This window comes from Sphingobacterium sp. UBA3519, from assembly GCF_002377215.1.
Classification (GTDB): domain Bacteria; phylum Bacteroidota; class Bacteroidia; order Sphingobacteriales; family Sphingobacteriaceae; genus Sphingobacterium; species Sphingobacterium multivorum.
Map to the genome: position 1 here is coordinate 1 of NZ_DFPI01000009.1, position 57,671 is coordinate 57,671.

52 protein-coding genes (1 of these 52 running past the window's edge) are annotated in these 57,671 nt (G+C 40.3%); 35 read left to right on the forward strand and 17 right to left on the reverse strand.

Annotation, left to right across the window (positions count from 1 at the left end; genetic code table 11):
* Positions 1-144 precede the first annotated feature (144 nt).
* From B3297_RS03685 to ygiD, 4 genes are all read left to right on the forward strand, one after another.
* Positions 145-405 (forward strand): hypothetical protein, encoded by a 261-nt coding sequence (locus tag B3297_RS03685; RefSeq protein WP_286777187.1) that lies wholly within the window; start codon positions 145-147, stop codon positions 403-405.
* 326 nt (positions 406-731) lie between these two features.
* Positions 732-974, forward strand: a complete 243-nt coding sequence (locus B3297_RS03690; protein WP_159333286.1) for a hypothetical protein — start codon at positions 732-734, stop codon at positions 972-974.
* Positions 975-1,182: 208 nt separating this feature from the next.
* Complete coding sequence (locus B3297_RS03695) at positions 1,183-2,016, forward strand: helix-turn-helix transcriptional regulator (protein ID WP_070565951.1); 834 nt, start codon at positions 1,183-1,185, stop codon at positions 2,014-2,016.
* 137 nt (positions 2,017-2,153) lie between these two features.
* Positions 2,154-3,011 carry a 4,5-DOPA dioxygenase extradiol gene (gene ygiD, locus B3297_RS03700; protein WP_201638708.1) on the forward strand — a complete coding sequence of 286 codons (858 nt, stop codon included), beginning with the start codon at positions 2,154-2,156 and terminating at the stop codon, positions 3,009-3,011.
* Here the strand turns inward: ygiD and B3297_RS03705 are convergent.
* Positions 3,008-3,139: a hypothetical protein gene (locus B3297_RS03705; RefSeq protein WP_262886174.1), complete on the reverse strand. Its 132-nt coding sequence runs from the start codon at positions 3,137-3,139 to the stop codon at positions 3,008-3,010. The two genes, ygiD and B3297_RS03705, sit on opposite strands and share 4 nt — an antisense overlap.
* Before the next feature lie 76 nt (positions 3,140-3,215).
* Here B3297_RS03705 and B3297_RS03710 point away from each other — a divergent pair, with 76 nt between their 5' ends.
* The 3 genes from B3297_RS03710 (at position 3,216) to B3297_RS03720 (ending at position 5,053) form a co-directional block, all read left to right on the forward strand.
* Positions 3,216-3,515: a SelT/SelW/SelH family protein gene (locus B3297_RS03710; protein WP_286778451.1), complete on the forward strand. Its 300-nt coding sequence runs from the start codon at positions 3,216-3,218 to the stop codon at positions 3,513-3,515.
* A 67-nt stretch (positions 3,516-3,582) separates the two neighbouring features.
* A complete protein-coding gene (locus B3297_RS03715; protein ID WP_286778452.1) occupies positions 3,583-4,419 on the forward strand; it encodes a bifunctional transcriptional activator/DNA repair enzyme AdaA in 837 nt (278 codons plus the stop codon).
* A gap of 22 nt (positions 4,420-4,441) precedes the next feature.
* On the forward strand, positions 4,442-5,053 hold the full coding sequence (locus B3297_RS03720; RefSeq protein ID WP_286778453.1) for an alpha-ketoglutarate-dependent dioxygenase AlkB family protein: 612 nt from the start codon (positions 4,442-4,444) through the stop codon (positions 5,051-5,053).
* A 123-nt stretch (positions 5,054-5,176) separates the two neighbouring features.
* On the opposite strand, the gene B3297_RS03725 is transcribed toward B3297_RS03720, so the two are convergent.
* On the reverse strand, positions 5,177-7,057 hold the full coding sequence (locus tag B3297_RS03725; protein WP_286778454.1) for a M1 family metallopeptidase: 1,881 nt from the start codon (positions 7,055-7,057) through the stop codon (positions 5,177-5,179).
* Between the two features lie 196 nt (positions 7,058-7,253).
* Here B3297_RS03725 and B3297_RS03730 point away from each other — a divergent pair, with 196 nt between their 5' ends.
* The 4 genes from B3297_RS03730 to B3297_RS03745 all read left to right on the forward strand — a co-directional run bounded on the left by B3297_RS03730 (position 7,254) and on the right by B3297_RS03745 (position 14,884).
* Positions 7,254-8,564, forward strand: coding sequence for a BamA/TamA family outer membrane protein (locus B3297_RS03730; RefSeq protein WP_070565961.1), 1,311 nt, complete (start codon positions 7,254-7,256; stop codon positions 8,562-8,564).
* 107 nt (positions 8,565-8,671) lie between these two features.
* Entirely contained in the window at positions 8,672-9,469 is a 798-nt protein-coding gene (locus B3297_RS03735; protein ID WP_115046863.1) for a hypothetical protein, read from the forward strand.
* 18 nt (positions 9,470-9,487) lie between these two features.
* Entirely contained in the window at positions 9,488-11,557 is a 2,070-nt protein-coding gene (locus B3297_RS03740; protein WP_115046861.1) for a TonB-dependent receptor, read from the forward strand.
* Between the two features lie 9 nt (positions 11,558-11,566).
* Positions 11,567-14,884: a DEAD/DEAH box helicase gene (locus B3297_RS03745; protein WP_070565968.1), complete on the forward strand. Its 3,318-nt coding sequence runs from the start codon at positions 11,567-11,569 to the stop codon at positions 14,882-14,884.
* Between the two features lie 60 nt (positions 14,885-14,944).
* On the opposite strand, the gene B3297_RS03750 is transcribed toward B3297_RS03745, so the two are convergent.
* Positions 14,945-15,241, reverse strand: a complete 297-nt coding sequence (locus tag B3297_RS03750; protein WP_286778455.1) for a hypothetical protein — start codon at positions 15,239-15,241, stop codon at positions 14,945-14,947.
* Between the two features lie 290 nt (positions 15,242-15,531).
* The gene (locus B3297_RS03755) at positions 15,532-16,017 is read right to left on the reverse strand and encodes a hypothetical protein (RefSeq protein WP_286778456.1); all 486 of its coding nucleotides are present in this window, start codon (positions 16,015-16,017) and stop codon (positions 15,532-15,534) included.
* A 130-nt stretch (positions 16,018-16,147) separates the two neighbouring features.
* Between B3297_RS03755 and B3297_RS03760 the strand changes: the two genes are divergently transcribed.
* The 3 genes from B3297_RS03760 to B3297_RS03770 are packed head-to-tail and all read left to right on the forward strand — an operon-like array spanning position 16,148 to position 19,251.
* Entirely contained in the window at positions 16,148-16,594 is a 447-nt protein-coding gene (locus B3297_RS03760) for a MarR family winged helix-turn-helix transcriptional regulator (protein WP_083295940.1), read from the forward strand.
* A 48-nt stretch (positions 16,595-16,642) separates the two neighbouring features.
* Positions 16,643-17,704: an HlyD family secretion protein gene (locus B3297_RS03765; RefSeq protein WP_083295941.1), complete on the forward strand. Its 1,062-nt coding sequence runs from the start codon at positions 16,643-16,645 to the stop codon at positions 17,702-17,704.
* Positions 17,705-17,706: 2 nt separating this feature from the next.
* The gene (locus B3297_RS03770) at positions 17,707-19,251 is read left to right on the forward strand and encodes an MFS transporter (RefSeq protein WP_286778457.1); all 1,545 of its coding nucleotides are present in this window, start codon (positions 17,707-17,709) and stop codon (positions 19,249-19,251) included.
* Here B3297_RS03770 and B3297_RS03775 read toward each other — a convergent pair whose 3' ends face one another.
* Together B3297_RS03775 and radC are read right to left on the reverse strand one after the other, a co-directional pair.
* A complete protein-coding gene (locus B3297_RS03775; RefSeq protein WP_115046855.1) occupies positions 19,252-20,001 on the reverse strand; it encodes a class I SAM-dependent methyltransferase in 750 nt (249 codons plus the stop codon).
* Between the two features lie 17 nt (positions 20,002-20,018).
* The gene (radC, locus tag B3297_RS03780; RefSeq protein WP_070565979.1) at positions 20,019-20,717 is read right to left on the reverse strand and encodes a RadC family protein; all 699 of its coding nucleotides are present in this window, start codon (positions 20,715-20,717) and stop codon (positions 20,019-20,021) included.
* A gap of 163 nt (positions 20,718-20,880) precedes the next feature.
* Here radC and B3297_RS03785 point away from each other — a divergent pair, with 163 nt between their 5' ends.
* Positions 20,881-21,339 (forward strand): peptidylprolyl isomerase, encoded by a 459-nt coding sequence (locus B3297_RS03785; RefSeq protein WP_046671802.1) that lies wholly within the window; start codon positions 20,881-20,883, stop codon positions 21,337-21,339.
* 26 nt (positions 21,340-21,365) lie between these two features.
* A complete protein-coding gene (locus B3297_RS03790; protein ID WP_075993972.1) occupies positions 21,366-21,770 on the forward strand; it encodes a DUF5606 domain-containing protein in 405 nt (134 codons plus the stop codon).
* 67 nt (positions 21,771-21,837) lie between these two features.
* On the opposite strand, the gene B3297_RS03795 is transcribed toward B3297_RS03790, so the two are convergent.
* From B3297_RS03795 to guaB, 5 genes are all read right to left on the reverse strand, one after another.
* Positions 21,838-22,770, reverse strand: a complete 933-nt coding sequence (locus B3297_RS03795) for a hypothetical protein (protein ID WP_286778458.1) — start codon at positions 22,768-22,770, stop codon at positions 21,838-21,840.
* A 128-nt stretch (positions 22,771-22,898) separates the two neighbouring features.
* On the reverse strand, positions 22,899-24,224 hold the full coding sequence (murA, locus tag B3297_RS03800; RefSeq protein ID WP_070565984.1) for a UDP-N-acetylglucosamine 1-carboxyvinyltransferase: 1,326 nt from the start codon (positions 24,222-24,224) through the stop codon (positions 22,899-22,901).
* A 210-nt stretch (positions 24,225-24,434) separates the two neighbouring features.
* Positions 24,435-25,265: a DUF4290 domain-containing protein gene (locus tag B3297_RS03805; RefSeq protein ID WP_070565986.1), complete on the reverse strand. Its 831-nt coding sequence runs from the start codon at positions 25,263-25,265 to the stop codon at positions 24,435-24,437.
* Between the two features lie 53 nt (positions 25,266-25,318).
* Positions 25,319-27,598, reverse strand: a complete 2,280-nt coding sequence (locus B3297_RS03810; RefSeq protein WP_070565989.1) for an ATP-dependent helicase — start codon at positions 27,596-27,598, stop codon at positions 25,319-25,321.
* Positions 27,599-27,741: 143 nt separating this feature from the next.
* A complete protein-coding gene (guaB, locus tag B3297_RS03815; RefSeq protein ID WP_070565990.1) occupies positions 27,742-29,217 on the reverse strand; it encodes an IMP dehydrogenase in 1,476 nt (491 codons plus the stop codon).
* 225 nt (positions 29,218-29,442) lie between these two features.
* On the opposite strand from guaB, the gene B3297_RS03820 reads away from it, so the two are divergent.
* The 11 genes from B3297_RS03820 to rodA all read left to right on the forward strand — a co-directional run bounded on the left by B3297_RS03820 (position 29,443) and on the right by rodA (position 42,841).
* Positions 29,443-29,916 carry a hypothetical protein gene (locus B3297_RS03820; protein ID WP_070565992.1) on the forward strand — a complete coding sequence of 158 codons (474 nt, stop codon included), beginning with the start codon at positions 29,443-29,445 and terminating at the stop codon, positions 29,914-29,916.
* 258 nt (positions 29,917-30,174) lie between these two features.
* A complete protein-coding gene (gene secDF, locus B3297_RS03825; RefSeq protein WP_070565994.1) occupies positions 30,175-33,156 on the forward strand; it encodes a protein translocase subunit SecDF in 2,982 nt (993 codons plus the stop codon).
* Positions 33,157-33,271: 115 nt separating this feature from the next.
* Complete coding sequence (locus tag B3297_RS03830; protein WP_070565996.1) at positions 33,272-33,709, forward strand: MarR family winged helix-turn-helix transcriptional regulator; 438 nt, start codon at positions 33,272-33,274, stop codon at positions 33,707-33,709.
* Positions 33,710-33,711: 2 nt separating this feature from the next.
* Complete coding sequence (locus B3297_RS03835; RefSeq protein WP_070565998.1) at positions 33,712-34,716, forward strand: NAD(P)/FAD-dependent oxidoreductase; 1,005 nt, start codon at positions 33,712-33,714, stop codon at positions 34,714-34,716.
* Positions 34,717-34,718: 2 nt separating this feature from the next.
* Positions 34,719-35,051, forward strand: coding sequence for a 2Fe-2S iron-sulfur cluster-binding protein (locus B3297_RS03840; RefSeq protein WP_070566000.1), 333 nt, complete (start codon positions 34,719-34,721; stop codon positions 35,049-35,051).
* A 253-nt stretch (positions 35,052-35,304) separates the two neighbouring features.
* Positions 35,305-36,615, forward strand: a complete 1,311-nt coding sequence (locus B3297_RS03845) for an NAD(P)/FAD-dependent oxidoreductase (protein WP_070566001.1) — start codon at positions 35,305-35,307, stop codon at positions 36,613-36,615.
* A 475-nt stretch (positions 36,616-37,090) separates the two neighbouring features.
* A complete protein-coding gene (locus tag B3297_RS03850; protein WP_046671815.1) occupies positions 37,091-38,116 on the forward strand; it encodes a rod shape-determining protein in 1,026 nt (341 codons plus the stop codon).
* Positions 38,117-38,207: 91 nt separating this feature from the next.
* Positions 38,208-39,050: a rod shape-determining protein MreC gene (gene mreC / locus B3297_RS03855; protein WP_070566004.1), complete on the forward strand. Its 843-nt coding sequence runs from the start codon at positions 38,208-38,210 to the stop codon at positions 39,048-39,050.
* Positions 39,043-39,561, forward strand: a complete 519-nt coding sequence (locus B3297_RS03860) for a hypothetical protein (protein ID WP_046671817.1) — start codon at positions 39,043-39,045, stop codon at positions 39,559-39,561. Before mreC ends, B3297_RS03860 begins: the two co-directional genes overlap by 8 nt.
* A gap of 27 nt (positions 39,562-39,588) precedes the next feature.
* The gene (mrdA, locus tag B3297_RS03865) at positions 39,589-41,571 is read left to right on the forward strand and encodes a penicillin-binding protein 2 (RefSeq protein ID WP_046671818.1); all 1,983 of its coding nucleotides are present in this window, start codon (positions 39,589-39,591) and stop codon (positions 41,569-41,571) included.
* On the forward strand, positions 41,564-42,841 hold the full coding sequence (gene rodA / locus B3297_RS03870; protein ID WP_286767644.1) for a rod shape-determining protein RodA: 1,278 nt from the start codon (positions 41,564-41,566) through the stop codon (positions 42,839-42,841). Before mrdA ends, rodA begins: the two co-directional genes overlap by 8 nt.
* Before the next feature lie 81 nt (positions 42,842-42,922).
* On the opposite strand, the gene B3297_RS03875 is transcribed toward rodA, so the two are convergent.
* The 4 genes from B3297_RS03875 to B3297_RS03890 are packed head-to-tail and all read right to left on the reverse strand — an operon-like array spanning position 42,923 to position 45,745.
* A complete protein-coding gene (locus B3297_RS03875) occupies positions 42,923-43,777 on the reverse strand; it encodes a nucleoside phosphorylase (RefSeq protein ID WP_070566009.1) in 855 nt (284 codons plus the stop codon).
* Entirely contained in the window at positions 43,774-44,391 is a 618-nt protein-coding gene (locus tag B3297_RS03880) for an IMPACT family protein (protein ID WP_070566011.1), read from the reverse strand. Before B3297_RS03880 ends, B3297_RS03875 begins: the two co-directional genes overlap by 4 nt.
* Positions 44,388-45,254, reverse strand: a complete 867-nt coding sequence (locus B3297_RS03885) for a transporter (protein ID WP_070566013.1) — start codon at positions 45,252-45,254, stop codon at positions 44,388-44,390. The genes B3297_RS03880 and B3297_RS03885 overlap by 4 nt, the downstream gene beginning before the upstream one ends.
* A 14-nt stretch (positions 45,255-45,268) precedes the next feature.
* Positions 45,269-45,745: a thermonuclease family protein gene (locus tag B3297_RS03890; RefSeq protein WP_070566015.1), complete on the reverse strand. Its 477-nt coding sequence runs from the start codon at positions 45,743-45,745 to the stop codon at positions 45,269-45,271.
* Positions 45,746-46,304: 559 nt separating this feature from the next.
* Between B3297_RS03890 and B3297_RS03895 the strand changes: the two genes are divergently transcribed.
* From B3297_RS03895 to B3297_RS03915, 5 genes are all read left to right on the forward strand, one after another.
* Positions 46,305-47,129 (forward strand): prephenate dehydratase, encoded by an 825-nt coding sequence (locus tag B3297_RS03895; protein WP_046671823.1) that lies wholly within the window; start codon positions 46,305-46,307, stop codon positions 47,127-47,129.
* A 46-nt stretch (positions 47,130-47,175) separates the two neighbouring features.
* Positions 47,176-48,288, forward strand: a complete 1,113-nt coding sequence (locus tag B3297_RS03900) for a chorismate mutase (protein ID WP_046671824.1) — start codon at positions 47,176-47,178, stop codon at positions 48,286-48,288.
* Positions 48,288-49,538, forward strand: a complete 1,251-nt coding sequence (gene aroA, locus B3297_RS03905) for a 3-phosphoshikimate 1-carboxyvinyltransferase (RefSeq protein ID WP_070566017.1) — start codon at positions 48,288-48,290, stop codon at positions 49,536-49,538. Before B3297_RS03900 ends, aroA begins: the two co-directional genes overlap by 1 nt.
* 203 nt (positions 49,539-49,741) lie before the next feature.
* Complete coding sequence (gene aroC / locus B3297_RS03910; RefSeq protein ID WP_070566019.1) at positions 49,742-50,848, forward strand: chorismate synthase; 1,107 nt, start codon at positions 49,742-49,744, stop codon at positions 50,846-50,848.
* Positions 50,835-51,689: an ROK family protein gene (locus B3297_RS03915; RefSeq protein ID WP_070566021.1), complete on the forward strand. Its 855-nt coding sequence runs from the start codon at positions 50,835-50,837 to the stop codon at positions 51,687-51,689. Before aroC ends, B3297_RS03915 begins: the two co-directional genes overlap by 14 nt.
* 57 nt (positions 51,690-51,746) lie before the next feature.
* Here B3297_RS03915 and B3297_RS03920 read toward each other — a convergent pair whose 3' ends face one another.
* Positions 51,747-54,161 (reverse strand): alpha-ketoacid dehydrogenase subunit alpha/beta, encoded by a 2,415-nt coding sequence (locus tag B3297_RS03920; RefSeq protein WP_070566023.1) that lies wholly within the window; start codon positions 54,159-54,161, stop codon positions 51,747-51,749.
* A gap of 227 nt (positions 54,162-54,388) precedes the next feature.
* Between B3297_RS03920 and B3297_RS03925 the strand changes: the two genes are divergently transcribed.
* Genes B3297_RS03925 through B3297_RS03935 form a run of 3 tightly spaced genes read left to right on the forward strand, consistent with a single transcriptional unit; the run spans position 54,389 to position 56,872 of the window.
* Positions 54,389-55,579: a DEAD/DEAH box helicase gene (locus B3297_RS03925; RefSeq protein WP_070566185.1), complete on the forward strand. Its 1,191-nt coding sequence runs from the start codon at positions 54,389-54,391 to the stop codon at positions 55,577-55,579.
* A 52-nt stretch (positions 55,580-55,631) separates the two neighbouring features.
* Positions 55,632-56,378, forward strand: coding sequence for a hypothetical protein (locus tag B3297_RS03930; RefSeq protein ID WP_070566025.1), 747 nt, complete (start codon positions 55,632-55,634; stop codon positions 56,376-56,378).
* 38 nt (positions 56,379-56,416) lie between these two features.
* Positions 56,417-56,872 (forward strand): NUDIX domain-containing protein, encoded by a 456-nt coding sequence (locus B3297_RS03935; protein ID WP_046671830.1) that lies wholly within the window; start codon positions 56,417-56,419, stop codon positions 56,870-56,872.
* Between the two features lie 296 nt (positions 56,873-57,168).
* Here the strand turns inward: B3297_RS03935 and B3297_RS03940 are convergent, their stop codons facing one another.
* Positions 57,169-57,671 carry the 3' portion of a class I SAM-dependent methyltransferase gene (locus B3297_RS03940; RefSeq protein WP_046671831.1) on the reverse strand. It continues 211 nt past the right edge of the window, so 503 of the gene's 714 nt are visible here — the last part of the coding sequence; its start codon lies beyond the right edge, outside the window; its stop codon occupies positions 57,169-57,171.

Consider the following 57,671-nt stretch of genomic DNA (forward strand, 5'->3'; position numbering starts at 1 on the left):
TTAAACCCTTCTTTTTTTCAGGGTTCCTTCTTTCGAAGTAACCGTCCCTCCCTTGCGGAGTGGTGCAAAGATAGGGAGTTTATAAACAAACTTCCAAGCCTTTTGTTCTTATTTATTTCATTTTATCCTTAACTACCTGTAACGGTGCGAGATTCTTTTTGTAAAACAGGTGGTCGGAAGGCTGGGAACGTCGGCTCCGGGACAGAATGGGGCCGAAAAGTGGTTTTGGCGTGGACTTCGTGGGAACCGGGACTTGATACAGGCTCTGCAGGGGAAACATGGGGGGCCTGGAAATTGGATCGTACCGCGGACATCCACGGAACCGGAACTTGGTGCAGCTCCGCAGCGGAAACATGGATGGACATTGTATTGTTCGATCTTCCTAAGCCCGGGATCACTTTGTAGCCCGCTCGGCTCAATGCCCAATTGAAGATGGTGCGCACCGGCGCAGCAGATGGACGGGAACGGGAAGATCGCAGAACTCAGCACTCCGGATACCTTCTTTTGCAGCTATACTTTCCTACCTGTTTACTTAGGTTTAGTTTAGGTTTTAGTTAGGTTTTGTNNGCTCCGGCTGCTGACAAAGGTCTGCAGGAACCTCCGACTACCCTCCCAGCCCTGCTTCGTACCATGGTCGGGGCAGATTTGCCCTGCAACCGTGTTCTGTCCGTGTTGAGTCCGTGTTGAGTCCGAGTCTAAGCCCGCACTCACCCCGCTGCCAACACGGGCAAATGACGCTCCGAACGCGACCATATTCCCTGGATGCCCCTAAAAAAGGCCAACGCCAATCCGAACCGCAGCCGAAAAATTCCGCAGCGACGCTGCAACACGAAAATAACTCGGAAAAACACGCTATAAAGACAGACAAAATAACGATTCAAGGGTTCACATCAGACTGGGGAATACCTCAATTTAACGATGAAGCGGAGCAGCCCTTGCTTCGGAATACCAACTCAAATGAAAAACTAGCATAGAAACGGATAAACATATAAGGATCTATATTATAAACTAGCCAACATAAAAAATGTACCGCCAACCATCAAAGCCTCATTTGGGCACAGTATTGGAAAATAACATAGATTCAAAAGTCAATAACTGTAAACTGCCGGTAGGACACTGCGAATAGCCAATATGCAAACGAAACCGTATATTCGTAAATAGCAAATTAAAATTTCCCTTATTTTGAACGGACTTTTCAAAATTTACAAAGTTGACGCCGATGAGGCACTGCGCATACAACAATCCAAAAACGAAATACACCAACATGATTTCGAGGAACTGATTATTGGTGTGGCAGGAAAACTCGAACATTTTATCGATTTTAAAACAAAAACCTACACCGCTCCATTTATAAGTTTTGTCACTCAGGGCAAAACGCACCGTGTGAAACCTCTTTTGCACAACAATAGCATTGAATTTTGGGTCATTCGATTTAAAAGTGAATTTATCCCCGAAACAACTTTCCAACTTTATACCCACTTTCATGAAAATGCGACATTGACCTTCGCCAGCCCCAACTGCTTCGGGAGATTGATAGTCTTGTGTGAGCTAATGCAGCAGGAATGCTTACAACATAGCGTAGACTATGCGGTTATCAAGCAGCTATTGAGCACCATCTTTACCATGATTGAATCTGAACGAAAAAGGCAATTTCCAGACAGCCAACAGCAATTGAAAAATCAGAGTACAACGTTCACAAGCTTTCTATCTATACTGGAAGAGAACTACCGCCGTCCTGAAGGCGTTAATTTTTACGCGGAGAAGCTTTTTATGTCGACACGAAACCTAAATTTAATTTGTCAGAGCATATTACAACAAAGCGTTTCTGAGATTATCGAAACACGGAAACTTATTGAAGCAAAAAACCTCTTGTTGACAACGACTAAAACGATCTCGGAAATTGGTTTTGAACTCGGTTACCAAGATAAAGCCTACTTTACCAATGTCTTCAAAAAGAAAGCAGGCATGACGCCTTCGGAATTTAGAAATGAAATCCAAAAACTTATTTCCGAATAGCGTATAACAGATTTCCGAATAGTACAACAGATTGACAGGATAATGATACCGCCTAGCCAAGCCCATCCCCTACCTTTGTAATAAAAATTGACGCAGTCACATCATATCAAATGCGTAGAAAGGATTTTATTAAAATTATGGCAACATTAGCATTAGCTGGAGTAGCTCATAAAGCAAACTCTTTATATAAATTTTCCGAGGAACTGGAGGCAACGGACAAATTTCCGGTCTTATTTTTAGGACATGGAAGTCCCATGAACGCCATAGAGGACAACGAATTTGTCCGGGGATTCAAAAAAATTGGCCAAACTTTCGAAAAACCGAAGGCGATTCTTGTTGTCTCGGCACACTGGGAAACACGTGGAACATTTGTCACAGCGATGGAGCATCCCGCCACCATTCATGACTTTGGCGGTTTTCCTCAGGCGTTATTTGATGTCCAATACCCAGCTCCAGGCAGCCCGGCTCTCGCTTTAGAAACACAGCGTATCGTAAGCAAAACAGACGTTCATCTCGACGACAAATGGGGGCTGGACCATGGATCATGGTCTGTAGTCAAACACCTATACCCTGATGCAGACGTGCCTATTATTCAAATGAGCATCGATTACACACAATCTGCAGCATACCATTATGAAATTGCACAGCAATTAAACACGCTAAGAAAAAAGGGGGTACTCATTATCGGTAGCGGCAATATGGTGCACAACTTACGGATGGTCGCCTGGGACAAACTCGATACGGCAGGCTATGCCTATGAGTGGGCTACTATAGCCAATGAAAAAATGAAGAAATTTATTCAGAACGGCAACCATCAAGCGCTCATCGATTTCAGAAAACAGGGCAAAGAGTTCGACTTGGCAATTCCAACTCCTGAACATTACCTCCCTTTAATCTATACCTTGGGTTTACAGGAGAAAAATGATGAGTTGTTTCTCTTCAACGACAATTCAGTGGCTGGATCGCTGACCATGACTTCTTTGAAAATCGGTTAAGCCTCCAGCATACCTGTCAGGAATATCCAACAATGCCAGCCCATTCCATTAACTGAGAAAAAGGCCAATGGAATGGTCTTGTTGTATACAGGACTCCGCTGAGTTGGAAATAATCTCGAAATTTCCATGACAAAAAGCGTTAGGATTGCAGCGCTAGGATTGATAAATTTGTTTGAAACAAAACAACGTACTTGAACTTAACTCATGGCAACAAAACCTGTTATTGAAATTGAATATTGTCCAAAATGCAATTGGATGCTGCGCGCCGCCTATATGGCGCAGGAGGTACTGAGTTCGTTCACGGATGAGATCCATGGAGTGATGCTGGTTCCCAGCGAAATTGCAGGCCGTTATACCGTACGGGTAGCGGATCAGGAGATTTTCGATCGAAAAAGAGCGGGTCGATTCCCCGAAATAAAAGAACTCAAACAGCTCATCCGAGATCTAATTGCACCAGATAAATCCTTGGGTCATTCGGACAAATCTCCTTCATCCAACATGTAATTTAGCATAAATCGGATTTTAAAGACTTCTTCTTATTAGCAATTTTGTATAAATTAAATGAACAATCATGACTACTCAACAAGAAGTAGATTTTCAACGTATCGCCAAGGCCATACATTTCTTACAGGAAAACTTTAAGACGCAACCTACATTGGGTCAGATCGCTTCTCATGTTTACATGAGTGAAGCTCATTTTCAACGCATGTTTACCGCATGGGCTGGTACAAGCCCCAAGAAATTCTTACAGTACGTAAGTATAAATCATGCAAAATCATTGCTCAAGGAAAGTAATATCGCCGAAACCACCTATCAACTTGGTCTTTCCAGCAGCAGTAGACTTCATGAGCTATTTATCAATATTGAGGGAATGACTCCCGCTGAATATAAAAATGAAGGCTCCAATCTATTGATTTCCTACGCCTATTATCAGAGCTTATTCGGCACAATGCTAATTGCATCCACTTCAAAAGGTATTTGTCATATTGCCTATGCCGATGACAACTTAACAGCTTTTGACACCCTTCAACAACGCTTTCCGAACGCAACATATCGACAACAGGGAGATAGCATGCACGAGAATGCACTCAGCGCATTAAATCCCCAAGACAAAGATATCCGCCAGGTAAAATTACATTTAAAAGGCACTGATTTTCAATTGAAAGTCTGGGAAGCTTTATTAAAAATCCCTATGGGTAACTTAAGTACCTACGGTGCTATCGCTTCTCAAATCGGAAACCCCAAAGCTTCCCGTGCTGTCGGCACAGCTGTCGGTAGCAATCCGATAGCTTACCTTATCCCCTGTCATCGTGTTATACAAAACAGCGGTATATTTGGTGGTTACCGATGGGATCCATTGCGGAAAACAGCGATGATCGGATGGGAGACTTTGCATACGGCTATTTAATAAACACACACAATACGATAAAATGGAACTTTTCGACAATCTCTTCGATGGCAATAGAAATCTACTCCCTTACGATGGGACTGTCAATTATTATGGTAAAATACTGCCTCCACAGAAAGCAAACCACTATTTTGATAGACTCATGGACTCGATCGAATGGGTAAATGACCGTGCTATTATTTTTGGAAACGAAATCGTCACCAAACGAAAAGTGGCTTGGTATGGCGACCAGGCTTTCGAATATAGCTATTCCAACACCACTAAAAGGGCGCTTCCCTGGACAAAAGAGCTTCTTGAGCTGAAAAAGATTGCCGAAGAACAAACACAGGAGACGTATAATTCCTGCCTGTTGAATCTTTATCACAATGGCGACGAAGGAATGGCCTGGCACAGTGACGGTGAAAAAGACCTTAAAAAAAATGGAGCAATTGCTTCTTTAAACTTTGGTGCTGAACGAAAGTTTGCCTTTAAACACAAAACGAGCAAAGAAAAAATAGACCTCATCTTGGGCCATGGAAGTTTATTGGTGATGAAAGGTCTTACACAAACGTATTGGTTGCATCGGCTTCCACCGACAAAAAAAGCGTTCAGTGCACGAATTAATCTGACATTTCGAAGCATTGATCAGCTGTAGTCTTACAGGCCCAAGGTACGGCTTACAGGAATGGACACCTATTTGTAGGTAAACTTCACAACAGCATTCAGTCATTAATCGTGTCAACCTTTTCAAACATAAAGGCTGACACGATCGATCGGGTTATTTAATAACGTCCCAGCTGTTGTCCTTGGCTGTGTAATCCATAAAAATCCCTCCGTCCAAGGTAATATTTTTCACTTTTTTAGTCGAAGTCCACGTCAGGATTACCTGTATTTCATTGTGTTGCCAAATTGACGGAGTTTGATGTTTTGTCTCCACCGATCCATCCGTATAGGTAATCAACACATCAAACGGAATTGCAAATCCCCCAACATTAGTGATCGTAAGTGTATTTTTACCGGCAAGCTGTTTAAAACCATTCACTTTAAGGTCGATGTAATTATTGGTAAAATACCAATTTTTCCAATACCAATTTAAATTTTGCCCAGCTCCGGCGTTGATGCTGTAAAAGAAGTCCCAAGGCGTCGGATGCTTTCCATGCCATAGCTCCATATAATGATGTAGTGCTTTTTTAAACAGTTGATCGCCCAGATAATCCCGCAATGCAATATAAGACAACGCGGCCTTGATGTAAGCATTGTTACCATAACCTAAACCACTTAACTGAGAGGTCATCGTAATCAGGGGTTGGTCTTCTTCTGTAGAGGGGTCAAAGATATAACGCTTTACACGGGCATCTTTGAAAAGTTCTTTATTTTTTTCGGCACCAATCTCCGCATTTCCGATCCAGAATTCCAATGCAGTAGCCCAACCTTCATCCATATAACCGTATCGCGTCTCATTGATACCCATGTAAAAAGGAAAATAAGTATGTGCAATTTCATGGTCTGCTGTTTGCCGTGCATCCACAAGATTATCTGGAACACTCGAATCGTTGATCATCATCGGATATTCCATATCTGCAAATCCCTGAACGGCTGTCATTGTTGGGTATGGATAGGTGACACCAGGCCAATTTTTAGAAAACCAGTCAATGCAGTATTGTTGCCAGACAATGTATTGTTCAAAATCTGGCGTTCCGGCGACATAACAAGATTGCACACTCACGCGCTTGCTTCCCAAATCTACACTCCCCCCGTCCCAGATATAATTGTCACTCACGCTGAAACAAAAATCAGGTACGTAGCTTGCTTTGAATTTCCACGTATTCCAGGCTTCTTGTGCTGTCACTTTGCCCGATTTCATTTCGGCATCTGTCGCGATATGTATTGGGGTATCGCTGACTTTTGATTTTTCGAAACGGTCCAGAATAGGTTTCTGCAGTACATCAGCCGCATTGGTCAATTCGCCTGTCGCCCAAACAACAAAGTTCTTCGGAACGGATATCTCAAATTGATAATCGTTGAAACCATTGTAGAATTCTTGTCGGCCATTATGTTCCAGAAGATCCCAGCCATTGTAATCGTCGTATACAGACACACGCGGATAAGAGTAAGCACAATAAAAGGTCGAAGCATTCAATAGCCCTTCACGGTCGCTTTCGACAGATAACGGATATTCCCAGCTAATGTCCAATGTTGCAGTGCTTCCCGGAAGGATTTTCTGCCCAAAATCACCTAACTTCACCGTTCCCCAGTCCTTGCTGTTTACGTCGTAAACTTGACCATTCAATTTAAACGATTTAATCTTTAGGCCCGAAGTCAGGTAATCGTCCGAAGCGTATGCCGCACGTACCGCATTAGGTCTGTGCACATTGTTCACAAATCGGATAGCCAAGCGTTTCAATGTATCAGGACTATGGTTTGTGTACAGAATAGTCTCTGTTCCACTCACCATCTTTGTAGCCGGATCCAATTGCACCCGCACATCATACTTTCCAAAATTCTGCCAATAGTTTTTTCCCGGTATGCCCGTTGTAGTACGGGTCCCCTTTGCGATCGCTTGCTGAATATTCCTTGGGGTATACAGTTCTTGTGCATGAGCAGCCCCTGTCAATAAAAGCAACGTCAATCCGTAATTCAATATAGTGCGTCCTATCATATCCTAGTTTAAATAATCAAACTAAGATAAATTTGCTGTGATTTGCAAGTTTAATTCTCCAGCTTCGCAAGAAAAATAAACTTCTCCAACACAATACCCTATTCGCATTTGTTCAACCATCAAAAAGACAGGCTCCAAGTGCCGGAGAAAACATTTTATTTTTTTTTACGTTTAGTTTTAAGATAAGCCCGAATGTATGCATCAACTTTTACGTTATAACGATTTCTTCCGATACGCTTTTTTAGGAATACTTTTAATTTCAATCCCTACACTCCTTGCAGCTCAAAATGATGTGAAAGCAGACTCTGTTGCACAGTACAAACAGCAGCGTGACTCTGCCTTGGCTAGTCAATACGATATATCGGATCTCATCGGAAGAATAATACATCCCAAACGAAAAAAGGAACATGCAAGTAAACGTTCTCCCATCACCTTAATGCCCAACATTGCCTACAACCCAACCATTGGTGGCCAGATTGGAATCAAGGCTGTCGCCGGGAAAGTACTAGGTGATCCCAAAACAACCACCATGTCGATCGCAGCGACATCCGCCTCGATCACCACGAAAAATATTATGGTCTTCTATATCAGCCACAATGTATTTACTCCGAACAATAAACTAAATTTTCAGGGTGCTTTTGCACTTGTCAAAATGGTGGCTTTAGACGCAGGGCTGGGCATGACTCCCCATGGAAAATGGAACAATGCCGATGAAGAGATTCTTGCCAACCCCGACCATAAGAAATACGGCGCAAAATATAATGCATTTACATTTAATGAAAAAGTCTATAAACGCATCGCCGACGGGCTATTTGTTGGGGCCGGACTGGCGTTTGACTTACGACGGAAAATAACCAGCAGCGGCCCGAATGGCAACGTTACGCCCAACACCATCTACACCGAAAAACATGGCTTCGAGCCCGACAGTTACAATTCCAACGGCCTATTGCTCAATATGCAATATATGACCAGAGACAATCCCAACAGGCCTTACAAGGGTATATATTCAGATATCGGTGTGCGATGGAACACAACGCTGCTGGGTAGCAGCAAAAGTGCAGTACAGCTTACCACCGACTTTCGCAAATACTTTAGTCTATCCCAGTCCGACCCAGCTCATGTACTCGCCTTCTGGTATTGGGGTTCCTATAAACTTGGTGGTACTCTGCCCTATTTTGATCTTCCAGGAACAGGAAGGGACGTAGCCGTCAGAAGCGGCCGCGGTTATACCATCGGTTATTTCAAAGGAATTTCTTTCGGTTATGCCGAAACAGAATACCGCTTCCCAATTTTAAAGAATCGCTTTTTGAGCGGAGCTGCTTTTTTTAACCTACAGACTGCCAGCGACGAACTGGGCACCAAACTTTTTGAAAGGTGGCAACCTGGGGGTGGTGCCGGGTTGCGAGTTCTCTTTAACAAAGCAACACGCACAAATCTATGTCTGGACTATGCCTTTGGAAAATATGGTTCCCGTGGTTTCTTTTTGGGGCTGAATGAAGCTTTCTAATTCCAGGCTGCGGCAGCTTTCTTTGCCATAAAATAACTAAATTAGCCGATGTTATTGCTCTTTCGCTGCATGAAGAGTGACTGCATAAGCATTGACGATACTTCATCATGAATTTAAAAACCTTTTTTCTATACATTCCATTATGTTTAGGTCTCGTTTCCTGTCATCAGGCAAAGACGCCAACACCAACATCAACGAAAAGTGAAGACCAAAAGAAAGAACAAGTAGCCCTTCCTGCCTCCGCGTCGCTCCCATCGGATACGTCGAGCTACGATAGCCCGCGTTTTGAAGGCAGGGTAAAAGAACAAGCGCAGCAGTTAATGGAAATGAATGATGCCGGCCTCTTCGATAAACTTCATCAGAAGTTAACGACAACACTACCGGCGGACCAGAAGGATTATTTTCTTAGGCATCCTACCTTAGATGTTTTAGCGATCACCAAAGGGAATATCTTTGAAAATGGTGCCGATGACCTTGGGTATATTGTGTACAATAAAGATAATCATCGCATCGAAATCATCCTATTGGATCGTAAGAACAATACATTCAACACACTGTATAAAGAATTAAAAGTTGTCAATACCCTTCAAAATTTGGATTGTTCATCCAGCTTTGGATCGCTCGATTATCTTGTTGCTTCCGAACTGATTTACCAAGAGGATTATATTCGCCTAAACAATTCAAATTACCTGATTGACGACAACTCCTTTGAGGTGACCGATATTTCTACGAACAAAAACTTCGATTTGCAGCAGGGCTGTCTGAACAAAAACATCGCAAAAGATGCCATGGCCAACAGTCTTTGTGTACCGACCAGCTCCGTATACGCGAATTTTCAATGCTTAAAATACAATAAGAAAAAGCAGATTTTTGAAATTTATTTCAGTCAGGAATTTGCAGACTAAGCCGAACTAACCCGAACAATGAAAAGATATTACCTACTTGCTACCCTTGGTTTATGTAGCAAATTATATGCGCAAGAAGTGGATACTACAACTAATCGGCTAGAGCAAGTCGAAGTTAAAGCCTACTTCAATAAACAACCGCTCTTGCGATTGACTTCTTCTGCAGCTGTGTTAAGCAACCAAGCGATCCAATCCCAACAGTCGCCCTCTTTTGTTTCGGCAATGAACAGGGTACCGGGTTTACGGATGGAAGAACGTTCTCCTGGAAGTTACCGGCTTGCACTCCGCGGGAGTATGATCCGTTCACCTTTTGGTGTTCGCAATGTTAAAATCTATTTGGACGACTTTCCGCTTACTGACGCCGGCGGGAACACCTATCTTAACTTGCTCGATCCCTATGCAATCGAGCAAATCAATATCTTGAAAGGTCCGGACGGATCGATCTACGGGGCCAATTCAGGCGGTATACTCTCCTTATATAGTAAAGGATTTGATCAATCTGCAAAACCTGAAGTCAATCTCCAATTAACGGGGGGCTCCTACGGTCTTTTCCAGGAACAGCTCAATGCAATATTACCTCTCAGCCAAACTCAGCAACTTGCTATCAATCAGAGTTGGACGAGAAGTGACGGTTATCGCCAAAATTCAGCCTTAAACAAAAAGAATATCCAGCTCAATTACAATTGGCAATATGCAAAAACATCCGAATTAAAATTCACGGGGCTCTATTCGGATCTCGGTTACCAAACTCCGGGAGGGCTCACCGCAGCACAAATGGAAAGCGACCGCAGGCAAGCCCGGCCAAAGGGCGGACCAAATCCTGGTGCTGCTGAACAAAAAGCAGCAATCTACGATAAAACATTCTTTGGTGGACTGAGCAACCACACGCATCTCAGTTCTAAGATGACCTTATTCGCCAGTGTATTTGGTTCATCCAATCAGATCAAAAATCCCTTCATCACCAATTACGAGAAAAGAGATGAAAAGAATTTGGGAACGCGCCTGTATTTATCTTATGTCGATCTGTTGAGCCAAGATTTAAAATATGAAGTACAACTGGGCTTGGAAGCGCAAAAGGGATGGTATGCTATTGACAATTATGACAACGCCCAAGGTGTCGCTACCGATCCTCAGGCCAAGGACAAATTGGAAAACAGTCAGCAATCATTTTTTGCACGCACCCAACTGGAATGGCTAGAGCGTCTCCAGGTAGAGCTGTCGCTCGGATTAAATGAGAATAAAATTGGCTACCAGCAACGTTATCCTGTCGCACAAGAAAACAAAGAAAATATTGATTTCGGGAGTACATGGATGCCACGAGCAGCACTATCCTATTTGATCACTCCAATGCTTGCACTTAGAGCATCGATTTCTAAAGGTTTCTCTGCACCAACTGTTGCTGAAGTCCGCTCGTCAGACAATACAATTAATACGATGCTGAAACCAGAAACAGGTACAAACCATGAATTTGGGCTTCGTTGGCATTTGTGGAATCGCCGGATTATTTTAGATGCAGCGGCCTACACGTATCAAATGAACAATGCCATTATCCGACAGGTACGGGATAATGGTGCTGAATATTTTCAAAATGCGGGTAAAATAAACCAAAAGGGATTGGAAGCCTCGCTATTCATGTATTTGATTAGGCCTCAAACAACCGGTATGGTCCGTAGCCTACAGCTGACCAGCAATTTTTCCTTCAATGACTACAGTTTCAAAACCTATCAGGTAGGCGACAAAAACTATAAGAACAATAAACTCCCTGCAGTTCCTAAAACAGTATGGGTAAATTCGTTGAATATACTTTTCCCGAATGAATTCCAACTGGATCTTCTTTCCAATTTAACAGCAGCCATACCACTGGATGATGCAAACACTGTTTATGCCAAACGGTATCATCTTTTGCAAGCCAAATTATCTTGGAGCAAATCTGTCTGTTCACGGCATAAAATCAGGCTTTTTGTTGGGGCCGACAATCTGCTCAATGAAAAATATAGTCTTGGAAACGATATCAATGCTTTTGGAGGACGGTATTTTAATCCTGCCCCTTTACGTAATTATTATGGCGGAATGAGTTTTAATTTTTAACCAAGCATCATGGAATTCCATCAGTATACATTGACCGATATCGATTTCACCAAGGTGAGCCGTTATTCTTATTTTCCTTGGATGGACCTGACACTGGCCCATTTTCAGGTCAATGCGATGGAAATGGAGGTCAATCAGGCAACTTTTCGGGTACTGGAGAATTATACCGATTTTGAAGTGATGATCATCCATACGTTGCCCACAACAGCCGTCTTTTGCAATTGTCCACAAACAGGATTCTGCCGTCATCAAAAGGCGGCTTTAGGTAAACTATTTACACAGGAGAATTGGCTGGCATTTTTTGATCACAACCGCTATCAGCATCTCCTCAAGAAGGTTGCGGCACAATATGGACTGGAAAAGGAATCGTCTTTAGAAAACTATTTTTCAGCCCAGATCAAAGCAGGGAAGCTTGAGTTTCTATTAAAAGACAAACAGCTAACCTCCATTGATGACTTTGATCTAGTGGAGGAATCTCTTATCCCAAAAAAGGTCAAGACGACGGCCGAACAGCAGCATTATTTTGTGGTGTTAACGCGCAACCGGTACTACAAAAATCTACAAATACTCCTGTGTCAAGCTCCAATGACGAAATCCGGCCTACCTAAAAATCCGATTTCCGCCAGTGAGAGCCAGTCCCGTATCTGGCAAAGCAGCTCGATTGAGGAAATGCAATTTTACACCGCTGTTTACCAATTTTCTCAAGCTGTACAACAGGATATCGAAATCAGCTCCAGTCTGAAGGCGGTTGCAAAAAATCCGTTACACCTCGATTTTTATCTGCATGACTATGAAAAATCCGACAATATAACAGCCTCCACCTTATCGCCGGTTCAATTTAACCTAAACAAAGGTGAAATTAAGCTCTTCATTACAAAAAAAGGTGCGTTTTATACCATTCAAGGAGAAATTCATATTCATACGATAGCCTACAATTTACAGGATTTAGTCGTTCTTTTGGACCATTTCATTCTCATCAAAAATCAGCTTTTTCTGATTGAAAATAGATTTCACCTCAAGTTGATCCGTTTGTTTGGCAACAAAGGTGAGCAATTGTTGATCCATCAGCGTAAGTTCGAAGAATTCAACAGGTTGTTTTTGGAACAGATAGCACATTCCGTGGAGTTAAATTTTAAAGATATTCCCAAAGCAAGCAAGCCACAGTTGAAGGAAAATCTGTATTATCAGGACATGCAGCCATTTTTGTTTCTGGAAGAATCGGAAGATTTTGTCAACCTTATTCCTGTCATGCGTTATGGTGAGGTCGAAATTCCTATTTTAAGTAAGCGGAATATATTTGGTACAGACAGCAAGGGTACACAATTTTTGGTCGATCGGAAACGTGAAGCTGAAACAAAAGTTATTTCCCTGTTACTGAAGCAGCATCCCTATTTTCAGGAGCAAATGGATGAAGGAAGCTTTCAGCATTTTTATTTGCATCGCAAATACTTTCTGGACAGTAACTGGTTTCTGGATGCTTTTGAGGAGTGGCAACATCAGGGTATACAGATCATCGGATTTAATACGTTACGTGGAAATAAATTAAGCCGGTTTAAAGGGAAAATACATGTGGAGGTCCTCAGTGGACAAAATTGGTTCAACGCCAATATACAGGTCAAATTTGGCCCCAAAAGTGTCTCCCTAAAAAAACTTGAAAAGGCAGTACGGAACCGCTCGCAATTCATTACCTTGGATGACGGCACCCAGGGCATTTTACCGCAACAGTGGCTCGATAAATTTGAAGCCTATTTTAATGCAGCAGAATCGATAGCTGATGATTTCATTGAAATTCCAAAATACAAATTCAATGAAATCGATCAACTATTTGATCAGGCGGAGCTAGACCCTATCGTGTTGGCGGAGCTCAGCACGTTGAGAAAGCAGCTCGCTAATTTTTCTTCGCTATCCGAGGTCCAGCTACCTCCAACTTTTGTCGGAAACTTACGCCCTTATCAGCAACAAGGACTACAATGGCTGCATTTCTTGGATGGGCTTAATTTTGGTGGCTGTCTTGCCGATGATATGGGACTTGGCAAAACGATCCAAATATTGGCCTTTCTGGCTACTCAAAAAGCAAAGGGACAATCTGCACCAACATTACTTGTACTTCCCACGACCTTAATTTTTAATTGGCGGCATGAAATCCAGCAATTCCTTCCATCTTTCCAGACGTTGGTTTTAGATGGTCCAAATAGAATGGAAAAAGGGATGCAGTTTGAACAATATGACCTTGTTTTAATTTCTTATCACAACCTGCTGACGGATATCAATATGCTGAAAAAAATAACCTTCAATTATGTCATATTGGACGAATCGCAGCAAATCAAAAACCCGGATTCCCAGCGATACAAAACGGTAAATTTATTAAAATCAAGAAATCGCATTATTTTAACAGGAACTCCTATCGAGAATAATACGATGGATCTTTATGCCCAGCTTTCCTTTATTGTGCCGGGGCTACTAGGAAGCAAAAAATATTTCAAAGATGTCTATACGACTCCTATTGATGCTTTCCATGACCGCAAGAGAAAAAAAATGCTGAAAGAGAAAATAAAGCCTTTCATTCTCCGTAGAACAAAACAGGATGTATTACGTGATCTTCCTGCAAAAAATGAACTGATCCTTTACTGTGAGATGAAAACCGCCCAACGGCGAATTTATGATCTTTATGAAAAAGAGTTTCGGGATTTTATCTCAGCCAAAGATGGCGATGAAATCAAGAAAAGCCCCATGCATGTCCTAAAAGGTCTAACAAAATTGCGTCAGATATGTAATTCAAGCAAACTTCTCCAAAACGAAGATCTGACTACCGCTGCGGACTCTGCCAAAATCGAAATGCTTATCGAGCAGATTCAGCATAAAAAAGACCAGCACAAAATGATCGTGTTTTCACAGTTTGTCAGTATGCTCAACCTGATTAAAGAGGCTTTGGATAAACAGGGGATTCGCGCGTTGATGCTCACGGGCCAGTCCAAAAATCGAGGTAAATTGGTTAGTGACTTTCAATCCGACAAGGATATCCCCGTTTTTCTGGTTAGTCTAAAAGCCGGTGGTACCGGACTTAATCTTACCGCAGCCGATGTAGTGTACCTGGTAGACCCCTGGTGGAATCCTGCTGTTGAACAACAGGCGATCGACAGGATCTATCGCATGGGGCAACAAAAGACGGTTACCGCTGTTCGATTAATCAGCCCTAACACGGTCGAAGATAAAATTCAGACCTTACAGCAAAATAAAAAGGAAATTAGCAACAGTATTCTGGATGAGGGCGGAAGTTTAGATGCCTTTTATCTCGACAAAAGCTATTTGATGAATTTGCTACGCTAAACTATTGAAATNNATCGATCGATGTCCCCTTTTTTGATATAATTCGTTTTCAGCTGCTCTTTATTTTCTGTCAGAAATGTACGTTTTGTTACCATTTCCGTTGATATAATATTTGCCACCTTTTGGACCGAGATATATTGTATGGCCGTTGTATTTTTCACTTGTTGCTTTATCAGTTGTTGCTACGGCATCCTTTTTAACAGCAGTGGCTTGTTTTTCAGCTTTAGCACTTTCTTTTTTCACGGCTTTTTCCTTCGCTTCCATTGGTGCTGCTGGCGCTGTTTTTGTATCAGCCATCTTTTTCGTCTGCGTTGACTTTTCCTTGACCGCAACTTCCTTCTTCGCTGTAGCTTTCACCGGCGCTGCCTTCGTTTTCGTTTCGGCCTCGTTGGCTTTAGTCTTTACTTTTTGTTCAGACTTTTTGGCTTATTTTTCCATTTTTTTAGGAGCCGTTTGTGCATAGGATTGTCCCAATCCGACTGCAGCGATCAAAGCTAATGCAGCTGTGATTTTTTTGAAACGATTTATTGCTTTCATAACCCAATTGTTATTTAAATAATTGTAAATAAAAGCACAATACAAATGCCATATTTCGATTTAATTACCTGAAAAAATATTTTTTACAAATTTTTAACTTAGCCAAGGAATTATTCGACAACTTGTTTTCTAAATTTCGAATCAATTATATATTTTATCCCCTTTGCATCTATAAATACGGGCTTTCCATGGTAGTGCTCATTGCTCCTTCGATCAATGGCAACACGATACCGGGTGGGTGAACTAGTGGAGCTGTAGGTTATATTTCCAACCGATTCTCCAGGGCTCACGATTACTTCCGAACCTTCATATACGCGCTCACTCACCCTGCCCGTAAAACGCTGTTTTCCCGATGACGTTTTTACTTTCTCCTGCTGTTCCGGCCCTTTATCGATTGGCGCAACGTCTAAGCTCATCACATCTATCTGAGGGCTTAAAGGGAAGAATGGATCTACCCAGCGATATACAAAATGATAATCAGTCTCTAAATTATTAAAAGCATGCATTTGCTGCGCTCTTACAACACTTATCCCGCCTCCTAAAATCAGCAGTGGCAGTAGGCAACGTCTAAAGAAGATTAATTCAACTCTTAACATATCTTTTTTTCCTTTCGTTTAGGTGCTCCCAAATAAAATGCCATCTCTCTCTAAAGCATTCATCTTTAACACATTTTTAACTAAAGTAATTTAGTTTGATATTTAACTATTTTATATTTAACTTTGTACTATGAAAAACGAATCCATGAATCCAGTAAAACCCTTAGTGGATAGTATCATTGCTTTGCGAACGAGCTTAAAACAATACTATATCCAGAAAATAAAGGAACAGCAATTGGATATCACCTATGAAATGTTACAAGTATTGGCAGCACTGTGGAAAAAGGAGCAAATGAATCAGCAAGATATAGCCACAGCAATACAGAAGAACAAAGCAAGTGTCACTCCGCTGATCGATAATCTTTGTAAACGGGATCTGGTTAGACGCGTCAGCGATCCCAATGACAGGCGAAATAATTTAATCGAATTAACGGTAAAGGGAAACGAATATAGGACATTATTAGACCCTGTCCAACAAGACCTCTACCGTGTGATCCTGCAGGAGATATCAGAAAAAAAAGTATTGGAAATTACAGAAACTCTCGAAAAATTGACCGCAATTATTGATAAGCAATAGTATCGGGAGCCTTGATTTTCAGAAAAAAAGAAGATAAATAATTGAGTCATGAGCAATTCAACATTAAGTGAGAAAGAAATAAAACGAAGGCGGAAGATATGGATCATCAACATCCTATCTGCAGTCGTCATTGTGTTTACCATTATCTGGGGTATCTTAGTCTTTTTCCACATCAACGAATCTGTTTATACAGATGATGCCCAGGTAGATGCCCATATTACCCCTATAAATTCGCGTATCAGCGGTTATATCAAAGCAATTCGATTTGATGAGCATCAAAAAGTTCACAAAGGCGATACACTCGTCATTATTGATGATGCGGAGTACAGAATTTTATTACAAAATGCACAAGCCACTCTTGCCGATGCCAAAGCAAGTAAAACTATATCGCAATCTGGAATTGCCATTGCCAGCAATAGTACTGCGATAGCAAATGCCAATATCGATGAGATGAGAGCCCGGCTAGATAATATGGAATTGAATTATAGGCGTTACGAGAGTCTGGTGAAAGATGAAGCAGTAGCGCAATATCAATTCGATCAGGTAAAAGCAGATTATGAGGCCATGTTAGCCAAATATAAGGCACTTTTGGCGCAAGAGCGTGTATCGAAACTTAACACACATGAGTCTGAACAGAAGCTGTCGGTCAATGATGCCTCATTACTAAAGGCCGAATCTGCGATTGATCTAGCCAAGTTAAACCTTTCGTATACGGTTATCACGGCACCGTACGACGGTGTATTGGGACGGCGGACGATTGAAGAGGGTCAATTGGTGCAAAACGGTACGCCATTGGTCAATATTGTACGTGATGAGCAGAAATGGATTACCGCAAATTATACCGAAAGTCAACTAAAAAATATTGCCCTCGGGGCAAAAGTCAACATTGAAATTGATGCATTGGCCGGGAAGACATTTGAAGGTGAAGTAGCCGCCATATCCGAAGCAACAGGATCTAAGTATTCTGCTGTTCCGGTTGACAATTCTACGGGGAACTTTGTTAAGGTACAACAGCGCATTCCGGTTAGAATTAATTTTACAGCATCCAATACCCCAAAAGATCTCGCCATGCTTCGCGTAGGTATGAATGCTATCATACGTATTAAATAATCATGAAAGATCGTATATTCAGAGATTGGTTGAGTTCAGGTTGGGAATTGTTCTTTCTGTTTGTACTCAATATTTTATTTTCGTTCAATAATGGAATCCCAACATCCATTAACACGTATGTCATGAATGGATACGCCGGTATCACTGCAGATCTGAGTATGGCTACATATTGTTATTATGCAGGAATGGTATGTGCCATACCACTGGTATTTAGGTTGTTGAAATTATTTTCCAAAAAGACGATATTAATTGTATCTATCTTCATTATCCTCGCTTCCAATGCGGTTTTGGAACATGCTAATAATGGTGTTAACATCTGTATGGCCACATTTTTTATCGGGAGTGCCAAGATTATTGTCACGATGGCTATCATTGGGGAAATGATCCCTTTTCTCATGCCACGTGGAGAACGGTATCAATTATATGCAGTCTACTACCCCATGACAATGATCATTCCTGCCTTGGCAAGTTATGTATCTGTTCTATTTGCAACACGTTTCTATTGGGAAACTGTCTTTTTATTTCAAAATATACTACTTGCAGTAGCGTTGTTAATCTGCATAATCTTTATGAAATCGTCAGATTTTAAAAAGGTACCGCTGTATCAATATGACTGGTTTGGAAGTATTTTACTTTGTATTTCATTATTGAATTTTGCCTATTTCAGCACATATGGTCTGACACAAAATTGGTTTCATTCCAGGTTTATTTTGGTCACCGGAATCGCATCGCTCTGTTTTTTTATACTTTTTATAAATAGAAGTGTACTAATCCGAAAATCACTCTTAAATTTTGAAGCCTTTTCAACACGGATTCTGCCTATCTCCATTGGAACAATTTTTATTTTCGGCATTTTTTATAGCTCGACCTCGCTGTACTCCTCCCTTTTGGGAATTACGCTTGGTACAAACCCCTTGGAAGTCGCCGAAATAAATACCTATGTAATTCCTGGTTATATGATCGGCGCAGTAATCGCTTATATTTATTTCAAAATAACAAAGAAATGCAAGTTCATTTTGGCATTCTCCGCAGCGTGTTATGCCCTATCTTGCTTTTTCTTTGCAAGGATTATTGACCAACATACAAACTCGGCTTTGTTCTATCTCCCTTTGACATTAAGAGGAATGGGCGTGATCACTTCCTACATTGGAATAGGCGTATATATGGCCGGCAATATTCCCAGTAAATATTACCTCTCTGGCTTAGTATTTTTGATTCTTACACGTTCATTTTTGGTGCCTGTAGTCTGGTCAAACATCATTGCCAATTGGTATTACCACCTACAGATCCTTAATGCCAATAATCTTGCTGGTATAATCGATCGAACAAATAGCTTGGTGCTACAAAGAGGAAATATAATGAAATCGGTCCAAGTCCAAGCCTCGCTACTATCCATACGCGACGCCTACTCCGGGCTATTTATTATCGGGGTAATCCTAACGTTATTCATCTTAATCTTCCCTTTTCATTCTTCGCCTATACGAAGAGTTTTCGACTGGAAGAGAAAAAATGCAACGAAAGAAGCTTTGCAAATTCCTATTTCTTAGTTAACTGTTATAAATTTCAGTAATATACTTGAATACGATACGCTCAGCGATTGCGTACTTATCGAAAAGTGTACGGAGATCGTCATAGAGCGTTTTGTTTTCAGCCTGCTCTTTTGGAAAATAGGATGATGAACGTACTCTTCCCAAGAACGACCGAAGATCCAATATCTGTTGGTTTGGCAAGGTTATTTTGATCATTGGACGTGGTGAAAAAAATTGTTTGAGATCATCGTCACTGATATTTTTGTGACTGACAGATTGATAGCTTGGTATATGGCTGAGCAGAAAATCTTCGTATTCCTGTTGAAAAGCGTCGTCCGGATCACGCTGGTTCCAAACCAACACAATATGTCCATTTTCGGTGAGGATGCGGGCGAACTCCCTTTTACATGCATCCCGATCAAACCAATGAAACGATTGACCCGCAAAAATAAGATCGACACAGCCAGACTCAATGGATGTACTTTCGCCGGTGGCATTCAGCGCGATTAAATTCCGATAGGTTTTAAAATGATGCAATAAAGATTCACGCATTTTCCGATTGGGTTCAACAGCAAAAACGTCATTTCCATTTTCGAGAAAAAGTTGCGTAGATAGCCCAGTGCCACTACCAATATCGGCAACCAACCATTTTTTATCCAGCCCTATCTGTTCTTTAAGTACTTGAATAATCTCTTTTGGATAACAAGGTCTAAATTTCTCGTAATCGACAACCCGGTCTGTGAATCTATCAATACTGTTTTTGTTCATACTAAGAATTACTGTAACTAGTCGATTATACCTTCGTCTTTAAAACTATAATAGCCGTTATCGGTAAAGATTAAATGATCGGCAACTCTAATATCCATAATTTTAGAGGCTTCAACAATTTTTTGCGTCAGAATTTTGTCAGCATTGCTGGGATACAAGGTGCCCGATGGGTGGTTATGAACTAAAATAATGGCATGTGCTTTAAGGCTGAGTGCGGAGCGTAAAATTATCCGGACATCGACCGGCGTAAAATCATTACCACCACGGCCGATGAGCTGTTTGTCCAATATTTTATACCCCGTATTCAAATACAGAGTCCAAAACTCTTCATGAGGCAGATCCTGCAGGATGGGTTTCATCAAGTTGTAAACGAAGCGGCTGCTATTTACCAGCTTTCGTTCTTCTGCAGGCAGGTCGTTTTTGCGGCGGGCGAGCTCCAATGCCGCAATAATGGCGATGGCTTTTGCTTCACCTATCCCTTTATATAGGCTCAGTTCCGAGACCTCCATCATCGAAAGGGTGTGCAGGTTATTTTTGACATCAGCCAATATGCGTCGACATAATTCGACAGCACTTTCATTTTTGGAACCAGAGCCGATCAGGATAGCCAATAATTCGGCATCTGTAAGCGCCCTACGCCCCTGGCTCAATAGCTTCTCTCTCGGGCGGTCGGCCTCTGCCCACTCCCGAATGACTAGTTTGTACGGATTTGACATCTAAAGTTAATTATAATTGGCTAGCGTACATAAATATACAAAAAATAGCTAATTAATATCCTGAGAAATACACAATCTATCAATTAAAAAAAATTGGCAATCGCGATTTACTTCACATTTCACTCTGAAACGTTATCTTTGTATTTCATAAAAATTTTTGAATATGAGTAAAGCGATTATTAAAACAGAAAAAGGCGACATGACTGTGGAGTTCTACACAGCTGATGCTCCAAATACAGTAGCCAATTTTATCAAACTTGCTAAATCAGGATATTATGATGGATTGGCATTTCACCGTGTGATCCCTGATTTCGTTATCCAAGGTGGATGTCCAAATTCACGTGAAGGTGCTGCTGGAATCCCTGGAACAGGTGGACCTGGTTATAAAATTGACTGTGAACTAACAGGCGAAAACCAATACCACGATAGAGGTGTATTGTCTATGGCTCATGCAGGTCGTAATACAGGTGGTTCGCAATTTTTCATCTGTCATAGCCGTAACAACACTGCGCACTTAGATCGTAACCATACTTGTTTTGGAAAAGTAATCGAAAACGTAGACATCGTTGACGATATCAGACAAGGTGACCGTATTTTATCAATTGAAGTTATCGAAGATTAATTCTTGGAGATTTAAATAATATTAAAATGAATTTAAGAGCATTAGTATCCGTAACTGGTAAACCAGGATTGTTCAAATTGGTTGGACAAAATAAAGGTGGTTTTATTCTAGAAACCCTTGATCAAGCAAAAATTAAAACTGTAGTAAGTTTATCTTCTACAAAAATGGCGACTTTGGAAGATATCACAATCTATGGTGAAGAAGAAGAAATTCGTCTATTGAATATTTTTGAAACAATCAAAGAGAAAGGCATCGCTCTGCCAGATACAAAATCTGATGGCGCAACATTAAGAGATTTCTTCCGTGAAGTAGCTCCTGGCCATGATGAATCACGTGTTTATTCTTCGGATATTAAAAAGGTAATCACATGGTACAACATTATCAAGGAATTCCCTTTATTTGAAGAAGAAGCACCTGCTCCTTTAATGTAAACTTTTACATATAGCCCAAATAAAAAAGGAGTTGATCATGTGATCAACTCCTTTTTTATGGTGTTTTCTAATGAAACACGACATCAAGTACATTTTTTTCGATGCTGTTTTGATCTTTGACCCCGTCAAGTTTAGCATGTGCATTTGTAACCTCAAATTCTTTGGGTTCAAATTGCTTTTCGACGACAGCTGTGGTTGTAAAGCGCAATAGGGAATTTTCATCTTCATTGAGATAGGCATCAATTTCAAGAATCCCTTCATTTTCATCAAACACATAAGGATGCAACACATTGATTCCTTTCGGAATACGTGGACTTTTCCAGACAACAAATTTAGGGAGCGTCTTATCGCTTGCATCAATTTTATTGTAAATAGCCTGCTGACAGGTAATTCCGGCAATTACTTTTGTTTTTCCGGTCTTATCGATCATATACTCTTTGGGATTTATGCGTATCTGCACTTTCGCCAATCCATTAAGTCTCCCTTCAGGATAGTTCAGCCCTACATGGATAGCCTCATTTTCGCTATTTGCTAGAAAAACCTCGCCTAAGCCTTTGTTATAATTCACATAATTTTCCAGGCGGTAAGTCAGGCCTTCAGCATTCGATTTTGCTTGCTGTTGATCAAATTTAATTTCCATCTTGCGTAAAGGAACAAGCATCAGCTCCATGCGCTGCAGGGGATTTTCAATATCAAAGCTATCTTTCTTTATCTGTTCCGCCTGAGGTAGTGCGGATATCGCTTTCCACAATGCAGCAGGTGAACTATCATTGGTCAGATTCATCAACTTGATCAGTTCAGCAAAAGGCATATTAGGAAAAGTAACTTTTTGTACGATTACCGCAGCATTGATCCGTTTAGAAGAGCGGATATCCGTTGTTGTATTTGATTCTTCATGTAGCTTAACCTCTTTAGGTGTAGAGGATTGACAATTGTGAAAAAGAAGCACTATGCCTAATAATGGGAAAACTAAGGCGTACTTTTTTAGATATTTTTTCATATCTATAGCTGTTTAAATGTAGTATAGACAAATTTACCTTATTTGACGCAGATATCACAAAAAAAGCCCCAGAATTTATATCCGGAGCTTCTTTTATCTTACACTAGCACATAGGCTATTCGCTTTAATTAATGACCTTTTGGTTCGGCATCGATACGTTTAATATCTGCTCCTAATTTACGCAAGCGTTCTTCGATATCTTGATAGCCACGTTCAATCTGTTCGATATTGTGGATCACAGATTTTCCTTTAGCAGATAGGGCTGCAATCAATAAAGAAACCCCGGCACGAATATCTGGCGAAGTCATCTCAATACCTCTCAGATGATGTGATTTATTCAGTCCAATAACGGTTGCGCGGTGCGGATCGCACAAGATAATCTGAGCCCCCATATCGATCAATTTGTCCACGAAGAACAAACGGCTCTCGAACATTTTTTGGTGGATCAATACGTTTCCTTTTGCCTGAGTCGCCACAACAAGTACGATACTTAATAAATCGGGCGTAAAACCTGGCCAAGGTGCATCTGAAATCGTCAGGATAGATCCATCGATAAATGTATCGATTTCATACGATTCTTGCGCTGGAATAAAAATATCATCACCGCGTAATTCAAACTTGATGCCTAAGCGCGAAAATACAGATGGAATAACACCCAGTTCTTCAAAACAGACATCTTTAATGGTGATTTCTGAACCTGTCATTGCTGCAAGGCCGATGAAAGAACCTATTTCAATCATATCAGGCAACATGCGGTGTGAAGTTCCCCCCAGACGCTCTACGCCTTCGATGGTCAACAAATTAGATCCAATACCGGATATTTTAGCCCCCATGCGATTCAACATCTTACATAGTTGTTGTAAATAAGGCTCACAAGCAGCGTTGTATATCGTTGTTGTCCCTTTTGCCAATACAGCAGCCATCACGATATTTGCCGTACCCGTTACAGAAGCTTCGTCCAAAAGGATATAACTTCCTTTTAACTCCGTTGCATCAACGTTAAAAAAATGGGTAGTCGCATCGTACACAAACTTAGCACCCAATTTTTCAAAACCCAAAAAGTGGGTATCTAATCGTCTACGTCCGATTTTATCACCCCCCGGTTTCGGAATAGCGGCTTTTCCGAATCGAGCCAACAAAGGACCGACAATCATGATAGAGCCACGCAACCCACCGCCTTTTTCTTTAAATTCGGGTGACTGGAAATAGTCTATATTTATATCTTTAGCTTCAAAAACGTATGTGTCCTTATCTATGCGATCAATTTTAACACCTAAAGCAGCCAATAGATCGATCAACTTATTGACATCCTTAATATCTGGGATATTACTGATGGTCATAGGTTCTTCTGTCAGTAAAACTGCAGAAAGGATCTGTAAGGCCTCATTTTTTGCTCCTTGAGGAATAATCTCTCCCTTTAACGGTTTTCCACCGATTATTTCAAATGCGTTCATTTATATATAAGTGATATCTTCTTAGTGTCATACCCCTGTTCTTGTATTTGTCTCGGGATATTTAGCCTTCCGCCCAACATACCGGGATCGGAGACCAAAGAACCTTGTTTTTTTATAAAACAGCGCGATTCTTAAAAAAAGAAGGCAATTGTAAAGAAATCTGTTAATCACTTCGCAATTGCCTGCTTCTTTAAACAAAATCTTTAAGAACTAGCCTCGTTTATTATTATAATTACCCTGCGGCTTTCTGTTTCTGTTATTGTTGTTATTGTTGTCCCTACCGTAGCTGTTGTTATTGTTGTCTCGACTATAGCTGTTGTTATTGCTTCCGTAGTTATTGCGCTTCGTATTATTGTTGTTGTTACTTGTCATACGAGGCTTGCCTCCACCTTTCGACTGGTGACCGGAATTATTATTATTGTTATTGTTATTATTTCCGCCTGAGTTACTGTTAGCCGGACCTTTAACGCGATTTCCCGGAGGCGGAGTTTTAAAGTCAAGTTTGGTCAATACGGTACCTTCTGGTAAGGTCAATTGATAACCTGACAACTCTTTGAGATCCTGGATGATCAACTCGTCTGAAACAGAATCCTTATTCCAGGTCAGGTAAGCCATTTTCATAAAATTAGCGATACCGATGACCATCTGCTCTCTTTTGGCTTCGTCATTGGCCAATAACGCCTTTTCAATCATTTTCTCTACGGTAAAACCATAGTGCTTGAATCTAATGGAATGCTGCGGATAGCCTAAATGCTCAACTTCGTGTTTCACACTTTTCGCTGTGGCAATTGGATAAGGCGAGTCGATATCCAATTTAAAATCAGAGATAATCTGTAGGTGATCCCACAGTTTATGTTTAAAATCAGACACGTCTCTCAAATGTGGGTTCAATACCCCCATCATATCGATTACAATCTGCGCATGTTTATTTCTTTCTTCCTTTGTGGGTAAAGTACAGATGTAATCTACCATATTTTGCACATTGCGACCATATTCTGCAAGGATCAATTTTGGTCTAGTGCTGTTGTAGTCAAAGTTCATATAGCTAATATAAGTACCTAATTAAACGATTAAGATATCGTTTTGGTATTTTATTATTGAATTATTCTAAGTTTTGCAAATTTAAGCAACAATTGTTTCTGTCCCAATTCCTTAAAGAAAATAGTTGCTTTTATATCTCCTTTGTTTCCTTCGAGATTCACAACTTTGCCAAATCCAAAGCGTTCATGTTCAACTTCCATGCCGACCTGAAGATTTGATGTATCTGAAGGAGCAAAACCCGCAGTAGGTTTGTGGGCTTTCGGCAGTATCGATGTCGTTTTAACCATGGGCTTAGGCTTAGGTTTAGAAAACGTATCATCACTGTCCTTTTGCTGCCATGCAATTCGTTCGCCTTGAAAACTTCCGGCTGAGGCAGAAGTTTGTCGTGGTTTAAAATCCAATGCAAGACATGCCGGATTCAATTCATCCAAGAAGCGACTGGGTTCGCAGTTATTCAGCGTTCCCCAACGATATCGCGAAGTAGCATACGAAAGTAGTAATTTTTTTTCAGCTCTCGTAACGGCAACATAAAAAAGTCTTCGTTCCTCTTCCAGTTCCGACCTGGAATTCAACGACAACTGGGAAGGAAATAGGTTTTCTTCTAAGCCTACAATAAAAACAATCGGAAATTCCAAGCCTTTGGAAGAGTGGATGGTCATCAATGATACAGTATCCGCATTTGGATCTTTATCATTATCGTCGTTTGTCAACAGGGCAATATCCTGCATATAGACATCAAGTCCACGTTCTTCGATATCTTCCCGTTCCGAAAATTCCTTGATACCATTGAGGAGTTCCTGGATATTTTCGTAACGCGCCAGCCCCTCTACCGATTTGTCTTCGTACAATTCTTTCAGAATACCGCAGTGCTGCGCAATATGCATTGCGGTATCAAATGCGTTATTGTTTTTGGCCAGGGCCTGAAAACTCTGAATCATCTGTGCAAAACCACCGACAGACGTTGCGCTACGCCCATCTAGAAACTGGGCTGCATTTGCAACAACATCCCATATACGATACTGATTCTGATCTGCAGCGATCATGATCTTTTCTATCGTCGTATCCCCTATCCCTCTACGCGGGTAATTGATCACACGCTTGAGTGCTTCCTCATCATTCGGGTTGAAGGTAAGTCTGAAATACGCGATCAGATCTTTAATTTCTTTCCGTTGATAAAAAGACGTACCACCATAGATTTTATAAGGGATATTGATTTTGCGTAAGGCCTCCTCCATAGCCCTGGATTGGGCATTGGTACGATACAGAATAGCAAAATCCTTATAATTAAGCCCTTTTAACGATTTCTCTTCAATGATCTGGTCAGCGACGATCTTACCTTCCTCATTGTCAGAGAAAGCACGTGAAACCTTGATCTTTTCGCCTTCTTCATTATCCGAGAAAACATTTTTCTCCAATTGATTCTGATTATTGGCAATCACCGAATTGGCCGCATTCACGATCATCTTCGTAGATCGATAATTCTGCTCCAGTTTAAAGATCTTCACATCCGGATAATCTTTTTGGAAATTCAGGATATTCTGAATATTTGCGCCACGAAATGCATAGATTGATTGTGCATCATCCCCAACCACACAGATATTTTCGTTGACTGCTGCCAGGCGTTTGACAATAAGGTATTGCGAGAAGTTGGTATCCTGGTACTCATCGACCATCAAGTAACGAAATTGATGCTGGTATTTATGCAGTACCTCTGGATGTTTATTTAACAATACATTCGTTTTAAACAACAGATCATCAAAATCCATTGCCCCAGCACGGTAACAGCGCTGTGCATAGGTCATATAAATCTGTCCCAGTTGACCACGACCATTGGAAATATCCTCGGCCAATATGGCTTCATTCTTATTATATTCCTGCGGTGAGATCAGGTTATTTTTTGCCTGTGAGATACGTCCGTACACATGATTGACATTATACAGCTTATCATCGAGATTCATTTCCTTTAAAATGGCACGCAACAAACTTTTGGTATCATCCGTATCGTAGATGGTAAAGTTTCTGGGATAACCGATCAATTCAGCTTCTACACGGAGTATTTTTGCAAACACCGAGTGGAATGTTCCCATCCAAATATTTTTCGCTTCGCTCCCAACAACAGAAACGATACGCGCGCGCATCTCTTTGGCCGCTTTGTTGGTAAATGTTAATACCAAGATATTGAATGGATCAACACCTTTTCGAATCAAGTGTGCGACACGATAGGTAATGACCCGTGTTTTTCCTGAACCAGCTCCCGCAACAATCATCACAGGACCTTCTGTTTGCTCTACGGCTCCTCGTTGTGAAGGGTTTAAACCCGCTAAATAATCCAAATTAACTCCTTAAATTTTAAAACCTGAGAATAGGGTATAAAAGTACAAATTTCCTGTTGATCACTTAGGCTATTTTGCTAATATTTTTACACAAAAAAAACCGATAATCAAGATTATCGGTTTTTATATGCTCCAAGCAATATCTAGCCTCTGCTGTTATAATTTGGTGCTTCTTTCGTAATGGAAATATTATGTGGATGGGACTCTCTCAGCCCTGCTCCTGTAATACGAACAAATTGTGCTTCCTGTAATCTTTCGATTGTAGCAGCACCACAGTAGCCCATAGAAGCGCGTAATCCACCAATGTATTGATAAACAACCTCAGCCAATGTACCTTTATAGGGAACACGTCCCACAATACCTTCGGGAACCAATTTTTTGATATCATCTTCTACGTCTTGGAAATAACGATCTTTCGATCCTTTTTCCATGGCTTCGATTGAGCCCATGCCGCGGTAAGATTTAAACTTACGTCCTTCATAGATAATTGTCTCTCCAGGAGCTTCTTCCACGCCTGCGAATAGAGAACCAGCCATAATTGTGCTTGCTCCAGCTGCGATTGCTTTCGCAATATCACCAGTCTGTTTGATACCTCCGTCTGCGATCAATGGCACGCCAGTTCCTTTAAGGGCTTTGGCAACTTCATATACGGCATAAAGCTGCGGAACACCAACACCAGCAATAATACGGGTTGTACAGATAGAGCCCGGTCCGATACCTACTTTTACAGCATCTGCACCTGCTTCAGCCAAAGCTGTTGCTGCTGCACCTGTTGCAATATTTCCAACGATTACCTGTAGGTCAGGGAACTGCGATTTCACCAATTTCAACTTATCGATTACACCTTTAGAATGCCCATGTGCTGTATCGATTGTAACCACATCCACACCTGCTTTCACCAAAGCCTCCACGCGGTCAAGGGTATCTGGTGTAACGCCTACTGCCGCACCAACCAATAAACGACCATGGCTATCTTTGGCAGCATTTGGGTAATGCTTATATTTTTGTATATCTTTAAAGGTAATCAAGCCTTTCAAAATACCTTCTTCATTGACTACTGGAAGTTTTTCGATTTTTTCGTTTTGAAGAATTTCTTCCGCTTTCACTAAATCCGTTCCTTCGGGAGCAACCACAAGATTTTCCTTGGTCATCAATTCATTGATGGGACGGCTCATATCTTTTTGGAAACGAAGATCACGATTCGTCACAATACCGACCAATTGACCTTTTTCGTTCACAACAGGGATTCCACCAATCTTGTGCTCCTTCATAATATTGAAGGCATCACCCACCGTTGCTGTTGCCAATAACGTAACTGGATCCTGAATCATACCGCTCTCAGAGCGTTTTACTTTACGTACTTCAGCAGCTTGTTCTGCAATAGTCATGTTCTTATGTAACATACCAATACCGCCAGCTTGTGCAATCGCAATCGCCAAATCAGCACCGGTTACCGTATCCATTGCTGCAGAAACCAATGGAATATTTAATTTGATTTTTTTTGTTAGCGAAGTGCTCGTATCAACGTCACGGGGTAAAATTTCAGAATAAGCTGGAATTAATAAGACGTCGTCGTAAGTGAGACCTTCTGCTACGAATTTTTGTGGATCTAATTGCATGGCAAATATGTATTGGGTTTTCTATTTGCCAGGCAAATTTAAGAAAAATAAGCAATAATAAAAAATAAAAGATACAAATTACAATCGGAAGACAAATTAGAAACGTTATGAATTAAGACTACATGACGGCCCCTATGTTGGCAATATCATTTTTTGGCAAGCTATTTGCTTTTGTGTAACACGAAAAGTTATTTTAATTAATGAAAATATAAAGATAAGATAATTATGAAAAAGACATTACTCTCATTAGCTGCCGTCGCAGCATTAGCATTTGGCGCACAGGAAGCGAAAGCTCAGTCTCCATTCAGATCAGCGATAGGTGTTGTATTCGATGGTACAACAACTGACTTATGGGGTGTTCAATATAAGCAATCTTTTGGCGGTGCCAACATGGGACAAGCACAGGTGATGTTTGACGACCACGTGGTTGCTGTAGGTGCAGACTACCAATATGCAAGACCCTTCCAAGGCGTGAATGGTTTGGGATGGTATGCCGGCGTTGGTGCACAATTGACATTTATCGACGTAGGAGATAATATTACAAATGTTGCTTTACGTCCTCAACTAGGTTTGGAATTCAAAATTCCAGTTGCTCCGATTGCTTTCCACGCAGACTGGAAACCAGACTGGAGATTGAACCACAATAGTGATTTTGATGCATCAACATTTTCTTTTGGTATCAAATACACATTGAAATAATATAAGCAACTAAACAGTGTAAAAAGGTCCTTCTCGTCTTGAGTAGGGCCTTTTTTTATAAATAAAATCAATTAATATTTCTTTTTTTCTTCAATTCTCCTATTTTTATGCCGTTGACCTAATTGGCATAAATAAAACTTTTCATTCTACAAAAATTTTATACCTTTGCCATTCTTGGTAAAATGTGATTAAACGAGAACTAATTATCAATTACATAAACAGTATTTAACATTAAAATTAATACAATTATAACAGACGATGCAAGGTAAAGGGCTGATTAAACTTTTAGTGATAGTGGTGTCATTAGCGTGTCTATACTCCCTATCATTTACTTGGGTGACCCGCAATGTGGAGCGAGATGCTGAGAATTTTGCCAAAGGAGACTTGGCGAAAGAGAAAAGCTACCTCGACTCAATGGCCGGTGAAGTAGTGTACAATTTAGGTTTTGCAAAATACACCTATCGGGAAGCTAAAGCAAATGAACTCGCTTTGGGATTGGATTTGAAAGGCGGTATGAACGTAACCATGGAGATCTCATTGGACGAATTGATCCGCAATTTGGCGAACAATCCAAAAGATGAGAAATTCAACAAAGCGTTGGAGCAAGCAGTAGCAAAAAGCAAAACGAGTGCAAAAACAGTCGTTGCTTTATTTATGGAGGAATACAAATCCATCGGTGCGACAACGCCACTTTCAACATTCTTCTCAACAAAAGACAATGCTTCTTTAATTAAACCGGGTGATTCAGACTCCAAAGTTGAATCATTCCTTCAAAAAGAAGCAGACAATGCCATCCAAAATTCTTACAAAGTACTTCGTACGCGTATCGACAAATTTGGCGTTGCATCTCCAAACATTCAAATTCAACAAGGTACAAACCGTATTTTAATCGAATTACCTGGTGTAAAAGATGAAAGCCGTGTTCGTAACCTATTACAAGGTTCAGCTAAATTGGAATTCTATGAGACCTATACGAATCAGGAAGTTTATCCAATATTAGAAAATATCGACAAAACTTTAGCTTCAACGTTAAAAGCTGCTCCAGCAGCTACGACAAATGCTGCTGCAGATACAAGCAAAAAATCTGATGATTTATTGTCTAATCTAACCGGTGGTAAGAAAGATGCTAAGAAAGACAGTGCTGCTGTAAATCTAGGTCAGAAAAATCCATTATTTGAAGTATTACGTCCAGCAGTTTATATGGGCGAAAACCAACAAATGGCGCTTATGCCAGGTTCAATGGTTGGTATTGCTTCTTTAAAAGATACAGCAAAAGTAAATGCTTATTTACAACGTCCAGAGGTAAAATCAATCCTACCTGGAAACTTAAAACTTTTATGGGCTGTAAAACCTGAGCAAAAGACACCTGAGCAACTATCATTATATGCAATTAAGGGGGCTGGACAAGACAACGGTGCTGTATTGACAGGAGATGTCATTACGGATGCAACAGCAAACTTTGATGAGAAAAATCAACCTGTGGTTGGTATGCAAATGAACAGCGAAGGTGCACGTGAATGGAAGAAAATTACTGCAAAAGCGGCTCAAAACAGAGATGCAATTGCGATCGTTCTTGATAATGTGGTTTATTCTGCTCCTTCTGTAAACGGTGAAATCCCAAATGGTAGTTCATCAATCTCTGGATCCTTTACGGTAGAAGACACCAAAGATTTAGCAAACGTATTGAAAGCAGGTCGTCTTCCGACAACTGCTAAAATCGTTGAAGAAGCTATTGTGGGACCTACTCTAGGTCAGGCTGCCATCGATGCGGGTGTTAACTCTGCTGTTATCGGTATTATCGTAGTAATGATCTTTATGATCGCTTACTACAATACTGCAGGTATCGTGGCAAACATCGCGGTGTTGTTAAACGTATTTATCATTATGGGGGTATTGGCATCCTTAAATGCTGTACTCACCTTACCGGGTATCGCGGGTATCGTATTAACGATGGGTACTGCGGTCGATGCGAACGTCTTGATTTATGAACGTATCCGTGAAGAACTGGGCTTAGGAAAATCGATCCGTCAGGCTGTTGCAGATGGTTACAAACACGCTTTACCTTCCATCTTGGATTCGCAGATCACAACGTTTTTGATCGGTATTATCTTATTCTTATTTGGTAGCGGTCCAATCTTAGGTTTCGCAACAACATTAATGGTGGGTATCATTACTTCATTGTTTACTGCGATCCTTGTTACTCGTGTTATTTTCGAATGGATGTTGGCGAAAGATTTCAAAATCAAAGTCTCTTTCCCTTGGTCTGCAAATACCTTGCATAATGCAAACTTTAAATTCGTTCAGAAACGTAAAATCTTTTATGCGATTTCAATCGTTGCCGTGTTAATTTCTGCGGCATCAATTTTCACAAAAGGATTCAGTTTAGGTGTAGACTTCCAAGGTGGCCGTACGTATACTGTCCGTTATGATAAACCTGTGGACTTGGAAGCTGTACGTACAAACTTGGATGATATCTTCCAGAAAACAACTGAAGTAAAAGTCTTTGGTGCATCCAACCAACTGCGTATAACAACAACTTACCATATCGAAGAAACTTCGGACACTGCTGATAAAGAGGTATTGGACAAATTAAACCAAGGTTTATCAAAAGTAGATGCTTCCAATAAACATGAGATCCTTTCGTCTCAAAAAGTTGGACCAAGTATCGCTACCGACATCAAATCTAGAGCAACCAGTTCCGCAGTTTTCTCTATCATCATTGTTGCAGCTTACATCCTGATCCGTTTCCATAAATGGGAATATTCAGTTGGAGCAGCTATTGCAACAATTCACGATGCGATTATTTTATTGGGATTATTCTCAATTTTGGATGGTATCGTACCATTCTCATTGGATATTGACCAACACTTTGTGGCAGCGATATTAACTGTAATTGCCTACTCGGTGAATGATACAGTGGTTGTATTTGACCGTTTACGTGAATTCGTATCGAAACCAAATGCGCATAATGAAGATCTAGGCGATGTGGTAAACCATGCGATAAACTCTACTTTAAGTAGAACAATCATCACATCATTGACAATCGTGTTTGTGCTTGCTGTATTGTTTATCTTTGGTGGTGAAGTTATCCGTGGATTCTCATTCGCAATCTTAATCGGTGTTATCGTAGGTACATATTCATCGATTATCTTAGCGGCACCTTCGGTATATGACTTACGTAAAGGAAAGCATTTAGCAGAAGGTAATACAGCTAAAAAAGCTGAAGTCGTAAGACCATAATAGCTAATGTTAATAAAATAAAGAAGGGCGTTCGAATGAACGCCCTTTTTTTATTGCATTCAAATTACTTGTCACACTAAATATTTTAAATATATTTGTTACACTAAATATTTGTATGCTAAACGAAAAATTTGACCGCTACTCTTTCATCTTGGACCAAACGGCCAAGAAAGTAAAACAGTTCGCCCAATCTTCTTTTGCGGAGAAAGGATTTGATATTACTGTAGACCAATGGACCATCTTAAAGGCTTTATACGAAACAGATCAACTTTCACAAAAAGAATTGGCAAAGCGCTGCGGAAAAGACCAGCCCACACTGACACGGATCGTTGATATCCTTCTTAAAAAAAACCTGGCCGAGCGGATCACTGACGAAACGGACCGTCGGAGTCTATACCTCCATTTGACAGAAGAGGGAAAATTAAAAGTAGCATCGCTTACGCCAATTGTTACGGAGATTCGCATGAAGGCCTGGGAAAATCTAGCAGACGAAGATTTCGAAGCTTTTACAAGAATTTTGAATACAATATATAACAACTTAAATATAGAATAGCTATGATAAATACGGATATCTGTATCATCGGAGCAGGACCTGTTGGCCTATTCGCAGTTTTTGAAGCTGGACTTTTAAAAATGCGCTGCCATTTGATCGATGTACTACCTCAAGTGGGCGGTCAGCTTTCGGAGATCTACCCCCATAAACCTATCTACGACATTCCCGGTTATCCAAGTATCACTGCGCAGGAGTTGATCGATAAACAGCTTGAACAGATTAAACCCTTTGACCCCACATTCACCTTAGGCGAGCGTGTGGAACATATCACAAAACAGGACGACGGTTCTTTTATCGTAGAAACCAATGATCATACGATGGTCCATACACAGGTCATTGTCATTGCCGGGGGATTAGGTTGCTTTGAACCGCGCAAGCCAGAAATCCCAAACCTTCATCTCTTTGAAGGAAAAGGCGTCGATTATATGGTAAAAGATCCCGCCAAATACCGGGATAAAAAAATCGTCATTGCCGGTGGCGGTGACTCCGCGCTCGACTGGACTTTCCATCTTGCAGATATTGCGCAACAGGTCACTTTAATCCACCGAAGTGACTCCTTCAGGGGTGCCCCAGACTCGGCTGAGAAAGTGTTCAAATTGGCCCAGCAGGGTAAGATCAACCTATTATTGTCTCACAATCTGACCAATATCCATGGCAATGGCTACTTGTCCCATGTTGAAACCACAAATAAAGAAAAAGAAGTCATTGCTACAGATGCAGACTATTTTATTCCTTTATATGGTCTTACACCGAAGCTTGGTCCAATTGCAGATTGGGGATTAAATATCGATAAAAATGCCATAGCGGTCGATACGTTCGATTACTCGACCAATATCGAACGAATCTATGCTATTGGAGACATCAACACTTATCCAGGTAAACTGAAACTCATTCTTTGTGGGTACCATGAGGCTGCACTAATGTGTCAAAGTGCGTTCAAATTTGTGTATCCAGATCAAAAATTGACATTCAAATACACAACAGTAAACGGTATAAATACTTTCTAGCCATGGACGATAATTTAATTCAAGTCACTGTTATAGATCGGGATGGGACCGAAAATATCCTGGAAGTTCCGACCGATATCAATCTTTCACTCATGGAGATTTTAAAGGCATCCGACTATGAAATATTGGCCACTTGCGGTGGTATGGCGCTGTGCGCTACCTGCCATGTCGAAGTTGTCGAAGGACTGCATACACTTCCCCAAGCGAGTGATCAAGAACTCGACATGCTGGACACGCTTCCGGATGCCGATGATCAAAGTCGACTTGCCTGTCAGCTGTATCTACACAATAACAACAACGGCATGAAAATCAAGATCAAAGGTGCGCTACAATAGTATCATCATTGTGTATAAAATACACAATGATGATACTATACATCGTTTTTTTTCAAAGGGTACAATGTACACTATAAAGAGCTAAAAATCAAACAACTACAAAACATATTATTGAAAGAATTAGCCTCTTTACAATAAAATTCACAACATATCAGCATAATAAATAAATATTTTTTAGCTTTTTGAGCCAAAATTTAAGATATTTGCAGCTTAATTCGATTGTACCGAATTTTTACAACAAACTATTAAAAATATGCCAAGCAATAGTTCAAATAGAAAATTCCCAAGAGTAATCATTATTGGTGCTGGATTTGGAGGAATTGAAGTTGCTAAAAAGCTTAAAAATAAGGAAGTTGAAGTTCTGTTGCTGGACAGAAATAACTTTCATACTTTTCAACCATTGATGTACCAAGTTGCCACGGGTACTCTTTCAGCGGACTCCATCTCCTTCCCTGTTCGCAAAATGTTCAAAGGTCAAGACAACTTTCATTTTAGACTTGCTGACGTAAAAAGCGTAGACAATGAAGCTAAAATTGTAAGAACAGATGTTGGTGATTTTGACTACGATTATTTAATTGTTGCGACAGGTGCTACCACGAACTTCTTCGGAAATCAGCAAATCACGAAATATGCTTTGCCGATGAAAAATATACAAGAAGCATTAAATATTCGAAGCTATGTTTTACAGAACCTCGAAGAAGCAGTGCGAATAGAAAACCCTGCTGATCGTAAAGCTAATTTGAACTTTGTTATTGTTGGAGGTGGTCCAACAGGTGTAGAACTTTCGGGAGCAATCGCAGAAATTAAAAACAATGTTCTTGAGAAAGATTATCCAGAATTGAAAAAATCTGAGATGTCGGTTTACCTGGTTGAAGGACTTCCAAAAGTATTGGCCAACTTATCTGAAAAATCTTCTAAAGATTCAGAAAAGTACCTCAAAGATTTGGGTGTAGAAGTCTTATTGAATGTTCAGGTAACTGGATATGATGGCAATTCAATTACTTTCGCCGATGGCAGAAGCATTGAAACAAAAACTGTTATCTGGGGAGCAGGTGTAGCTGGGCAGTATCCGAATGGTTTCAAAAAGGAGATTATCCAACGTGGTAACCGTATACAGACAGATGATCAATGCCGTGTTATTGATATGCCAGGGGTCTATGCTATTGGTGATGTTTCGGCATTTATCACAGATGATCTTCCTCGTGGCTTACCTGGTGTTGCACCGGTAGCGCAACAGCAGGGAGCATATGTTGCAAAACACATTCTCCAAACCATGTCCAATCAACCAACAGAGAAATTCAACTATTTTGATAAAGGATCCATGGCTACGGTAGGTCGTAACAAAGCTGTCGTCGACATGGGAAAAATCCATTTCAATGGATTCTTTGGCTGGATGACATGGATGTTTGTCCACTTGATGTCCATCTATGGATTCAGAAATAAATTGATCACATTCGTCAACTGGTCGATCAAATTTTTCACCAAAAACAGTGGCGTGCGTTTGATCTTCCACAAATATGATGAGCCAACTCCAGAGGAAAAACAAGCAGAAACTGCCCACTAACTTCCTATTGAATTCTAAATAAACATATTTCAGTAGCCCGACAGCGGCATTATCCCAAACGATAATGCCGCTGTTTCTTTTATCTTTATTAACCTTCTGAAGCTGTTTCTCTTCGCCATATTAACCTACTGAATAGGCTTCTAAAACGTTGTGACGGCTTCGCTTATCAGCTCTTCATAGTATTTGAGTCTTTAGCTAGTTTTCCAAAACCACCTTTTCACTTTTGGATTCTTGCTCCTTGTGCTCCATGATTTAAAAAACACCCACTTATTTCTTAATTTAACACGGCGTCCGATTAAAAATAACTTCAGCCGGGACGTAAGAATTACAGATTATATTCGTTAAATTTAAAGACAGTTTTTTCCAGATAGAATTTACTTTCAGAATATAGTTTTTTTTGATGTATAACCTCAAAAAGATTAATTTTTTTTGTGTAGGTTTGCATATTATTTTAAAATAGCTTAAGGATTAGCAGATGGGCTTATTTAATTGGTTTACGCAAGAAGTTGCGATTGACTTGGGTACTGCAAATACCCTAATAATTCATAATGACAAAGTAGTAGTGGATGAACCTTCTATTGTTGCATTTGACCGCACCACAAACAAAGTGATCGCCATTGGTCGCCAGGCCATGCAAATGGAAGGTAAAACACACGATAATATAAAGACAGTACGTCCTTTACGTGATGGAGTAATCGCTGATTTTACGGCAGCTGAACACTTGATCAGAGGTATGGTCAAATTGGTAAACAATGGTAAGAGCTGGTTTTTCCCTTCCCTACGTATGGTGGTTTGTATTCCTTCCGGTATTACGGAAGTAGAGAAAAGAGCTGTACGCGATTCAGCGGAAATTGCTGGTGCGAAAGAAGTCTACTTAATTCATGAACCCATGGCTGCTGCTGTCGGCATCGGAATTGATGTGGAAGAACCAATGGGTAATATGATTATCGATATCGGTGGTGGTACCACTGAAATTGCTGTCATCGCTTTATCGGGTATTGTGTGTGACCAATCTATTCGTGTTGCAGGTGATAACTTCGACTCAGACATCGTTCAATACATCAGAAGGCAACATAATATCATGATCGGTGAACGTACGGCTGAAAAAATAAAAATTGAAGTTGGTGCGGCTCTACCAGAGTTGCAGGAACCACCGGCGGATTTCGCTGTTCAAGGCCGTGATTTGATGACAGGTGTTCCTAAGCAAATTACTGTTTCTTATACCGAAATAGCGCATTGTCTGGATAAGTCCATATCAAAAATTGAGGAAGCCATCTTAAAAGCACTTGAAATCACTCCACCAGAATTATCAGCGGATATTTATCAAACAGGTATTTATCTTACCGGTGGTGGTGCATTGTTGCGTGGTTTGGACCGTCGTATACAAGCGAAAACTAAACTTCCAGTGCATATTGCTGAAGATCCATTACGTGCTGTTGTAAGAGGAACTGGTATTGCACTTAAAAATATTGGACGATTTAAATTCTTGATGCAATCATAACGTTCGATAATTAATAACAATATTTTATTAAAGAGCGATATAATATGCAAAACTATTATATCGCTTGCTTATTAAATACCCACATTAAAAAATGAGAAACCTTTGGTTATTCCTGAGACGATATAATGCATTCTTCTGGTTTATCCTATTTTTTGGATTCTCGTTATTTTTGGTGATCACCAACAATTCTTTCCAACGTAATTCTGTTTTAAATTCTTCAAATAGTATCATCGGAGGCCTGTATGCAAAGGTCAATTCCTGGAAAAGCTACCTGCACCTCGGGGAGACCAACGATGCACTTGCAAAGGAAAATGCACAACTGAGAAAGGACTTACAAGCCTATCGATCAACAGACAGCATCAAGATCGGTCCTGTCCCGGCAATCGATAGCAGTGAGTTTGGGCGTTACGAATTTATTATTGCAAATGTCATCAACAATAGCATTCACCAAAAGGCAAATACGATCACACTCGATAAAGGCAGCAAAGATGGTATAGAGCGAGGTATGGGTGTTATCGCTCCCAACGGAGTAGTTGGTATCGTATTGAATGTTTCCCAAAACTTCTCGACAGTGCAATCCCTATTGCATCCCGATACGCGTATATCCGTAACATTAGGCCACACCGAGGTTTTCGGCTCGTTGGTATGGGGCAATAGCATGGATTACCGCGCGGCAATGGTCAAGGAAATTCCAAACCATATCAAAGTCAACAAAGGAGATAAAGTGTACACCTCAGGATATTCAGGACATTTTCCAAAAGGAATTTTTGTTGGAACGGTCATTCAGACGGGGATCTCTTCAGGAGACGCTTTTTTGGATCTTAGACTATTGTTGAGTACCAATTTCTCCAACTTGCAACATGTCTACGTTGTAAAAGACCTGTTAAATAAAGAATTAAAGACACTAGAAGAATCGACAAAGGACAATGGCTAGGATTTTAATATTTAATATTATTCGATTTATCGTTTTGATAGGGATGCAAGTTTTCCTATTTCAAAATATCGGTTATTACAATCTGGTCGCTGCATTTCCTTATATCTTATTTATTTTTTTACTTCCTACAGGAACACCTAATTTCCTGGTGTATTTGATCGCATTTCTCACGGGACTTACCGTAGATTCGTTTTATGATACCCTTGGGGTCAATACCGCAGCCTGTGTTGCACTGGCAGCCTTCCGTATTTTCTTCATGAAAATTACGCTTGAAGTTGAAGAACGCGAATCTTTCTTTACCCCGATGTTGGGCTTCATGAATATTCGCTGGTTCTTTTCCTACATCTTTTTCGGAACATTGATTCATCATACATTTTTGTATCTCTTGGAATCTTTTTCCTTCCAGCACATCCAATACACCTTATTGAGTATCGTTTTAAGTTGTATATTTACAGTAATTATCATGCTATTATTTAGCATATTATTCTACAAAAAGAAAGATCGGTTGTAGTAAATCGATGGATAGAAATTCATTTCTATGAACAGTTTTTTTGCGCGTAAGTACGTCGTTTCAGGAATCTTTATTGCCATCACATTGACCTTGGTGGCCCGCTTATTCTATTTACAGATCATAGACGATTCCTATATACATTCCGCAAACAGCAATGTCATGCGCAAGGTCATTGTGTACCCCGCCAGAGGGGTTATTTTGGACCGAAAGGGAAAGGTATTGGTTCAGAACGAACCGGTATATGATCTTATGGTTACTCCACGTGAGGTGAAAGAAATCGACACCGCTTTGTTTTGCAAATTGATAGACATTGACAAGGAAGGCTTTATCAAACGGATGGAAAAGGCAAGAGTGCACTCGCCTTACCGTGCATCTATTTTTGAAAAACAGCTGTCTGTACGGACATGGGCTCAATATCAGGAATACCAATATCAATTTCGTGGTTTCTATGTTCAAAAAAGAACAATCCGAAGTTACCCCGACAGCATAGCAGCTCAATTTTTAGGATATGTAAGTGAGGTAAATGATAAAGATATTGAACGCTCCAATGGGTTTTATCGTAGTGGTGACTACATTGGTCGCAGTGGAGTAGAACGCTCTTATGAAGACCTTATTCGTGGAAAACGCGGTGTCAACAACTTAATGGTTGATGCGCTGAACCGTCCGAAAGGGGTATTTATGGAAGGGAAATACGACACACTTGCTGTTGCAGGGGAAGGACTGGTTTCCTCGTTGGATAAAGACCTTCAGATTCTTGGGGAGAACCTCATGAAAAATAAATTGGGATCCATTGTCGCCATTGAGCCTGCAACGGGTGAAATCTTGGCCTATGTCAGTAGCCCGAGTTACAACCCCAACATGATGGTCGGCAGGCAGTCTGGCAATAATTATATGAAATTATTGAAAGACGAAACCAAACCACTTTTTAACCGCCCTATTCAAGCCTCCTACCCTCCAGGCTCTGTATTTAAAGTTGTTTCAGCATTGACTGCGCAGCAGGCTGGTGTTATTGATCGTAATACCGTATTTTTCTGCCCACATGGATACAGCTATGGTGGTGGACGCGGCTGGATGGGCTGTACGCACTATCATGGATCAACCACATTACAGCGCTCTGTAGCCGTATCATGTAATACCTATTATGGTTTTACCTATGCTAAGATGATCGACGGACGTGGGCTTTCGGGACCTAAGGCCTACGATCTATGGCGCAATGCCGTGACACAGTTTGGAATTGGCCATAAACTAGGCATTGATCTACCGGGTGAAAAGCCGGGTTTACTGCCGACATCAGATTTTTATACCAAAAGATACGGTAACGATAAATGGCGTTCAAGTTTCAATATCTCCTTATCAATCGGACAAGGGGAAATGGGAATAACACCGTTGCAAATGGCCAACATTATGGCTATCGTTGCCAACAAAGGCTTTTATTACAGGCCCCATTTGATTAAAGGTATTGGTGCACAGAAAATTGCCAAGAAGGAATTTACCGAAAAAGTCAGTGCCGGAGTGGATGAGCGGTACTATCCTGTTGTTATCCAAGGGATGAGTGATGCTGTTAATACACCCGAAGGTACCGCTTGGGCCAATCGTATCCCGGGCATCGAAATGTGCGGAAAAACAGGTACAGCGCAAAACCCACATGGTGAAAACCATGCCGTTTTCTTTGCTTTTGCCCCACGAGAAAACCCTAAAATTGCTATTGCTGTCTTTGTTGAAAACGCGGGTTACGGTGGAACCTGGGCAGGACCTATCGCAAGTATGATGGTTGAGAAATACCTCAAAGACACGATAACTGCGCCAAAATATATTCAGGACCGCATTTATAAAGCAAATTTTCTTCCTGCACCCAAAAAAGTTGTGGATCCAAAGACTAAAGATGTAAAAAAGACAGACTCAGTCAAATCGAAAACTGACACGTTAAAATCAAAACGCCAGCTGGCAGCTTTAACAAAACCAAAGGAAACAATTGTTCACCATAGCGAGATAAAGAGAAGATATGAATAATCAAAAAACAAGTTTTTTTGGAAAGATAGACTGGCTAACCATCACGCTTTGGCTTGCGCTATGCTTAATCGGCTTATTCAATATCCGTGCAGCGGTGTTTAATCCTGAAATGCCCAATTTCTTTACCTTAGGAACCAATTATGGAAAACAGTCTTTATATCTTGTTTCCGCAATTATTCTAGGGGTATCCATTCTCATCATAGACGCGAAATTTTTCAGTTCCGCCTCACCGATATTTTATGGTATAACAGCTGTATTGCTTGTCATCGTGCTCGTGGTAGGGCGAAATGTCGGCGGAAACCAAGCGTGGATTGACCTAGGTTTTTTCCGCTTACAACCTTCTGAGTTTGCCAAACTTTCGACCTGTCTGCTCTTAGCTAACTTTTTGAGCGCTCAGAGCAATAAAGCACCGACCATGCAGACACTGGCCATGGGAGCCGGTATTGTCTTATTTCCTGTATTTTTAGTTATGCTGCAGCCCGATACGGGATCTGCCCTTGCGTTCTTTTCGTTGATTTTTGTATTCTATCGTGAAGGCTATGTAAATAATGAACTGCTTATATTTGGCGGGCTCTGCATTTTACTTTTTGTTCTTTCTTTATTGGTCAATCCTTGGATACTTATCTTGATTTTAGCATTGCTTATTGGCCTTGTCATGTGGAACTACCGCAAGAGAAGAAAATACATTATCAATCTCAGTATACTTTTTGCTGCATGCGCTGTATTTATTCTCTGTGTGGACCTGGTGTATGAGCATGTGCTACAACCTCATCAACGTGACCGTATTGACATTATCCTGGGTAAAATGGAAGACCCTAAAGGAAAAGGATATAATTTGAATCAATCGAAGATTGCAATTGGATCAGGACAGCTCCTAGGCAAGGGTTACCTGCAGGGAACGCAAACAAAATACAACTTTGTACCTGAGCAGAGCACGGACTTTATTTTTTGCACCGTTGGAGAAGAATGGGGATTTGTTGGATCGGTTACCTTATTACTTATCTATCTCACCCTACTGCTTCGCATTATTCATATAGCCGAACGACAGCGTTCAGCCTTCGCCAGGATATATGCATACGGTGTAGCGTCCATTCTCTTTTTTCACTTATTCATCAATATCGGTATGACCATCGGTATTGTTCCAGTTATCGGTATTCCGCTGCCTTTTATCAGTTATGGTGGTTCATCCTTATGGAGTTTCACCATTTTACTGTTCATCATGCTTAAATTTGATTCAAATAGAAAAGGAGTNNACTCCTTTTCTATTTGAATCAATATTTAATTCTTTTCAACTCTTTTACCGCATCATTGAGAAAAACTATCATCGCCTCTGCATGACGCAGAAAAATTGTTAAATGCGTTCCAAAACGAGCTGTATGGCCTTATCAACAACTTCTTCAGGTGCGGAAGAAAACCGGCCATCTACCCGACTTGCCAAGATCGCATTGATGGATAAAGCTTGATGTCCAAACATATTAGCCAACGCATAAATACCAGCTGTTTCCATTTCCAGGTTGGTGAAGCGCTGACCTTTATATTGAAAGGAGTTGATCAAATCTATAAAATTAGGAATCGTATTCGTGGAGCGGACAGTCCTTCCCTGCGGAGCATAAAATCCGGGCGCAGTTAACGTAACTCCCTTCGGTAAATCAAAGGCAATTCGATCCAAAAGGCCTGCACCAGCTTTCGCAACGTAGGGGTTTAGGTTTAATGCAGAGAAATATTTGGCTAGTTCTACCTGAAGCGCCTGCTCCTCGCCGTCGTAAGATCCCCGATAATAGTTCATCAAGGCATCAAGACCTACTCCATAAGCAGAAGCTAAAATAGTTCCCATCTCGACATCTTGTTGTACTGCTCCAGATGTTCCAATGCGTACAATATGCAATGAGCTGAGCGTCGACTTTACTGTTCTATTGGCAAAATCAATATTTGCTAGTGCATCCAGTTCATTCAACACAATGTCAATATTATCAGTACCTATACCTGTTGAGATTACCGTCAACCGTTTATTTCCCAGATAGCCGGTATGCGTAATAAACTCACGCTTCCCTTTTTTGAGTTCAATCCGGTCAAAGTACTTCGATACTTTGGCTACACGGTCTGGATCGCCAACAGTAATTACTGTACTTGCCAGATCTTCCGGCAGCAAATTCAGATGATATATACTTCCATCTGCGTTTAAAATCAATTCCGATTCGTTGATCATATTGTATACAAATAGGTTAACTGACAGCCTTCTATTTTGGAAAACCGATCCACAATTCGATTGACCTGCATTTTTCGGACTTCAAACTCCAAATAACACCGATTATCAAATTCCTGCTTTTCAATTTCCACGCCCTCTTCCTTTATGATCCGCATAATATCATTCATATGCAGGTAATCAAAGGTAATACTATAATGGTCATTCACTGTACGCTCGATAATTTCGGCATGGGTCAAAGCATCTTGGGTTGCTGATTTGTAGGCATTGATCAAGCCTGGAACCCCCAACAAGGTACCGCCGAAATAACGAACGACAATTACGATAACGTTGGTGACATCCATAGACAGCAGAACGTTTAAAATAGGCCGTCCTGCAGTTCCCGAAGGTTCTCCATCATCATTCACACGAAAGACCGCACGATCTGGTGTGAGGCGATAAGCCCAACAATGATGCCTCGCTTTCGGATGAATCGCTTTCACTTCCAAAATCAGATCTTTTAGTTGATCTTCGGATTTAAAAGGAAAAGCATATGCAATAAACTTACTGCCTTTATCCCTAAAAATTCCCTCATATTTTGCTTCAATAGTCCGGTAAGTATCTTCAAATAAACTCATAGATATGCTATGATTAAAACTGAAACAATAGAAAGCGCTATGCCTAAATAATTCAACAACGATAACCTTTCCTTAAAAAATAAGACGCCGATTAATGCACCCAATGAAATCACACCAATGTTCATCCCCGTAAATACAACTGATGGATTTTCTGGTAGCGCACGATGCGCTTTCATATAGAAAAGGATGTTAAAGAAGTTAAATACACCCAAAACCAATCCATAGCCCATAGCTTGCTTTGAAAAATGTTGCTTTTCCACAAAAAGGAAATACAGCAATAGCACCATTGCAATACACATCGCCATCACAAAGATAATAAATAGGGAACTGATATAAGGTATATTGACATGCAAGGCAACCTGTTTGAAGAGGATATCAATTATGCCCATACCGATAAATACCAATAACGGGTAAAGCGCTTTATAACGGCTGTCTGCCGAGCTAACATGCTGATTCTTTTGCCAACCAATAGAACACAGGATGGCCAATAAACCAAGGGCTATTCCCAGCATCTTGTGTCCTTCCATTTTTTCATGAAAAAAGAAAAATGATGCAAGCAAGGGAATGAACAACGATAGGCGCTGTGCGATCTCTGTCTTGACCAGACCGCTATAGCGAATGGACAAAGCAATAAAAACAAACATTCCCGGAAGTAATACCGCCAAACTCGTATACAACGTCATCGGCATTGCATCCCATACGAACGATTTTAGATCTGGTTGTAAGACAAAATAGGTCAGTGCAACTGCCATGGGGTAATTCCAAACGATAACCTGTTTGGTTTCGACTCCATTTTGTTTTGCCAATTTTAATAAAACAGCGACGGTAACGCTGCAGATGACACTTAATAAAACAAAAATCATGATTCAAATTTCATTTATCGCCAAAGACCACGCTTCTCCTGACGAGCCTGACGTTCCAATTTTACAAATAATTCTGCATATTGTACATTTGGTGCCAGCGTATAGGATACTGCATACCCTTGTTCAACCAAATCCCGATTGATAAATTTCTTTCCAACATACACATAGGCAAGAAGTCTTCCATACCGATCCCGTTTTCCGACGTCAAAGACCAACTTCACACTTTTCCCGTTCAACATCGCCGTTAAGTACTGTTTCGCTTCTTGACCATAGTACCCGATTTCCTTCCGCGCAGTACGTCTCGTTTCCGGAGCATCTACCCCTATTAACCTAACTTTCTCCCCTTTTGGGGTTCCATTTTCAATGACAAAGGTATCGCCATCAATAACACGCTTTACTTTCGCGTCCTTTTCCTCTCCTTTAAAAGTGAAACCTGTCAACAACAAACAGATCACACTGCCACACACATAAAAATTAATTCGTTTTAGCATAAAATCCAGCGTTTGCCCAAAGGTAGTAAAATACTTCTTTAACAAAACAGCTAAAAAAAGCGATTATATTAACATTAAAAACACATAAATTTAATATAAAAATATAGCTAAAAAACACACAAAAAACTAATCAATTTTGGTGCATAAAATAGCTAAAAACTAAAGCTTATTAGAGAATAAAATTGTTGTAAAAAAAATACAAATAACTTATTTACAACATTATAACAAAATAAATATTCAAAAAAAAATAACAATAAACCAATAAAATTAAGCTAGAAAAACACATTAAAAATGCGTCAAAAAACCATTAAATAAATCAGATATTTTTAATAAAAAATTATTTTTTTCTTTGATATTTCAAAAACATTCGTACATTTGAAATGTCAAACAACAACAGGATGAACAGAACATATACATATTTCTATTTTAACTTCTTTTATTTTAAAAATAAGAGCCGGGATTAGATTGTGTATAAATCATAAAAAATACAAACAAGAAGAGTCCCGGTTCAAATGATCGGGACTCTTTTTTTTGGAGACAACATAGCGAACAAAAAACAATGAGTTTAAAAATTGCAATACAGGGAGCAAAGGCTTCATTTCATGAAGAGGCCGCATTTAAATTTTTCGGAAGAGAAGTTGAGATTGTAGAATGTGATTCATTTAAAAAAACTTGTGAATTGCTGAAGCAAAGAAAAGTCGACTATATCGTTATGGCCATCGAAAATTCAATTGCGGGAAGCTTATTGCCGAATTATAATTTATTGAGAGATTACAAGTTCCATATCACTGGGGAGGTTTACCTAAACATCCAACAGAATCTCATGGTATTGCCGGGCGTAAAATTAAAGGACATCAAACACATCGAATCGCATCCGATTGCCATTCGCCAATGTGAAGAATTTCTTTCTGAACTTGAAGGTGTACGTATAACCGAGGGATCTGATACGGCTGCAACTGCAAAAATGATTGCCGAGCGAAAATTGACGGATACTGCGGCAATTGCAGGGACATTGGCCGCTGAAATATATGGTCTTGAAATATTAGAAAAGAGAATCGAAACCAATAAAAAGAACGCAACGCGTTTCCTCGTACTATCGAATGAGGTTGTCGAACATAAAAATGCCAATAAAGCGTCATTATCATTCCAAACAGGAAATACAGTGGGATCTCTGGCGACTATTTTACAATGTTTTGCTGAACAGAATATCAACTTGAGCAAGATTCAGTCAATGCCGGTAATCGGAAAACGCAATGAATATGATTTTTTCGTCGACGTAGAATGGAAAAAACAAACAGACTACGAAGCAGCTATACGTAAAGTACTCAAACATAGTGTCAATTTCAATATTATGGGCGAGTATGTCAAAAACGAAAAACTATAATTAACAATTTACGCAGACAATATTAAAATAGATAATCAAACTTAACATGAAAAATACATTAGACATCACTCCTTTAAAATCTTGGTTGGATACAGGAGACAAACCTTTAATTATCGCAGGTCCTTGTAGCGCAGAAACAGAAGAGCAGCTGGTATCAACAGCGCATTTGTTGGCAAATACCGGAAAAGTAAATATTTTACGCGCTGGTATCTGGAAGCCACGTACACGTCCGGGAGAATTTGAAGGTATCGGTTCAATTGGTTTGGAGTGGTTGAAAAGAGCGAAAGAAGAAACAGGTTTATTAACAGCTACTGAAGTTGCTACAGCAAAACACGTGGAAGAAGCTTTGGCTGCTGGTGTGGATGTACTATGGGTAGGTGCACGTTCAACGGCAAATCCATTTACTGTACAAGAAATTGCTGATGCTTTGCAAGGCGTAGATATTCCAGTATTTGTTAAAAACCCTGTAAACCCCGATTTATCGCTGTGGATCGGTGCATTGGAACGTATCAACCGTGCTGGTATCAAAAAATTAGGTGCTATTCATAGAGGCTTCTCATCGTACGAGAAAACAGCATTCCGTAATGAACCAATGTGGGATTTAGCGATTCAGTTAAAAACGGCTTGTCCAAACCTACCGATCATCAACGATCCAAGTCACATCTGTGGAAACCGCGAATTGTTACCATACATCGCACAAAAAGCAATGGATATGGATATGCAAGGATTGATTATCGAATCACATATCGATCCATCTGTCGCTTGGACTGACGCAAAACAACAAGTAACGCCAGCTGCATTGGCCGAGTTGATCGACCACTTGACGTTACGTAAAGCTGCTTCGGACAACCCTTCATTTGAAGATAAATTAGCAGAATTGCGTAGCAACATCGACAAATTAGATGATTTGATCATCCAAAAAATTGGTGAACGCATGAAAATTGCTGAGAAAATCGGCGAATACAAACGCGATAACAACGTGACAATTTTGCAAGTTAACCGTTGGGATGAAATTGTTCAAAAACGCACAAAATTAGCGGAAGCGCTTTCTTTGGGTAGCGAATTTGCGACGAAATTCCTGGAATTAATCCACAACGAATCTATCCGCAAACAAAATGCGGTCATGAATACGCAAGAGCAACCAACAGCAGAAGCATAATGAATCAACAAGTCATCACGCTGACGCATCCTGCAAAAAAGATACAGGGCACGGTCCAACTCACAGGTTCAAAATCTGAGAGCAACCGTGCTCTTATTATCCAATCGCTGAGCAAAGGACAAGTTGAAATAGCCAACCTCTCTGAGGCTGCAGATACGGTTACTCTAAACCGCGTATTAAAAATCGCGTCAGAACCGCAACCTGGTTATAATACAATTGACATAGGCCCTGCAGGAACAGCTATGCGCTTCCTTACAGCTTACCTCAACCTTGTTAAAGGCAATTTTATCCTGACAGGGACAGAGCGCATGCAACAGCGTCCAATTGGGATATTGGTCGATGCCATGAAAGAAATTGGTGCCGAAATCCATTATGAAAAAAAGGTGGGTTACCCTCCTTTGAAGATTGAAGGCGGATTATTTCAAGGAAAAGACCGTGTTAAGATTAAAGGAAATATCAGCAGTCAATATATATCGGCCCTGCTATTAATTGCTCCGGCATTAAAAAAGGGACTTACCTTAGAGATTGAAGGCGAATTAACTTCCAGACCTTATGTATCCATGACTTTGGATATGCTTAAAAGTGTCGGGATCCAATATGAATGGACGGAGAATGCGATTAAAATTGCACCGCAAGCATTTGAAAAGCAAACCATATATGTCGAACCAGATTGGAGCGCAGCATCCTATTGGTATGCTATTGTAGCACTAGCTGATGCAGATGCCTCGATCGTATTGCCCGGGCTAAGACAACATAGTTTACAGGGCGATATTGCCATCATAAGCATTATGGAACATTTTGGGGTTTATTCGAGCTTTGAATCGGATGGATTGCATTTAACTAAAAAAGAAATCAATTCAGACAAAACCTTGTTCGACTTTAAAGAATGCCCTGATCTTGCGCAAACAGTAGTCGTTGTCGCAGCTGCTTTAAAACGTGATGTTTCCTTTACAGGTCTAGAAACCTTAAAGATTAAAGAGACCGACCGTATTGCTGCATTGCAGACCGAAATCGCGAAGTTCGGTGCTGAATTGATCGAAGATGGTGACACATACCATCTGAAAACTGCAGGTGTATATCAACCAGAAGATGTGACCTTCGAGACTTACGAGGATCACCGCATGGCGATGGCATTCGCACCTTTGGCTTTAGTTTTTGACCAAATCAAGATTGCTGAACCTCAAGTTGTAGAAAAGTCATATCCTGATTTTTGGAAACATTTACAAGCGCAAGCTTTTATAATTGACTAACATATCAAAAACAGGGATTAACATCAATATTAATCTCTGTTTTATGATACAATCTCCCAGATAGCCTTTTAGCTTGGGACAAAAATTGTAATGTAATCTACTAGGCCATCTTCGAGTTACAGACTCATAATTTGTATTCAGTCTGGTGCTTTAGAATTGCATTTAAAGGCAAATTTATCTAAGTTTATTGAAATTTAATTTTTATGGCAGGAAATTCATTTGGCGATTTATTCAGAATTAGCACTTTCGGCGAATCACACGGCAAAGCTATAGGTGTAATTATTGATGGTTGCCCTTCAAATATAACAATAGACGAGGAATTTATCCAGTCTGAGCTCGACAAACGAAAACCAGGTCAATCTAAGATCACGACACAAAGAAAAGAAAGTGATACCGCACAGATTTTATCTGGCGTATTCGAAGGGAAATCAACGGGAACACCAATAGCAATTGTTATTCCAAATGAAGACCAGCGTTCGAAAGATTACACACATATCAAAGATATCTTCAGACCTTCCCATGCTGATTTCACTTATCAGATGAAATATGGTATTCGTGACTATCGAGGCGGAGGACGTTCCTCAGCGAGGGAAACCGCTGCCCGTGTTGCTGCAGGTGCAGTAGCAAAAAGCTTCCTGACTCAATTTGGCATCGAAATCTTTGCCCACGTTTCGGGGGTAGGCACCATCGAGGCACCAAATGTCGATACCAAAGATCTAAAAGCTTTGCTTGAATTACGGGAAGCTAACATTGCACGTTGTGCAGATCCAGCAACAGCAAATGAAATGGTTGAGTTTATCGACTCGGTCAGAAAAGCGGGTGACACGGTTGGCGGACGTATTTCGGCTGTCATCAGACATGTCCCTGTTGGTTTAGGCGAACCGGTCTTTGATAAGCTCCATGCAGACCTTGCTAAAGCAATGATGAGCATCAATGCGGTACATGGTTTTGAATATGGTTCAGGTTTTGCAGGTTCGGAGTTGCGAGGTTCCGAACATAATGATATATTTGTAGCAGATGACCATGATTTAAATCGAGTGCACACACATACCAACTTTTCTGGAGGGATTCAGGGCGGGATTTCAAATGGTATGGATATTACTTTCAAAGTAGCATTTAAGCCTGTTGCCACTATCATGAGAGATCAAGAAACAGTGGATATCCATGGCAACCCTGCTATTGCAAGTGGCAAGGGGAGACATGACCCTTGTGTTGTTTCGAGAGCAGTAATTATTGTGGAAGCTATGGCAGCACTTGTAATCGCGGATCATCTACTTAAAAATCAAAGTTACAAACATGCTGCAAGATAATTATGTCGTAGGTGTTGATATTGGAGGCACACATATTTCTGCCTGTATCATTGACACAAAACAATGGAATATATACTTAGAAAACGTGGCCAGAAACCACGTTTTTTCTCAAGGAGATGCTAAAACGATTTTACAAACCTGGGCATCAGCTATACGCGATATCATAGCCACCTCACCGGCTCCTATTCAGTTCATCGGCATTGCTATGCCGGGACCCTTTGACTACGAAAATGGAATATCTAAGATACAGGGACAAAGCAAATATGACAATCTGTACAACATGGATGTCAAAGCGCTTTTAGCTGAAGAGCTGGGACTTCCGCCTACGTCTATCCACTTTATCAATGACGCAGCAGCCTTCCTACAAGGTGAAATATTCGTACAGAACTTGCAAACAAACAAGCGGATATTAGGAATTACGTTGGGTACTGGACTTGGATCTGCGGTATGGAATCAAGGTGAAAAAGCCTATGATGCCGCCCTATGGAACAGCCCTTACGAAGATTGTATTTTCGAAGAATTTCTTGTCACACGGTGGTTCATCAAACGTTTCAAAGAAGTAGCAGGAAAAGATGTTACGGGACTTAAAGATATTTTAGATCATCATCGGGAAACTAAGGAATTTCAAATCATCAAAGATGAATATGCTAAACATCTCTTTGATTTTATGCAGTTCTTCGCAGAGAAACATGCTGCTGAAATATTTATAGTCGGTGGCAATATCGCCAAAGCGCTACCTATTTTCATTGGTGACCGAAGTGAATTTGAAAGATTTCAAATTTATACAGCAATACTTGGTGAAAAAGCCGCTATGATTGGCGCTGCGAGTATATTCAATTAAAATATCATCCCAGCCGTTGGAATATTTAGCTTAGTAAAGCAAAAAGATATCCATCTATTAAAACATAGATGGATATTTTTCTGGATTAGCTTCATGCATAATTGCATACACTGTCTCGACAACATCATCAGAAGATGGCTTCGAGAAATAATCCCCATCTGAGCCATATGGCGGACGATGTGCTTTTGCAGTCAGTGTCCTCGGCTGACTATCCAATAGATAGTAGCCATTTTGTTTCTCTAATATCTCTTGCAAGATGAAAGCTGAGGCCCCACCGGGCACATCCTCATCCACAATAAGTAGTTTATTTGTTTTCTTCAGCGATTCAGCACAAAGTTTTCCTTTGTCAAAAGGCTGCAATGTTTGTGCATCAATAATTTCGATGAATATCCCCAAACGTTCCAATTCCACGGCCGCTTCTTCAACAACACGTAAAGTTGACCCATAGGATACCACCGTGATATCCCGCCCCTCTTTAACACATTCGGCATAACCGATTGGCACAGTAAATTCACCAACGTTTTCTGGTAGACGCTCTTTTAGACGATACCCATTCAGACATTCGACAACGATAGCAGGTTCGTCAGAGCGGAACAACGTATTGTACATACCTGCTGCCTGGGTCATATTACGCGGCACACATACATGCAGACCTCTCAAAGATCCTAAAATTACTGACATGGGCGATCCGGAATGCCATATACCTTCCAATCGATGGCCACGTGTACGAATAATTAATGGTGCTTTCTGACCTGCAAAGGTGCGATAACTTAAACTTGCCAAATCATCACTTGCTACTGTAATACCATAGATTAGGTAATCCAGGTATTGGATCTCAGCAATTGGGCGAAGTCCACGGATTGCCAAACCTAGTCCTTTTCCTATAATTGAATTCTCCCGAATACCGGTATCAAATACACGATGCACACCCAGCTTTTCTTGTAAACCTGCAAAACCTTGATTCACATCTCCAATCTTACCGACATCCTCTCCAAACGCCAATAATCGTTCGTCACGCCGGAAGTTCTCTTCAAAACATAGATTCAAGACCTCACGTCCGTCGACCACTTTAGCTTCTTCACTGTAGACTGCAGGTACGACCGTCACGTGAGCAGGTGAATCTACACCATCTGTAAATAATTTTGAATTATAACGTTTCTCATTCAGTTCCTGCTTCTCTTTGTACCAATTTAATAATTGCTGGCGCCCATCGCTATGCTGACCTTTAAGCTCGTGCAACACCTTGCGAACCTGGCCATAAACTTCTTTCAAAGAAGGCTCAACCATCGATTGCAATTTCTTTGACGCAAAATCAGCCCGCTCATTTGGAATACCCTGAAGTAAATCAATAGCTTCCCGAGCTTCGATGCTCAATGTTTTAATATAATCGGCCCAAGCTCGTTTTTGTTCTTGACGAACATGGTCTTTAGCATGTTGATCCAATTGATCCAATTCTTCTGTGGTAGCAATACCAGAACTTACGATCCATTCTTTCATTTTCGCGATACAATCGAAATCAGTTTCCCATTGCAATCTTTCTTGCGATTTATACCGTTCGTGTGAACCTGAAGAAGAGTGTCCTTGAGGCTGCGTCAATTCGGTCACATGAATCAGACATGGAATATGTTTTTCGCGAGCAATTTGGGCGGCCTGCTCGTAGGTTTCACATAAACCCGCATAATCCCATCCCCTCACTTTGAATATCTCGATCCCGTTTGTTAGGTCTTCCTTCTGAAAACCTTTGAGGACTTCGGAGATATCTCCTTTTGTTGTTTGAATTTCATTAGGCACAGATATCCCATACCCATCATCCCAAATAGAAATCACTGTTGGAATCTGGTGAACACCTACGGCGTTGATGACTTCAAAAAATACGCCTTCAGAAGTAGCAGCATTTCCGATAGTGCAGAATGCAACTTCATTTCCTTTATTTGAAAAATAAGATAGATAGTCTAAATTTCTATTCTGCTTATACAACTTAGAAGCCAGGCCCAAGCCCAGCAATCTTGCCATCTGACCGCCAGTGGTCGAAATATCTGAAAACGAGTTTTTCTGAACCATTTGATCCAACCAGTTACCTTGGTCGTCCACAACACGCGTGGCAAAATGGCAGTTCATTTGCCTTCCTGCAGAAGAAGGATCTGCCTCAACATCGGGATGGGCATATAATTGAGAGAAAAAATGATAGACATCACTGATGCCAGAAGCAAATATAAATGTTTGGTCACGGTAATATCCCGACCGCCAGTCCCCATTTCTGAAAACTTTAGCCATCGCGATCTGTGCCAATTCTTTTCCATCGCCAAAAATACCAAACTTAGCCTTACCTGTAAGCACTTCTTTACGTCCCAATAAACTCACGTAACGACTTTCTAAGGCAGTTCGATAATCATTCACAATAATCTTTTTGAACTCGTCAAAGCTCAAAGTGGAAATAGATTCATTGTTTTGGTCAAATGCAGTATCAAACATATTCTTTTTTGTTTCAACAAATTTAACAAAAATATTATTCTATATAATTGGTGTTTATCAAATAAATTGATAATCAATAATTCAGATTTGAAATAGAATATTCTAATTTCTCAAATTAGTACTTTTTGACAAAAAATCCTAATTTTTACAGATTTTTAATTCCAATCAGCAGGCAAAAACACCATTGTCCTTTTTAATTTTTATTTTTGGGTCTTACATTCATCATTTTGAATTTTTCAGCACTTAAACTAGATAAAATCCTTGTCGCTAATCTTGAAAAACAAAAGCTTTCTTCGCTTACACCTATTCAAGAAATAGCTATCCCTGCCATTTTGGAAGGTAGAGACTGTTTGGCGATTGCCCCAACCGGCACGGGAAAAACGGAGGCTTACGCTATCCCCATTATTCAGCGTTTACGAACCAAGATTACCGCAGATCATTTATCGGTCCTTATACTCCTTCCTACACGCGAACTCTGTATACAGACCAAACAGCGCATATCGGGGCTTATCGATGGAATGGAGTTGACTATCGCCAGCTTCTATGGTGGCGGAACTTATGAAAGTCAACTCGACGTTTATCCGAAAGCCCAGATGGTCCTTGCGACTCCAGGACGTTTGCTGGATTTTATTGAACAAGGCATTATCGATCTAAAAACGATAGATATCCTGGTGATCGATGAATTCGATCAATTGTTAGATCTCGGTTTCACGAAAGAAATCAATAAAATCATCAGCACATTGCCTGCTGAGAGACAAACCATTTTCAGTTCAGCTACGAAAACCCCTGAAATCGAAAAAATTGTTCGAAAAAGATTAAGTACCCCTGTTGAGATTAACCTAGAAACAACGGCCAAAAAGGGTCAAATAGAAGAATCTGTCCTCTATGTTGATAAAAATGATAAAAAGACCCTTCTGCGTTATCTCCTTGAAAACCGTATTGCACAGCAAGTAATCGTTTTCACGCGAACAGTTCATGCTGTCGAACGCATCGCAACAGATTTAGATCGAAATGGCATTTCTTGCTCGGCATTATATGGCGATATAGCGCAGCAAAAACGAGAAGAGATTATTACTAAATTCAGACAAAAAGAGGTACGTGTATTAATTGCGACGGACCTTTTGGCTCGAGGGGTAGATTTTCCGGACCTAGAAGCTATCATCAACTACGAAATTCCGGATTCCGCCGAGCTCTATACGCATCGAATCGGTCGAACAGGTCGTTCGGAAGCAGAGGGAAAAGCATTTACCTTTTGCGATGCGGAGGACAATGAAAAGTGGATAAAATTACAGTTATCCTTAAAACGGCAAATTAAAATTGACGATCAACATCCTTATTTATTGAGCTGGGAGAAAATGCGTTCTAGCAGCCAAAACAATCAACGAAAAGGCGGTTCGAAATCAAGAAAACGTCGTTAATTAATAAATATTCTTTTACTTTTACCAGCAAATCAAAAAATCACAATCCGAGATGAGTACAATACATTTATTTGACGATAGCAACAATGCGAATGATAATCGTTTGGGAGACCTGGAAAAAACGATTATAATAAATAGCCTGATGGAAGTTCCCTTTGAAGAGCGGGATGAAGAGTGGCGTGATATTTTTCTGGCTAATATTGCTGAATGCACCTTAAAATTAGCAGAAACAGAAGTGGTTGTTGGTCCTGATGGGTTCCCCTATTTTCAACTCGAAAGTGTTCCGAAAGATCAGAACTTTCAGGCCTTTGTCATTAAAAATCGGCTGAAGGATTTCGTGTTGCCAAAAGGTTTTGGTATTGCTATCAATACACAAAATGAAAACCCCGACTGGGTATTCACCTACGGCGACTTGGTTAACTACTTTTTAAACGGAGAGTTTTATACAGATGATAGTGTTTTCTCAAAGAAAAATGAACAAACGATTATCGGTCAAGATGAAGAAATATTAGTGGGGCAACCTGCCGAGACCATTCTTCCACAGGCTGTCCGCAACCAATTACGTGAATTTTTAGATTATTATGGCGTAAAGAATGCAAAGGTGATGCTCATTGCGCGTAATTATAAAGATGAAGAAAATGCTTCACAAGATTTGGCATTCAATATCGCTGCGAACCAATTCAGGACTGAAAAAGAATTCACCAACATCATGGAAGCAATTGGCTGGTTTCTTCCGAGACATTATTCTTATATCGGATTGGATGAATTTGCAGTAGACAATGGTTTTATGCCACTGTAAAAGACAGAAACTAAAATATATACAAACATAATTAATCCATGTTTCCATTTAACGTAAGAGTGTACGGAATATTGATCAATGAAAATCAAGAGGTATTGATCAGCGACGAAAGAACGGAAAATGTTTCATTTACCAAATTCCCTGGTGGGGGCTTAGAATACGGAGAAGGCTTATTGGATGCTTTGATCCGGGAGTATCAGGAAGAATGTGCTTTTGACATTGCTGTGGTTAAACATATTTACACCACAGACTTTTATGAGAAATCAAGTTTTAACGATAGCCAAATCATATCGATTTACTATCAGGTCAAGAATACCTCAGCTATTCAGATCAGAACGACTACCAAAGCCTTTGACTTCGATCCTGATCAGAAACCTGAAGATAATAAGCTTCAGTCTTTTCGATGGGTACCGATTGAATCGGTGTTAACGGAAGATTTGACCTTCAAAACAGATCAGATCGCCTGGGAAGAATTCTTAAAAACGGTCAAATAATAATAATTTTTCAATTTTCATCATTTTTATTTGTATTTAAAAAATAAAGACATATCTTTACGTAAACCAATGGAAATACTTGATTTTTTTAAAGTATTGACCTTAATAATTACATTTTATTATTTATTTGACATCTCGCATGTGACGAGGAATAAAAGTAGAGGAGCGTGGGATGAGACATACATTGGTTTATTGAATTTGTAAATTCCTAGTCCTATAGGTTTTTTAATAGTTAGTGTGATTTTATGGCGATACTCCCCGTATCGCCTTATTTATTTTACACTTTTTTCCAGCGCCTATTTGAATCCCATATAAGAAGCAAAACAAAGGTTTTTATGTAAAACATCAACATTTTTAAAGCCAACTTGTGTCAATAAGTTGAGTTGATAAATCAGCGATCTTGGTGTATCCTCGTGTTCAATATAGTCAAAAACATGATCACGGTACTGTTCATCCTTCAGGCTAGTTAAGTATTCACCATATTTTTCTCTATAAATTAATTTTTGAAGCTGTTCATTATTTTGCTCAATCAAATCAAAAATCCACACACTTCCCCCGGTTCTCAATAAGCGGAACAGCTTGCCAAACGCATTTTCCCAATCTTTATCATCTCGAAGATGATGTAAAACGGATGTTGCGATGATGACATCAAATTTGTCTTCTTCCAAAGCAGCAGTACGAAAGTCGCCTTTAATCAAATGAATTTCTCCGTTGGTCAATTTTCCAACGCGTTCCTTTGCCCTATTTAACATGGGCTGGCTCAGGTCCAACAGACTAACATTTGGATTAGACTCCAATT

Excerpts from the sequence above, each read along its gene's own strand:
- B3297_RS03785 (WP_046671802.1), top strand. The coding sequence starts at position 20,881 with ATGAGTAAAGCGATTATTAAAACAGAAAAAGGCGACATGACTGTGGAG.
- aroA (WP_070566017.1), top strand. The coding sequence starts at position 48,288 with ATGAATCAACAAGTCATCACGCTGACGCATCCTGCAAAAAAGATACAG.
- B3297_RS03690 (WP_159333286.1), top strand. The coding sequence starts at position 732 with ATGACGCTCCGAACGCGACCATATTCCCTGGATGCCCCTAAAAAAGGC.
- B3297_RS03920 (WP_070566023.1), bottom strand. The coding sequence starts at position 54,161 with ATGTTTGATACTGCATTTGACCAAAACAATGAATCTATTTCCACTTTG.
- mreC (WP_070566004.1), top strand. The coding sequence starts at position 38,208 with ATGAGAAACCTTTGGTTATTCCTGAGACGATATAATGCATTCTTCTGG.
- B3297_RS03740 (WP_115046861.1), top strand. The coding sequence starts at position 9,488 with ATGAAAAGATATTACCTACTTGCTACCCTTGGTTTATGTAGCAAATTA.
- aroC (WP_070566019.1), top strand. The coding sequence starts at position 49,742 with ATGGCAGGAAATTCATTTGGCGATTTATTCAGAATTAGCACTTTCGGC.
- B3297_RS03820 (WP_070565992.1), top strand. The coding sequence starts at position 29,443 with ATGAAAAAGACATTACTCTCATTAGCTGCCGTCGCAGCATTAGCATTT.
- B3297_RS03715 (WP_286778452.1), top strand. The coding sequence starts at position 3,583 with ATGACTACTCAACAAGAAGTAGATTTTCAACGTATCGCCAAGGCCATA.
- B3297_RS03795 (WP_286778458.1), bottom strand. The coding sequence starts at position 22,770 with ATGAAAAAATATCTAAAAAAGTACGCCTTAGTTTTCCCATTATTAGGC.
- B3297_RS03790 (WP_075993972.1), top strand. The coding sequence starts at position 21,366 with ATGAATTTAAGAGCATTAGTATCCGTAACTGGTAAACCAGGATTGTTC.
- B3297_RS03930 (WP_070566025.1), top strand. The coding sequence starts at position 55,632 with ATGAGTACAATACATTTATTTGACGATAGCAACAATGCGAATGATAAT.
- B3297_RS03755 (WP_286778456.1), bottom strand. The coding sequence starts at position 16,017 with ATGTTAAGAGTTGAATTAATCTTCTTTAGACGTTGCCTACTGCCACTG.
- B3297_RS03725 (WP_286778454.1), bottom strand. The coding sequence starts at position 7,057 with ATGATAGGACGCACTATATTGAATTACGGATTGACGTTGCTTTTATTG.
- B3297_RS03720 (WP_286778453.1), top strand. The coding sequence starts at position 4,442 with ATGGAACTTTTCGACAATCTCTTCGATGGCAATAGAAATCTACTCCCT.
- ygiD (WP_201638708.1), top strand. The coding sequence starts at position 2,154 with ATGGCAACATTAGCATTAGCTGGAGTAGCTCATAAAGCAAACTCTTTA.
- B3297_RS03805 (WP_070565986.1), bottom strand. The coding sequence starts at position 25,265 with ATGAACTTTGACTACAACAGCACTAGACCAAAATTGATCCTTGCAGAA.
- B3297_RS03900 (WP_046671824.1), top strand. The coding sequence starts at position 47,176 with ATGAAAAATACATTAGACATCACTCCTTTAAAATCTTGGTTGGATACA.
- B3297_RS03850 (WP_046671815.1), top strand. The coding sequence starts at position 37,091 with ATGGGCTTATTTAATTGGTTTACGCAAGAAGTTGCGATTGACTTGGGT.
- radC (WP_070565979.1), bottom strand. The coding sequence starts at position 20,717 with ATGTCAAATCCGTACAAACTAGTCATTCGGGAGTGGGCAGAGGCCGAC.
- B3297_RS03860 (WP_046671817.1), top strand. The coding sequence starts at position 39,043 with ATGGCTAGGATTTTAATATTTAATATTATTCGATTTATCGTTTTGATA.
- murA (WP_070565984.1), bottom strand. The coding sequence starts at position 24,224 with ATGAACGCATTTGAAATAATCGGTGGAAAACCGTTAAAGGGAGAGATT.
- B3297_RS03895 (WP_046671823.1), top strand. The coding sequence starts at position 46,305 with ATGAGTTTAAAAATTGCAATACAGGGAGCAAAGGCTTCATTTCATGAA.
- B3297_RS03710 (WP_286778451.1), top strand. The coding sequence starts at position 3,216 with ATGGCAACAAAACCTGTTATTGAAATTGAATATTGTCCAAAATGCAAT.
- B3297_RS03745 (WP_070565968.1), top strand. The coding sequence starts at position 11,567 with ATGGAATTCCATCAGTATACATTGACCGATATCGATTTCACCAAGGTG.
- B3297_RS03835 (WP_070565998.1), top strand. The coding sequence starts at position 33,712 with ATGATAAATACGGATATCTGTATCATCGGAGCAGGACCTGTTGGCCTA.
- B3297_RS03765 (WP_083295941.1), top strand. The coding sequence starts at position 16,643 with ATGAGCAATTCAACATTAAGTGAGAAAGAAATAAAACGAAGGCGGAAG.
- B3297_RS03705 (WP_262886174.1), bottom strand. The coding sequence starts at position 3,139 with ATGGAAATTTCGAGATTATTTCCAACTCAGCGGAGTCCTGTATACAAC.
- B3297_RS03875 (WP_070566009.1), bottom strand. The coding sequence starts at position 43,777 with ATGATCAACGAATCGGAATTGATTTTAAACGCAGATGGAAGTATATAT.
- B3297_RS03770 (WP_286778457.1), top strand. The coding sequence starts at position 17,707 with ATGAAAGATCGTATATTCAGAGATTGGTTGAGTTCAGGTTGGGAATTG.
- guaB (WP_070565990.1), bottom strand. The coding sequence starts at position 29,217 with ATGCAATTAGATCCACAAAAATTCGTAGCAGAAGGTCTCACTTACGAC.
- B3297_RS03775 (WP_115046855.1), bottom strand. The coding sequence starts at position 20,001 with ATGAACAAAAACAGTATTGATAGATTCACAGACCGGGTTGTCGATTAC.
- B3297_RS03915 (WP_070566021.1), top strand. The coding sequence starts at position 50,835 with ATGCTGCAAGATAATTATGTCGTAGGTGTTGATATTGGAGGCACACAT.
- B3297_RS03880 (WP_070566011.1), bottom strand. The coding sequence starts at position 44,391 with ATGAGTTTATTTGAAGATACTTACCGGACTATTGAAGCAAAATATGAG.
- secDF (WP_070565994.1), top strand. The coding sequence starts at position 30,175 with ATGCAAGGTAAAGGGCTGATTAAACTTTTAGTGATAGTGGTGTCATTA.
- B3297_RS03890 (WP_070566015.1), bottom strand. The coding sequence starts at position 45,745 with ATGCTAAAACGAATTAATTTTTATGTGTGTGGCAGTGTGATCTGTTTG.
- B3297_RS03840 (WP_070566000.1), top strand. The coding sequence starts at position 34,719 with ATGGACGATAATTTAATTCAAGTCACTGTTATAGATCGGGATGGGACC.
- B3297_RS03830 (WP_070565996.1), top strand. The coding sequence starts at position 33,272 with ATGCTAAACGAAAAATTTGACCGCTACTCTTTCATCTTGGACCAAACG.
- B3297_RS03760 (WP_083295940.1), top strand. The coding sequence starts at position 16,148 with ATGAAAAACGAATCCATGAATCCAGTAAAACCCTTAGTGGATAGTATC.
- B3297_RS03845 (WP_070566001.1), top strand. The coding sequence starts at position 35,305 with ATGCCAAGCAATAGTTCAAATAGAAAATTCCCAAGAGTAATCATTATT.
- B3297_RS03735 (WP_115046863.1), top strand. The coding sequence starts at position 8,672 with ATGAATTTAAAAACCTTTTTTCTATACATTCCATTATGTTTAGGTCTC.
- B3297_RS03885 (WP_070566013.1), bottom strand. The coding sequence starts at position 45,254 with ATGATTTTTGTTTTATTAAGTGTCATCTGCAGCGTTACCGTCGCTGTT.
- mrdA (WP_046671818.1), top strand. The coding sequence starts at position 39,589 with ATGAACAGTTTTTTTGCGCGTAAGTACGTCGTTTCAGGAATCTTTATT.
- B3297_RS03935 (WP_046671830.1), top strand. The coding sequence starts at position 56,417 with ATGTTTCCATTTAACGTAAGAGTGTACGGAATATTGATCAATGAAAAT.
- B3297_RS03730 (WP_070565961.1), top strand. The coding sequence starts at position 7,254 with ATGCATCAACTTTTACGTTATAACGATTTCTTCCGATACGCTTTTTTA.